The organism is Streptomyces sp. NPDC048659, assembly GCF_040650575.1.
GTDB lineage: Bacteria > Actinomycetota > Actinomycetes > Streptomycetales > Streptomycetaceae > Streptomyces.
This window is the reverse complement of the sequence record NZ_JBEZHM010000055.1, coordinates 1-55,343: the sequence shown is the minus strand read 5'-3', so window position 1 is coordinate 55,343 and position 55,343 is coordinate 1. Positions and strand designations below refer to the sequence as shown.

Below are 55,343 nucleotides of genomic sequence, written 5' to 3'. Positions count from 1 at the left end.
CGGCCCGGGGGCGGCGGGCCGGAACGGTTGCGCTCGCGGGCGCAGGGCGGTCAGTAGCCGCGGTGGTCGCACGCCCCGGCCCTCCGCCGATTCCCGTGCCTCACATGCCGGCCCGGGGCCCCGGTGGCAGCGCGTACGCCGACCAGCCCGCGTGCCGGTGCCCGTGGCTCTGCCCGTACGCCTGCCCGTACCCGCCCGCACCGAAGGAGCGGAAGGCCAGCTCCTCCTCGCCGCTGCGGTCGCCCGGCAGCGTGCGGAACGTACGGCGGTACTCGGAGTACAGGGCGTCGTAGATCGGCGTCGCCGACTGGCCCGCCGACACGTCCTGCGCCGGGCGCATGGACGGGATCGGACTCGGATACTGCTGGCGGAAAGGGTCGTATGGGTGCACGTAGGTGCCAACGACCCCGCCGTCCGTGAGATGCGGGCGCCCCTCGGAAAGAGGGGCCCGCCTCGGCCGCGGCACGGTCGGCACGCGCGCCGGCCCTATGCCCGGCCGGTCCTCCCTCACGTGCCCGCCAGCGGCATGGCGGCGGCCACCAGACGCCCGTTCGCCGCGGCCTTCTCCAGGGCGTCCCGGAGCAGGTCCTCCCGCGGCTGCTGCCCGATCGAGCCCACCGGGGCGGCGAACACCAGCACCGTGTGCGACTTGTTGGCGGCGGCCCGCCAGCCCTCGGTGACCTGGAGCGGCTGGTGCGCCTGCCACCAGGCGGCCTGGCCGGTGCCGCCGGTGCCCGGCTGGAGCACCGAGTGCAGCTGCCCCATGGCCACCAGCACCGACCAGCCCGGCAGCGGGGCCGGCTTCACGTTCATGTCGGACACCGGCTGGAAGCCCTGCTCCGCGAGGAGCGGCAGGAACTCGTCCACCAGCCCCTCCGAGCCGGGCCGGGCCACCGGGGCGGTCGGCTCCACCACCAGCGCCGGGTGCAGCTCGCCCTCGATCAGCACCAGGCCGCTGGTGACACCGAGCACCGCCTGCTCCGGGTGGGCCACGGCCAGCGAGTCGGCGGCGTCGGCCGCCGCGATGGACGCCACCGCGCCCTGGAGCTGCGCCTCCTCGACCCGGACGACCTGGGACGGGATGCAGCTGGCGTGGGCGAAGGCGAGGACGGCGGTCTCGTCGCCGACGAACAGCACGGTGCTGGTGCGCTCCTGCTCGGAATCGCCCGGCGTACGGCAGGAGGTGCAGTCGTAGCTGCCCGGGGCGTTGTCGCCGGCGAGCAGCCGGTCGGCTTCTTCGTCGCCGATCTCGGCGCGTACGTCCTCGCTGACGTCGAGCAGTCGCGGCACGGGGGGCTCCCTGGAACTCGGTGCGGGCGACGGCCGGGCGGTTCCCGGGCGTCTCATGCCGAGTTCAACGGGCAAGGCTCGGCCGGGGTCACGCGCGGGCGACCGCCAACTTGTGTGACGCCGACCGGGTGGCATGTGAACGGTGTTCCGCGCGGCACCGGCCGGGCCCCGGCGGCACCTGCCTAGCCTGCGCCGATGCCGAAGATCCGATATGCGACGGCCGGCGCCGTCCTGGCCGCCGCGCTCCTCGCCCCGGGGACGGCCGCCGACACCGCCGCGGCGGCGGCGCCCTCGCCGGTCGAGGCGTGCGTGCAGGACCAGTGGCCGTGGGGGTGCGTCGCCGAGTGCGAGAGCGGCGGACGCTGGGCGGCGAACACCGGCAACGGCTTCTACGGCGGGCTCCAGTTCTGGCCGCCGACCTGGCGCGAGTTCGGCGGCACCCGCTACGCCCGGCGCGCCGACCTCGCGAGCCGCGCGCAGCAGATCTCCGTCGCCGAGGACGTCCTGCGCGTCCAGGGCTGGGGCGCCTGGCCGGCCTGCTCGAAGCGGTACGGGCTGAGCGGGCGGGCGCACGTCGTGCAGCCCGGCGACACCCTCAGCTCGGTCGCCCGCCGGTTCGCCGTGAAGGGCGGCTGGGAGGCGCTGTACGCGGCGAACCGGGCGGTGGTCGGGGACGACCCGGACCGGCTGATGACGGGCACGCTGCTGCGGCTGCCGTAGCGCCGGATCCCGGGCCGGGGCCGCTGCCCGGCCTGTCGGCTTTCTTGCGCTGTGTGCCGGATCGGCACACTCTGGAGGTACGGGTCCCGGTTCCCGCCACGGCTTCCGAAACGCGGCTCACCGCCCACCCCTCCGGCGGTGGGCCGCCCCGCGCGGGGCGCAGTACAGTCGCCCCGACCACGCACTTGACCGGGGGGAACCGGCAGCTTCATGCGCATCTCTTTCCTGCTCCACAACGGCTACCACATCGGCGGCACGATCCGGGCGACGTTCACGCTCGCCGCCGAGCTGGCGGCCCGTCACGAGGTGGAGATCGTCTCGGTGTTCCGGCACCGCGACGAGCCGATCCTGGGCCTCCCCGCGGGAGTGACGCTGCGTCACCTCGTCGACCTGCGGAAGAAGAGCCCGGGATACGACGGGGAGCACCCCGACTTCCGGCGCCCCGCCCGGGTGTTCCCGCGCGGAGACGGGCGCTGGAAGCAGTACAGCGCGCTCACCGACGCGAGGATCGGCGCGCACCTGGCCTCGGTCGAGGCCGACGTGCTGGTCGCCACCCGGCCGGGCCTCAACGTGCAGCTCGTCCGGCAGGCCCCGCGCGGGCCGGTGCTCGTGGGACAGGAGCACCTGATCCTCGACGGGCACAACTACCGGCTGCGCCGCGACATCGCGCACGAGTACGCGCTGCTGGACGCCGTCACCACCGTCACCGAGGCCGACGCCCGCGCCTACCGGGCGCTCGCCCTGCCCGGCGTCCGCGTCGACGCCGTCCCGAACAGCGTGCCCGTACCGGCCGTGCCGCCCGCCGACCCCGCCGCCAAGGTCGTCGTCGCGGCCGGCCGGCTCACCCCGGTCAAGCGGTACGACCTGCTGATCGACGCCTTCGCCGACGTGGCCGCCGCCCGCCCCGACTGGAAGCTGCGCATCTACGGCACCGGCGACGCCTCCGACAACCTGCGCAGGACCCTGGCCCGGCAGATCGAGCGCCGCTCCCTCGGCGGCCACGTCTTCCTCATGGGCACCGCGCACCCGATGGAGCCGGAGTGGGCCAAGGGCTCGCTCGCCGCGGTCACCTCGCGGCGCGAGTCCTTCGGCATGACCATCGTCGAGGCCATGCGCTGCGGCCTGCCGGTCGTCTCCACCGACTGCCCGCACGGACCCGGCGAGATCATCGAGGACGGCGTCGACGGGCGGCTGGTCCCCGTCGACGACACCGCGGCGGTCGCCGCCGCCCTGCTGGCGCTCATCAACGACGACGAGGGCCGGGCCCGCGCGGCGAAGGCGGCGCTGGCCGCCGCCGACCGCTACGACCCGGCCCGGATCGCCGCCCGCCACGAGTCGATCTGGACCGCGCTCGCCGCCGCGCCCGCCGCCCGCCCCCGTGCCCACGGGCGGGCCAGGGCGGTCGCGCACCGCGCGGTCGGCGCGGTCCTGGACGCGGCCTACGGGGCGAAGGCCCGCGCGGGCCGGCTGGTCCGCCGCCTGCGCTGACGCGGCCGGCCCGCCCGGCCCCGTACGCGCACCGGCCCGCCTCGGATCGCGGACCGTGGCTGTCCGCGAGGGCTGGCAGACTCGGCCGCATGTTGGAGACCTCCGCGCGGCTGCTGCGTCTGCTCTCGTTGCTCCAGGCCCACCGGGAATGGTCCGGGGCCGACCTCGCCGAGCGGCTCGGCGTGACCTCCCGGACCGTGCGCCGGGACGTCGACCGGCTGCGCGAGCTCGGCTACCCGGTGCACGCCACGCCCGGCACCGGCGGCGGCTACCAGCTCGGGCCGGGCGCCGAGCTGCCGCCGCTGCTCCTCGACGACGAGGAGGCGGTCGCGGTCGCCGTCGGGCTGCGGGCCGCCGCGGGCCAGGGGGTCGAGGGCATCGGCGAGAGCTCGGTGCGGGCGCTCGCCAAGCTGGAGCAGGTCCTGCCGGGCCGGCTGCGGCGCCGGGTGAGCGCCCTGACCGCGTACACCGTCCCGATGATGCGCACCCCGCGCGAGCGGATCGACCCGGCCGTGCTCACCGAGCTCGCGCACGCCTGCCGGGACGCCGAGCTGCTGCGCTTCGCCTACCGCGACCACGGCGGCGCCACCACCCGCAGGACCGTCGAGCCGCACCGGCTGGTGTGCAGCGAGCGCCGCTGGTACCTGGTGGCCTGGGACGTCGACCGGGGCGACTGGCGCACCTTCCGGGCCGACCGGATCGAGCCGAAGCCGCCGCACGGCCCCCGCTTCCCGCCCCGCGAGCCGCCCGCCGAGGACCTGGCCGCCTATGTCTCGAAGGGCGTGTCCACGGCGGTGTACCCGACGGAGGCGACGGTCCGGCTGCATGCCCCGCTCGCCGAGGCGGCGGCGGTGGTCGGCCCGGCCGACGGGGTGCTGACCCCCGACGGGGACGACGCCTGCCTGCTGCGCACCGGCGCCCACAGCCTGGACGTGATGGTCGTGCACGTCTCGATGATCGGCCTGGAGTTCGAGGTGCTGGACCCGCCGGAGCTGGCCGAGCGGGTCCGGGTGCTCAGGGACCGGCTGTCCCGGGCCCTCGACCGGCCGGGAGCGGCTCCGGCGGACGAGGTGTGAGTGTGTGCGCGATGCGCGGGAATGGTGAAAGCCGCCCATGTGGGCGGATGCCCGGGAATTCCCGGCGGAGGGGGTCGCGGGGGAATTCCGGAGAAGGGCCGATAAAGAGCGGATGAGCGGCCGGAAACCGTCCGTGCGAACGATCGGGTCCCTGTCAAACATATGTCGAGAACCTGTGACACAAGCGTGACCGGCAAGGGACTAACGTGAGCTGTATGACACCCGAACACGCACCCGAAACGTATGTGGGGCTCGCCGCCGACACGGCCGAGCGGATCGCCCGGAACAGAGGCTGGCGCGTCGTCCGGCAACTGCCGCCGGGCTCGATCGTGACCATGGAGTACCTGGCCGGGCGCATCAACTTCGAGGTCGAGCACGAGGTCGTCACCCGCGTCTGGCTCGGCTGACGCGCGTGCGGCGCCGCCATGACGGAGGGCCCCCGCCGGGGATCGGCGGGGGCCCTCCGTCATCGGTGCGGGGGCGGCTCAGCCGCCGGTCACCGGCCGTGAGTGCGCCGGGCGGCGACCGCCGCCCGGACCGGCCGGGGCGCGCTCCGAGCGCACCGCGTGATGCGGTCGGGCGGGGGCGAGCGGCGGGTTCGGCAGTCCGGCCGCGCGGCCCGTGGCCGCCCGCCCGGAACCGGCGCCGATCTTCTCCCGGACCGGCTCCCCGTCGCCCGTGGGGCGCTGCGGGAAGAGCCCGGACACCGGTCCGCCGGCCGCGACGGGCAGCGAGGGGACCAGCCGCCGGCGGGCCCGCAGCTGCTCGCGCAGCCGGTCCCGCAGGCTCAGGATCCACGCCTCGACCACCGCGATCACCGGCTCGCACCAGGGCAGCGCCAGCAGGATCAGCAGGCCCGCGGCCCAGCCGAGCAGCACGTCGCTGAGCCAGTGGGTGCCGAGGTAGACGGTGGTGAGGCCGACCCCGAGGGCGACCACGGCCGACAGGGCCGACAGATAGCGCCGGGCCCTCGGCGTGGTCGCGAGATAGGCCAGGATGCCCCAGGTCACGACCGCGTTCGCGGTGTGCCCGGACGGGAATATGTCTCCGCCGGCGAAGAGCTCGGCGGAGCCGACCTGCGTCGCGTAGTGGGGGCCGAGGCGGCCGAGTCCGAGCTTGACCGCGCCGACGGTCACGTTGAGGAGGAGCAGCGCGGCGCCGAGGGAGAGCAGCGGGCGCAGCGTGTGCTGGCGCCAGGAGCGCCAGCCCAGCCAGGCCGCCACCATCACCGCGGTGGGACCGCGCTGGCCGAGGACGACGTAGTAGTCGAGGAAGGCGTGCAGCTCCGGCCACTGCTGATAGGGCCGGAAGAGCATGATCTTCCAGTCGAGGGTCACCAGCCAGGTCGAGAGCAGCACGGCGACGACGATGGCCAGATAGAACGCCAGCGTCCCGCCGAAGAGGGCGAGACGCGTGCGGGTCATCCGCGGGACCTCTATCTTCGGCGGTTCCGGCTCCCGGTCCAGCCGGGCAAAGATGTCGGTACGCACCCAATCGACGTTACAGGGAGTGAGTAGCGACCTTGGTCGTTCCGGTCCCTTCGTGATGACGATGTGATGTGGAGTTGCTCTCAGGCGCGCGTTTGTTCCCGTCGCCCGTCGGAAAATCCGATGACCTTCTGCTCTATTGCCGTGCGCCTGTTTGCGGAAGTCTGTTTGAAGGCCCGGGGAATGCCGGGGCAATTGGCAGGGCGTCCTTCCGCGCGGAATTCCGGACGGCGCGCGGCGGGGGCCGAGTGGCGTACGCCACACCGCGCGGCCCGCCGTGGTGAGAGCTGCGCCACGCGCTCGGGCCTTGAACTCGCGTACGCTGACGGCTCACTCGCCCGTCGATGCCGGGCCGCCGCGGGGTCCGGCCCCGGCAGGTGCCCGCCGAGCGCGAGGGCTTCACTGGGAGGTACGTACATGACGCGGACGAACACGGCCGGAGCGCGGCTCCGAACCGCTGCCGGCGGCGCCAACCGCTGGGTCGTCCTCGTCGTCCTCTGTGTGAGCCTGCTGCTCGTCGCGCTCGACTCGACCGTGCTGCACGTCGCCGTCCCCTCGCTCACCGAGGACCTGAACCCGAGCTCCACCGCGCTGCTGTGGATCGTCGACGCCTACCCGCTGATCTGCGCCTCGATGCTGATCCTCTTCGGCACCCTCGGCGACCGGGTCGGCCGCAGACGGGTGCTGCTCCTCGGCTACGGGCTGTTCGGCATCGCCTCGGCGGTCGCCGCGCTCGCCACCACCCCCGAGGTGCTGATCGCCGCCCGCGCGCTGCTCGGGGTCGGCGGCGCGATGATCATGCCCGCCACGCTCTCGATCCTCCGCGCGGTCTTCCCCGACCGGCGCGAGCGGGCCACCGCGATCGGCGTCTGGACGGCGGTCGCCGCCATCGGCGCCGCCACCGGGCCGGTGCTCGGCGGCTTCCTGGTCGAGCACTACTGGTGGGGCTCGGTCTTCCTGATCAACATCCCGCTGATGGCGCTGATCCTCCCGCTCGGGCGCTGGCTGCTGCCCGAGTCCAAGGGCGGCGGCGACGGCCCCTGGGACGTGCTCGGCGCGCTCATGGCCACCGCCGGCGTGCTCGGCTCCGTCCTCGGCGTCAAGCGGCTCGGCGCGGGCGACCCGCCGCTCGCCCCCGCCACCCTCGGCCCGCTGCTGATCGGCGCCGCGCTGCTGATCCTCTTCGTGCGGCGGCAGAAGCGGCGCGCCCACCCGCTGATCGACATGCGGCTCTTCTCCCGCCCGGCCTTCACCACCTCGGTCGGCTGCATCGTGCTCGGGATGCTGGCCCTGGTCGGCCTGGAGCTGATCGCCGTCCAGTACCTCCAGCTGATCCTCGGGCTCAGCCCGCTGGAGACCGGGCTGCGGCTGCTGCCGCTGACCTTCGCCGCCATGGCCGCCGGCGCCACCGGCTCGTACACGCTGCGCAGGATCGGGCCGCGCCGGATGGTCGGCTGGGGCTTCGTGCTGACCGCCGGGGCGGTGCTGCTGCTGGTCCTCATGGGGCAGCACGACCGGCCGCTGCTGCTCACCGTCGGCTTCGTGCTGCTCGGCTTCGGACTCCAGACCACGCTCTTCTCGGCGTACGAGTCGATGCTCAGCGAGGCGCCCGCGGACAGCGCGGGCGGGGCGGCGGCGATCGGCGAGACCTCGTACCAGCTCGGCGCGGGCATGGGCATCGCGCTGCTCGGCAGTGTCATGAACGCGGCCTACGGGCCCGGTCTGAAGGGGCTGCCCGAGGTGCCGGCGGAGGCCACGGACGCCGCCGCGAACTCGCTTGGCGAGGCGTATCAGGTGGCGGCGCGGCTGGGCGGTCCGGCGGGGGAGACCCTGCACCACGCGGCCCGGCACGCCTTCGTGAACGGCCTGCACGTGACCCTGTTCGTGAGCGCCGGGCTGCTGCTGCTCGGGGCGCTGATGGCGCTGCGGCTGCCCCGGGTGATGGAGTGCGCCGCGGACGCGGAGCGGGCCGGCGGCCGCAAGGGCGCCGAGGCCGTGGAGCCGGTGGCCGGCGCGGACCGGACGGCGCCGGTGGCGGGGACCGCGAAGGTGCCCGGCAGCCGGGAGCCCGCGGAACCGGCCGGCTCGGCCCGGCCCCGGTCCTGACGCGGACCGGGCCGGAGGGGGAACCGAGCCGCGGCCGGGTTCAGCTCTGGTTGAAGAAGCCGCCCTGCGAGCGGCCGGCGGACTCGCCGCTGACGATCTGGGTGTCGGCCGGGGTCAGCAGGAAGACCCGGGTGGCCACCCGCTCGATCGAGCCGCGCAGGCCGAAGGCGAGACCGGCGGCGAAGTCGACCACGCGCTTGGCGTCGTTCGGCTCCATCGCGGTCAGGTTCACGATCACCGGGACGCCGTCCCGGAAGAGCTCGCCGATGCCCCGGGCGTCCCGGAACCCGTCGGGCGAGACGGTGGCGATCCGACGGCCCTGGTCCTGCGCCGTGTCGGTCGCCACCCGCACCCGCGGGTCCGTCACCCAGGCGTCGCCGGTGCTCTCGGCACCGTCGGCGTACTCGTCGTCGTAGTAACGCTCATCGTTGTCCTCGACGAGTCCCAGCCAGGCACTCGCCTTGCGCACCGATCCCATGGACGCCTCCTTTCAGCGCGGTCACTTGTGGTTCCGCAATCCCTATCGTCGTCCATGATGCGGATCGCGCGCCAAGTGGATAGTCGGCGCGCAGGGGATTCGTGACGGTACTGGTGCAGAACGTCAGGTCCGAAAACTGGCGAATCGTCAGGAATCTTGCGGTATCGCCGGGCTGACAGGGGCTCGGCCCGGGGCGCGCAACTTAAAATACGAATGTCGGTCCGGAAGGGTGACGACAGGGGCGTACGGGTGAACCGGGACGCCCGGCAACCACGGGGGAGAACGTCTTGTTCGGCATCGTCAGACCATGCTCGCACCGCCTCACCGAGGGGCTCAAGACCGAGTGGATGGCCCATCTCTGCGGCCTCTGCCTGGCACTTCGCGCCGACCACGGGCAGCTCGCCCGGGTGGTCACCAACTACGACGGCCTGATCGTCTCGGTCCTGACGGAGGCTCAGACCGGCGCCACCCCGGCCGGCCGCCGCACCGCGGGGCCCTGCGCGTTGCGGGCCATGCGCACCGCGCCCGTCGCCCGGGGTGAGGGCGCGCGGCTCGCCGCCGCCGTCTCGCTCGTGCTCGCCTCCGCCAAGGTCCGCGACCACGTCGCCGACCGGGACGGCCTGTTGGCCCGCCGCCCGGTCGCCGCAGCGGCCCGCCGGGTCGCCCGCTCCTGGGACCGGGCGGGCGCCCGCACCGGGCGGGAGCTCGGCTTCGACACCGCGGTCCTGGTCGACGCCGTCGACCGGCAGGCCGGCATCGAGGCGCTCGCCGGGCCCGGCACCCCGCTGCTCGCCGTCACCGAGCCGACCGAGACCGCGACCGCCGCCGCCTTCGCGCACACCGCCGTCCTCGCCGGGCGCCCGGACAACGCGGCGCCGCTCGCCGAGGCCGGACGCCTCTTCGGGCGCCTCGCCCACCTGCTGGACGCGGTCGAGGACCAGAGCGCCGACACAGCCGCCGGGGCCTGGAACCCGCTGACCGCCACCGGCACCTCCCGCGCCGAGGCCCGGCGGCTCGCCGACGACGCGCTGCACGGCATCCGGCTCGCGCTCAAGGACGCCGAGTTCGCCGACGGGCGGCTCGCCCACGTGCTGCTCGCGCACGAGCTGCGCACCTCCGTCGACCGGGCCTTCGGCACCACCAGCTGCTCCCACGGGGCGCCGGGGCCGGGGCAGCCGCACCAGCCGGTGCCCGGGAACCCGTACGCCCAGCCCGGCCCGTACGGGATGGGCGACCCGCTCGCCAAGCCGGGCGGCCCGGCGGGCCCCGGCGGTCCGGGCGGGGTGCCGCCGCTGGGCGGTGGCGGCGGCGGTGGCGGCGGGGCGCACAAGCCCGAGCCGCGCGGCTTCCTCGCCGGGTGCGCCGCCTTCACCTGGCTGTTCTGCACCTGCCAGATGTGCTGCGCCGAGAAGTACGAGGGCCCCTGGTCCCGCAAGCGGCGCGAGGGCTGCTGCCACAAGTGCGACTGCAACTGCGACTGCGGAGGCTGCGACAGCTGCGACTGCTGCTGCTGTCCCTGCGACGGCTGACGGCTGACGGTCCCTCACCGGCCGTCGGGCCCCGGTGCGGCGGGGTCCGACGGCCGGCGGGTCACGCGGCCGACGCAGGGGTCACCCGGTCGGTGCCGGGCTCACTTGGTCGGCGCCGGGATCTCCGGCGGCGAGATCCGCGACTCGGCGATGCCCGAGGCGGACACGCCCCACTTCTTCAGGATCCGGTCGTAGGTCCCGTCCGCCTTCAGCCCGTTCACCGCGGCCTGGAAGGCGGGCGGGAGCTCCGAGCCCTTCTTGAAGGCGAAGCCGACGTCGAGGCGCCGGTACTCGTTGAGGAACTTCGTGCCCGGCTGCTGGGTCACCGCGTACCGGATGCCGTTGATCGTGCTCATCAGCACCTCGCTGCGGCCCTGCTGGAGCGCCAGCCAGGCGGCGGTGGTGTCGGCGAACACGTTCACCTCGTACGGCTTCTTGCCGGCCGCCGCGCAGCGGTCCTTGTTCTTCTCCAGGGTCCGCTCGAAGGTGGTGCCCGCGCCGGTGGCCACCTTGAGGCCGCAGAGCTGGGTGAGGTCGGTGATGTCGGACAGCTTCGAGTCGGCGCGGGCCGCGAAGCCCTGCCCGTCGTTGATGTACGTGACGAAGTCGATCGTCTTGCGCCGCTCCTCCGTCACGCCGAAGTTGCCCATGCCGATGTCGTACTTGCCGCTGCCCAGGGCCGGCAGGATCACCTCGAAGCCCGCCAGCTCGGTCTTCACCTCCAGGCCGAGCGCCTTGCCCACCGCCTGCGCGAAGTCGGCGTCCAGGCCGACGACGGTCTTGCCGTCCGGCAGGTAGGCCGAGCTCGGCGGGGTGCCCACCGAGGTGGCCAGGGTCAGCTTGCCCCGCTGTCTCACGTCGGCCGGCAGTAGCTTCGCCGCCGCCTCGTTCTTCCTGATCCCCGCCGTCACGTCCTCCGTCGGGAGCGCGGCCTGGGCGCCGCCCTTCCCGGTCGCGCCGGCCGGGGCGGCCACCGGTTCCCCGGAGCCGCAGGCCGTGAGGGCCAGCCCGGCCGCGGCGGTCAGGGCGAGCAGGACGGTGGTGCGCCGGGTGCGCGCGGTGCGCTGGATCTTCATGGCTTCGGGCTCTCCAGGTACTTCTCGAACGGCAGCGGACCGATGGACTCGGGGTCGGCGGCGACGTCGAAGAGGGGGCGGTATCCGGTGGCCAGGTAGAGGCCCTTGGCCTCGGGCTGGCGCGGACCGGTGGTCAGGTAGATCCGGGTGTAGCCGCGCTCGGCGGCCTCGTCTTCCAGGGCGGTGAGGACCCGGCGGGCGAGCCCGCGCCTGCGGTGCGCCGAGTGGGTCCAGATCCGCTTCAGCTCGGCGGTGTGCTCGTCGTAGCGGCGGTAGGCGCCGCCCGCGACGGGCAGGCCCCGCTCCAGGAGCAGCAGGAACGCGCCCCGCGGCGGGGCGAACTCCTCCGCCGGATAGCGGCTCAGGTCCTCCGAGGAGCCGTACCGGGTCTCGTACTCGTACGCCAGCTCGTCGAGGAGCGGGCGCGCCAGCGGGTCGGTGGTCGTGGTCCGGTGCACGGACAACGCGAAGGTCATGGATTTCCTACGGAACAAGTAGGGAAAAGGCGAAGGGCGGGGCAGGACGAGGGGAGTCGAGCTCAGGCACTCACGGTCGTGCGGAGGTGAAGGCGCCGCGGGACAACAGCACGCGGGCGGGGCGGAGCAGGGGGTCGGCTCAACAGGAAGAGGACCACACGCGACCGAAGTCGATGTGGGAGCGCGTGACCAGCCACTGCTGCGGATTCATGGCCCAAGTGGAACAGGCATCCGTTTCCCCGTCAACCGGGATGAGACGAACAGCTCACACTGCGGACGGACTTGACAGCGGTCCGTGCCCGCCGACTACGTTGAAGGAGCGGACCGTGCTGAGGGGCTCGGATCCGCGGCTCACCGCGCGTGAAGGCGCACTCCCGTGTTCGATCCGTCCTTGGAATCCACGGAGCCTTCGCCATGTCCGCGATCCTCACCAAGACCCCCGTCACCGCCCCGCCCGACGAAGAACCCGCGCCGCGCATCGTCCCCGCCCGCCGCACCGGCCAGTGGACCGCCGCCGCCGCAGTCCTCGTCCTCGTCGCGCTCGGCCTGATCTCCGTCGCCACCAACCGCGCCTTCCAGTGGGACGTGGTCGCCGCCTACTTCACCTCCGCGTCCGTGCTGCGCGGGCTCGGCCTCACGCTGTGGCTCACCGCCGTCGTGATGGCCCTCGGCTTCGTCCTCGGCACCCTGCTCGCCGTGCTGCGGCTCTCCACCAACCCCGTGCTCCGCACGGTCAGTTGGGGATACGTGTGGTTCTTCCGGTCCACGCCGATCCTGGTCCAGCTGCTGTTCTGGTTCAACTTCGGGATGCTCTACCCGACGATCCTCGGCGTCAGCACCGTCAACCTCCTCGGCCCCGTCTCCGTCGCCGTCATCGGCCTCACCCTGCACGAGGCCGCCTACGCCGCCGAGGTCGTCCGCGGCGGCATCCTCTCCGTCGACCGGGGCCAGATCGAGGCCGCCCAGTCGCTCGGCCTCGGGCGGGTCCGCCGGCTCACCCGGATCGTGCTCCCGCAGGCCATGCGCGCCATCGTGCCGCCCGCCGGGAACATGCTGATCGGCACCCTCAAGGGCACCTCGATCGTCTCCGTCATCGCCGTCCAGGACCTGCTCTACTCCGTCCAGCTCGTCTACCACGCCACCTACCAGGTCGTCCCGATGCTCCTCGTCGCGACCCTCTGGTACGTGCTCGTCACCTCCGTCCTCAGCGTCGGCCAGCACTACGTCGAGCGGCACTACGCCCGCGGGACGGCGGGTGCCCGATGAACCGCCCCGCCACCGAACGCCCCGCGATCGTCGTCGTCGGCGCCGGGCCCCGCGGCACCGGCTTCCTCGAACGGCTCGCCGCCAACCTCCCCGAGCTGTACGGCGACCGCCCCCTCGACCTGCACCTCGTCGACCCGCACCCGCCCGGCGGCGGCCGGATCTGGCGCACCTCCCAGTCCCCGCTGCTCTGGATGAACTCCCAGGCCGAGGACGTCACCATGTTCACCGACGAGACCGTCACCCTCGACGGCCCCGTCCGCCCCGGACCCACCCTCGCCGAATGGGCCGGCCTCGACGGCCGCACCTTCCCCAGCCGCCCCCAGCAGGGCGCCTACCTGCGCTGGGTCTACGAGCGGGCCCGCGCCGAACTGCCCGCCACCGTCACCGTCCACGAACACCCCACCACCGCCCTGCGCGTCACCGGCCCCCGCGACGGCCGCCAGCGGGTCTGGCTCGACGGCCACGCCGTGCCGCTCACCGCCGACCTCGTCGTCCTCGCCCTCGGCCACCTCGAAGCCCGCCCCGACCCCCGGCAGCGGGAGCTCGGCGACTTCGCCGCCCGGCACGGCCTCGTCCACCTGCCGCCCGACTTCACCGCCGACTCCGACCTGTCCGCGCTGCCCGCTGCCGAACCCGTCCTGGTCCGCGGCTTCGGCCTCGCCTTCATCGACCTCATGGTGCTGCTCACCGAGGGCCGCGGCGGCGGCTACGAGGAGACCGCCGGGGACGGCACCGGCCCCGGACGGCTCGTCTACCGGCCCTCCGGGCGCGAGCCGGTGCTGCACGTCGGCTCGCGGCGGGGCGTCCCGTACCACTCCAAGATCGGCTACGAGCTCGACGGCGAACGCCCGCCGCTGCCCCGCTTCTTCGGCCCCGCCGAGGTGGACGCCCTGCTCGCCCGGCCCGGCGCCGTCGACTTCCGCCGGGACGTCTGGCCGCTCGTCGACAAGGAGCTCGGCTGGGCCCACTACCACCGCCTCTTCAGCGCCCACCCCGAGCGGACCGCCCTCGCCTGGGCCGACTTCGAGGAGCGGTACGCCGCCGCCCCGCCCCGCTCGCCCGAGCTCGACGCGCTCGTCGCCGCCGCCGTGCCCGACCCGGCCGACCGGCTCGACCTCGACGGCCTCGACCACCCGCTCGCCGGCGTCCGGCACAGCTCCGACCAGAGCCTCCAGGACGGGCTGCGGGCCTACATAACCGCCGACCTCGACCGCCGCCACGACCCCGCGCACAGCTCCGACCTCGCCGTCTTCGGCGCCGTGCTCTCCGTCTACGGGCAGCTGCTGCGGCTCGGCGACATCGGCGACCCCGGCAACTGGTGGCACGGCTTCTTCAGCTACCTCGCCTCCGGCCCGCCCGGCCCCCGGCTGCGCCAGCTCCTCGCGCTCTCCGAGGCCGGACTCGTCCGCTTCCTCGGCGCGGACGTCACCGTCGAGACCGACGAGGAGCGCGGCGTCTTCCGCGCCTCCTCCGCGAGCCTGCCGGGGGAGTGGACCGAGGCCCGCGCCCTGGTCGAGGCCCGGCTGCCCGACCCGACCCTCGAACTCACCGGCAGCCCGCTGCTGCGCGCGCTGTACGAGGCCGGGGCCCAGGCCACCGAGGCCGGACTGCTCGCCGTCGACCCCGGCGACGGCCGGGTGCTGGACCGCGAGGGGCGCCCGCACCCGCGGCACTTCGCGCTCGGCCCGCACACCACCGCCCGGGCCGGCGGCGCCTTCACCCGGCCGCGCACCGGGGGTTTCGCCTTCGCGCAGAACGACCGGACCGCCCGGACCGCGCTCGCCCTGCTGCGCGACCTGTCCTGTCCGAGCTCCGCGGCCGAGCCCGCGCCGGCGCACGAGTCCGAACCACGGCCCGCGTCCGAGCCGGTGCCCGCGGGCTGAGCGCCCGCCGGGTGCCGCGCCGCCCCTCCCGTACCGCCTCCGCCCTCCTCACGTACCGAGGTACCGCCATGTCTCTCACCAGCGATCCTCCCGTCGACGCGCCCCCCAGAAAGACCGGCGCCGAAGCCGCCGCCGAAGCCGGTCCCGACGCGCTCAAGGTCGTGCCCGTACGCCACCCCTGGCGCTGGGTCGCGGTCGTCGTCACCGCCGTCGTCCTCGCCCAGTTCCTCAACGGCTTGATCACCAACCCCGGCTGGGAGTGGGAGGTCTTCGCCCGCTTCTTCACCGCCGACGCCATCCTCAAGGCCGTCTGGGTCACCCTCCAGCTGACCTTCTACGGCACCGCCCTCGGCTTCGCCCTCGGCATCGTGCTCGCCTTCATGCGCCTGTCCGCGAGCCCCTTCCTCAAGGCCGTCGCCTTCGGCTACATCTGGGCCTTCCGCTCGATCCCGCTCATCGTCCAGCTGCTCTTCTGGTTCAACCTGGCCTACCTCTACAAGGAGCTGAGCTTCGGCATCCCCTTCGGGCCGAGCTTCTTCTCCTTCGACACCATGGGCCTGGTCGGCGCCATGAGCGCCGCCGTCCTCGGCCTGGCGCTGCACCAGGCGGCGTACGCGGCGGAGATCGTCCGCGGCGGGGTGCTCTCCGTCGACGGCGGCCAGCTGGAGGCCGCGGCCTCGCTCGGCATCCCCCGGCTGCGGCAACTGCGCCGGATCGTGCTCCCGCAGGCCATGCGCTCGATCCTGCCCAACGCCGCCAACGAGATCATCTCGCTCTTCAAGGGCACCTCGATCGTCTCCGTCATGGCGATCGGCGAGCTCTTCTACCAGGTCCAGGTCGTCTACGGGCGCAACGGCCGGGTCGTCCCGCTCCTGATGGTCGCCACCGCCTGGTACATCCTGCTCACCACGGCGCTCTCCATCGTCCAGCACTACGTCGAACGTCACTACGCGAAGGGGAGCACCCGATGAGCGCCGCCACCGCCACCGCCGCCGTCACCGACGAGCGGTCCGGCACCAAGGTCCGGATCCGGTCCGTACGCAAGAGCTTCGGCTCCCTGGAGGTACTGCGCGGCATCGACCTCGACGTGCGCCCCGGCGAGGTCACCGTCATCCTCGGGCCCTCCGGCTCCGGCAAGTCCACCCTGCTGCGGACCATCAACCACCTGGAGAAGGTGGACAGCGGCTCCATCAGCGTCGACGGCACCCTGGTCGGCTACCGCCGCTCCGGCGACAAGCTCTACGAGCTGCGCGAGCGCGAGATCCTCAAGCAGCGCACCCGGATCGGCTTCGTCTTCCAGAACTTCCACCTCTTCCCGCACCTCACCGTCCTGGAGAACATCGTCGAGGCGCCCGTCTCCGCCCTCAAGCGCCCCCGCAAGGACGCCGAGGCCGCGGCCCTCGCCCTGCTCGAACGGGTCGGGCTCGCCGACAAGGCCAGGGCCTACCCCAAGCAGCTCTCCGGCGGACAGCAGCAGCGGGTCGCCATCGCCCGCGCGCTCGCCCTCGAACCGAGTCTGCTGCTCTTCGACGAGCCGACCTCCGCGCTCGACCCGGAGCTGGTCGGCGAGGTGCTCGACGTCATCAAGGACCTGGCCTCCTCCGGCACCACCATGATCGTCGTCACCCATGAGATCGGCTTCGCCCGCGAGGTCGCCGACACGGTCGTCTTCATGGACGAGGGCCGGATCGTCGAGCAGGGCCCGCCGGCCGAGGTGCTGGAGAACCCCCGGCACGAGCGCACCCGCTCCTTCCTCTCCAAGGTCCTCTGACCCACTGTTCCTTCCCCCCCTCTGTTCCACCGTTCGTCACACCGACACCGGGAGTCCCGTCATGTCCGTACGCCGCCGTCCGCTCGCCGTCGCCCTCGCCTCACTCACCGCCCTGGCCTCGCTCACCGCCTGCGGCGCCACCGACGCCGCCACCGACCAGGTCGCGCCCAAGGGCCAGAAGGGCACGGGCAGTTCGATCAACCTGGGCCCGGACCAGAAGCGCATCCACACGCCCAAGGTGGACGCCATCGCGGCCAAGCTGCCCGAGGCCGTGCGCAAGCGCGGCACGCTCTCGCTGGGCGTCTCCACCGGCAGCGCCCCGCCGCTCGGCTTCTACGCCACCGACGACAGAACCCTCATCGGCGCCGAGCTCGACATCGCCACCCTGGTCGCCGACACCCTCGGCGTGAAGCCCGAGTTCTCCGCCGTCTCCTGGGAGAACCTCTTCGTCGGCCTGGACAGCGGCAAGTTCGACGGCGTCTTCTCCAACGTCACCGTGACCGAGGAGCGCAAGGACAAGTACGACTTCGCCACCTACCGCCTCGACGACCTGGCCTTCGAGGCGAAGAAGGGCGCCGGCTGGAAGGTGAAGGGCCCGGCCGACGTGGCGGGCAAGACCGTCGCGGTCGGCTCCGGCACCAACCAGGAGAAGATCCTGGTCGACTGGAGCAAGGAGAACGAGCGGGCGGGCCGCAAGCCGGTCGACATCAAGTACTTCCAGAACGTCTCCGACTACTACCTGGCCCTCCAGTCCGGTCGCATCGACGCCTACCTCGGCCCCAACCCGAGCGCCGCCTACCACGTGGCCGCCGCCGGGCAGACCGAGATCGTCGGCAAGTTCTCCGGCGCGGGCGCCGGCCTCCAAGGCAAGATCGCCGCCACCACCAAGAAGGACAGCGGGCTCGTCGGCGCCTACGCCGAGGCGCTGAACCACATCATCGAGAACGGCACCTACGGCCAGGTCCTCAAGCGCTGGGGGCTGAGCAGCGAGGCCGTGACCGGCTCCGAGATCAACCCGCCCGGCCTGCCCCGGACCAAGAACTGACCCGGTATGGAAAGGTTTCCCACCATGAGCACGGACACATCGCAGGACCGGCAGGACTGGGAGCACTGGCACGAGCAGCGGGAGGCGGCGGTCGCCTCCTCCTACGGGCCGCTCTCGCTGACAGGCACGCACTGGCTCTCGGACTACCCGGAGGGTCGAATTCCGGCCGTTCCCGGTGAGTGGCGCGCGGAGGGCGACGACGTCGTCCTCACCGCCGCCGCCGAGGACGGGCTGACGGTCGACGGCAAGCCGCTCGCCGGCCCCGTCCGGCTGGGCGCCGACCACGGCCCGATCCACGAGTCGCGGGTCGCGTCCGGGGGCCGCAGGCTCGTCGTGCTGCGCCGCGAAGGGGAGTGGGCGGTACGGGACTTCGACCCGGACTCGGAGGCCCGGCAGGCGTTCCGGGGCATCGAGGCCACCCCGTACGACGAGGCGTGGGTGCGGCCGGGCGTGTTCCGCCCGTACGCCGAGGAGCGGCACGTCCGGGTGGAGAACGCGGACGGCAAGGAGCGCGGGCTGGGCCTCGCCGGCGAACTGGTCTTCGACCTGCACGGGGCCGAGCACAGCCTCCAGGTCGCGGTGGAGGCGGACGGCACGCTCTGGGCGGTCTTCGCGGACGCCACCAGCGGGCGGGACAGCTTCCGGTTCCGCTTCCTGCGGCCGCCGGCCCCGGCGGCGGACGGCTCGGTGACCGTGGACCTGAACCGGGCGCTGCTGCCGCCGTGCGCGTTCGCGGCGCACTTCATCTGCCCCTTCCCGCCGCCGGGGAACACGCTCGACACGGCGGTCGCGGCGGGGGAGCGGCGCCTGGTCGAGGGCTGAGCCGGAGCCCCTTCCCGTACGGTGCGGGCGGCCCCCGGAGCCACGGCTCCGGGGGCCGCCCTTTCGCCTGTCGCGTCTTTACTCCAACTCGCTTGCTCGGTACGGCAGTTGAAGGCTGTACGGCCGAAAGGTGCCCTTGCGCGGCCGGGAGCACGCCCCGAGACTCCCCCACAGCGCCGGCCCCCGGGCCGCGCCTCACGGGCCCGACACCCCACTGCGGGCCCCCGATTCCCCTCGGGAGGAACGAGAAGTGAGGACCATGCGCACCACCCCCACGAGAACCGTCCGGATGCTCGCCGTCGCGACCGGCCTGGCCGCCGCCGCGGCGTTCGCCGTCCCCGCCGCGACCGCCGCCCCCACCGGCGTGCCCGGCCCCTTCAGCGCCACCCAGCTCACCGCCGCGGGCGACGCCGTCCTCGCGGCCGACGTCGCGGGCACCGCCTGGCGTGTCGACCCGGCCACGAAGACGGTGGTGGTCACCGCCGACTCCACCGTCTCGGCGGCCGACATAGCCCGGATCAAGCGCCAGGCCGGGAGCAACGCGGGCGCGCTGCGCGTCGAGCGCACCGCCGGGAAGTTCAGCAAGCTGATCTCCGGCGGCGACGCGATCTACGCGAGCAGCTGGCGCTGCTCGCTCGGCTTCAACGTCAAGGACAGCGCCGGCAACTACTACTTCCTGACCGCCGGGCACTGCACCGACGGGGCCGGCACCTGGTGGGCCGACTCCGCGAAGACCACCGTCCTCGGCACCACGAGCGGGTCCAGCTTCCCCGTCAACGACTACGGCATCGTGCGCTACACCAACGCCTCGGTGACCAAGTCCGGCTCGGTCGGCAGCGTGGACATCACCAGCGCCGCCAACGCCACGACCGGCATGTCGGTCACCCGCCGCGGCTCCACCACCGGCACCCACAGCGGCACCGTGACCGGGCTCAACGCCACCGTGAACTACGGCGGCGGCGACATCGTCTACGGCATGATCCAGACCAACGTCTGCGCCGAGCCCGGCGACTCCGGCGGCCCGCTCTACTCGGGCAGCCGCGCCATCGGCCTCACCTCGGGCGGCAGCGGCAACTGCACCTCCGGCGGGACGACCTTCTTCCAGCCGGTGACCGAGGCGCTGAGCGCGTACGGCGTCAGCGTCTTCTAGGTCTTCCGGCTCTTCCGGCTTTTCCGGCTCTTCTGGCTCTTCTGGCTCTGCAGGGCCTCGCGGGCCTTCTCGGATGCCCCGGCGGACGCGCCGGGGTGCCCCTTTCCAAGATCTTGTGAATCCTTTCACAAAAGGACTTCCGGCCCCGTCGCTCAGGTCTTTCATCGAATCTTTTCGCAGGTCATCGGGTGTCGAATGGGAGGTGAAGAAAAACCACGGGACACAGAAGGAGTGCCTGCCATGGAGGCCAAGGAGATGGTGGACGGACTCGTCCAGGCGGCTCTCGCCGCCCTCGACACGTTCGAGACCCTCGACCAGGAGCAGGTCGACCACATCGTGAAGAAGGCGTCGCTCGCCGCCCTGAGCGCCCACGGTGAGCTCGCCCGGCTCGCCGTCGAGGAGACCGGCCGCGGTCTGTTCGAGGACAAGGCCGTCAAGAACCTCTTCGCCTGTGAGCACGTCACCCACTCGATGGCCGGGCTGAAGACCGCCGGCGTCATCCGCCGCGACGAGCTGAACGGCATCACCGAGATCGCCGAGCCCGTCGGCGTCGTCTGCGCGATGACCCCGGTCACCAACCCCACCTCGACCACGATCTTCAAGGCGCTGATCGCGCTGAAGACCCGTAACCCCATCGTCTTCGCCTTCCACCCCTCCGCGCAGAAGTGCTCGGCCGAGGCCGCCCGGATCGTGCGCGACGCCGCCGTCGCCGCCGGCGCGCCCGCCGACTGCGTGCAGTGGATCGAGGAGCCGTCGATGGCGGCCACCGGCGAGCTGATGAACCACGAGGGCGTCTCCACCATCCTCGCCACCGGCGGAAACGCGATGGTCCGGGCCGCGTACTCGTGCGGCAAGCCCGCCCTCGGCGTCGGCGCGGGCAACGTGCCCGCCTACGTCGCCAAGGACGCCAAGCTGCAGCGCGCGATCCACGACATCGTGCTCTCCAAGGCGTTCGACAACGGCATGATCTGCGCCTCCGAGCAGGCGGTCGTCCTCGACACGGAGATCTACGAGCAGGGCATCGCCGAGTTCGAGCGGCTCGGCGCCTACGTGGTCACCGCCGCCGAGAAGACCAAGCTGGAGGAGTACGTCTTCGGCGCCACCGCCTTCGCCACCAACTGCGGCGGGGCCAAGCTCAACGCCGCGGTCGTCGGCAAGTCGCCGCAGTGGATCGCCGAGCAGGCCGGCTTCGAGGTCCCCGAGGGCACCTCGATCCTGCTGGCCGAGTGCGCCGAGGTCGGCGAGAACGAGCCGCTCACCCGCGAGAAGCTCTCCCCGATCCTGGCCGCCCTCAAGGCCGACTCCACCGAGCACGGCCTGGACCTGGCCGCCCGCATGGTCGAGTTCCACGGCCTCGGCCACAGCGCCGCCATCCACACCGAGGACGAGGCGCTGGCCGAGGAGTTCGGCAAGCGGGTCAAGGCGATCCGCGTGATCGTCAACGCCCCCTCCACCTTCGGCGGCATCGGCGACGTCTACAACGCCTTCCTGCCCTCCCTCACCCTCGGCTGCGGCTCGTACGGACACAACTCCGTCTCGAACAACGTCACCGCGGTCAACCTGATCAACGTCAAGCGGATCGGACGGCGCAACACCAACATGCAGTGGTACAAGATCCCGCCGAAGATCTACTTCGAGCGCAACGCCATCCGCTACCTCGGCGAGATGGACGACGTGCGCCGGGTCACCATCGTCACCGACAAGACCATGGGCGCCATCGGCTTCGTCCAGAAGGTCACCGACATCCTCAACGGGCGCACCGAGCCGGTGACCATCCAGGTCATCGACAACGTCGAGCCCAACCCGGAGCTCGCCACCGTCCGCGCCGGCGCCGCCGCCATGCGCGACTTCGGCCCGGACACCATCGTGGCCCTCGGCGGCGGTTCGCCGATGGACGCCGCGAAGATCATGTGGCTGATGTACGAGCGCCCCGAGGTCGAGTTCGCGGACACGAAGGAGAAGTTCTTCGACATCCGCAAGCGCGCCTACCGCTTCCCGAAGCTGGGCGAGAAGGCCAAGCTGGTCGCCATCCCGACCACCTCGGGCACCGGCAGCGAGGTCACCCCGTTCGCGGTCATCTCCGACCCCGAGGCGGCGCAGAAGTACCCGCTCGCGGACTACGCGCTCACCCCGGACGTGGCCATCGTCGACCCGATGCTGCCGCTGAACCTCCCGGCCACGGTGACCGCCGACTCCGGCTTCGACGCCCTGACCCACGCCACCGAGGCGTACGTCTCGGCCTACGCCAACGACTTCACCGACGGCCAGTGCCTCCAGGCCATCAAGCTGATCTTCGAGAACCTGGAGACCTGCGTGAAGGAGGGCGGCAAGGCGCCCGAGGCCCGCGAGAAGATGCACAACGCGTCGACCATCGCCGGCATGGCCTTCGCCAACGCCTTCCTCGGTCTGGTGCACGCCATGGCCCACACCCTGGGCAACACCTTCCACGTGGCACACGGGCGCACCAACGCCCTGCTGCTGCCCCACGTGATCCGGCACAACGGCACCGTGACCCACAAGGCCGTGCCGTGGCCGAAGGCCGAGGTCTACCGGGCCCCGGAGCGCTTCCAGGAGATCGCCAAGATGCTCGGTCTCCCGGCCGCGACCCCGGAGGAGGGCGTGGAGTCCTACGCCCGCGCGGTCGAGGAGCTGCGCGCCAAGTGCGGCATCCCGGCCTCCTTCCAGGAGGAGGGCGTCGACGAGGCGGCCTTCCTGGAGGCCCTGCCCCAGCAGGCGATGAACGCCTACGCCGACCAGTGCGCGCCCGCCAACCCGCGGATGCCGATGATCGACGACATGAAGGCGCTGATGACCCGGGCGTACTACGGGAAGTAAGCGTCAGGGGCATACGGCGGGGCCCCCGGTCTTCACGACCGGGGGCCCCGCCTTCTGTGCGTCCGGCCGCCTCAGGGCGCGGGCTCGCCGAGCTCGGCGGCGATCGGCTCCGCGTGCGGCTTGCGCTTCAGCGAGGACATCACCAGCGTCACGGCCGTGCCGACCACCGCCCAGGCGGAGAGGACCAGCAGGGAGCCGGTGACGTCGTTGCCCTTGAAGTAGGCGATCGAGCGGGCCACCCAGGTGCCGGCGCCCGGGGGCAGCGCCGGGCCGATCGCGTTCCAGAACGGTGGCAGCATCGGCAGCGGGAAGGCGCCGCCCGCGCTGGGATTGCCCGCGACCACGATGAGCAGGATCGCCAGGCCGATGCCGACGATCCCGAAGACCGACTGCAGGGCCAGGGTGGCGGCGCCGACCGCGAAGACCACCAGGGTGCCCAGGCCCCACAGGGCGGCGACGCTGCCGGGCAGGGCGTCCAGGATCGGGCCGACGATGATCGCGCCGCCGAGTCCGCCGAGGACCGAGTAGAGCGCCAGGGTGCCGAGCCGGATGATCGCGCGGTGGGGGTTGGCGGGCCGGGAGCCCGCGCTGATCGCCAGGATCGCGGCGCAGATGTAGCCGCCGACGCACCAGCCGACGACCAGGTAGAAGGCGGAGAGGCCGTCGAAGTCCTTGGCGGAGGCGGGCGCCACGTCCACGGTCTTCACGGCGCGGCCCTGGGCCGCCTCCAGGGCCGTGAACATCTTCTGCAGGGTCGAGGAGAGCACGGTGCCGCCGCCGGAGGCGACGAGCAGGGTGTCGGTGCGGCCGGTCGGGTCGATGACCAGCGCCCCGTCGATGTCCCGGTTCAGGATCTGGTCCCGGGCCGCGTCCGCGCTCTCGACCGTGCGCGGGTCCAGCGGCTCGTTCGGCAGCTTCTCCAGGCGCTCCACCATCGGGCCGGCGACCACCTGCGGGGCGACCACGCCGAAGGGGACGTCCCGGGGCTTGGGATCGTGCAGGGCCCCGACGTACGAGGCGATGAACAGCATCTGGAGGGCGAAGACGCCGACGACCAGCAGGGCTGCTCGGGGGGTGACGGCGCTCTTCAGTTCGTCGACGAGGGTCATGCCCCCCAGGCTCGACGGGACCGGGCGTCACCGCAGGTGGGAGGGGACCGAACGGGTTATCGCACGGACGTTCGAACATGAGCTAGGCTGGAACCGAGGGGGTGGGAACGTACGTACGAATTCGATGCGGAGGTGTGACGCATGGCGGAGTTCACACATCTGCACACCGCCTCGGGCTTCTCGTCGCGCTACGGCGCCTCCCACCCCGCCCGGCTGGCCGAGCGCGCCGCCGAGCGGGGCATGGACGCCCTCGCCCTGACCGACCGCGACACCGTCGCCGGCGCCGTCCGCTTCGCCAAAGCCTGCGCGACGGCGGGGGTCCGCCCCCTGTTCGGCGCCGACCTGGCGTACGAACCGGCCCCCGGCCCGGCTGCCGGCCCGTCCGGCGGCCCGGCCGGTGGCGCCGCCCGCGGCTCCGTGCGCCGGGTGCCCGTACGGGGCGGGGCCTTCGTGGACGAGTCCGCGCCCCGCGCCGTCTTCCTCGCCCGCTCCCGGGCCGGCTGGGCCGCGCTCTGCGCCCTGATCACCGCCGCCCACGCCCACGCGGGCGAAGGGCGGCCGGTGCTGCCCTGGGCCGCCGGGGCCACCGGTGCCGCCGGGGCCGCCGCCGTCTCCGGCGACGGGCTCTTCGTGCTGCTCGGGCCCGCCTCCGGCGTGGGCCGCGCCCTCGTCGCCGGGCGCCCCGACCGGGCCGCCCGGCTGCTGGCGCCCTGGCGGGAGCGGTACGGGGACGCCCTGTGCCTGGAGGTCGTCCCGCACGGGCTGCCCGGCACCGGACCCGGCTCGCTGCGGCTCGCCGCCCGGACCGTCGGCCTCGCCGCCGAGCAGGGCGTCCGGCCCGTGCTCGGCAACGAGGTCCGCTACGCCGACCCCGGCCAGGGCCCCGTCGCCGACGTCCTCGACGCCGCCCGCCGGCTGGTCCCGGTGGACCCGCGCGGCGGCGGCCTCGACGCGGGGGAGGGCTGGCTCAAGGACGCCGGCGCCATGCTGGCCGCCGCCGAGCGGACCGTCGAGGCCGCGGGCTTCCGCCGCGAGGCCGCCCACCGGCTCCTCGGGCACACCGCCGCCGTCGCCGCCGCCTGCCTGGTCGACCCCGAGGACGACCTCGGCATGGGCTCCGCGCACTTCCCCGAGCCCCGCCTCGTCGGCGCCGCCCACCGCACCGCCCAGCGCGTGCTCGCCTCCCGGGCCGCCGCCGGCATGGTCCTGAAGGGGTACGAGAGGCGGCCCGGCCACTGGGACCGGATGCACCGGGAGCTCGACATCATCGCCCACCACGGCTTCGCCGGATATTTCCTGACGGTCGCTCAAGTCGTCGAAGACGTACGGGGGATGGGCATCCGGGTGGCCGCGCGCGGCTCCGGCGCCGGGTCCCTCGTCAACCACCTCCTCGGCATCGCCCACGCCGACCCGGTCGAGCACGGCCTGCTGATGGAACGCTTCCTCTCCAAACGCCGCACCGCGCTCCCCGACATCGACATCGACGTCGAGTCCGCCCGCCGCCTGGAGGTCTACCGGGCGATCCTCGACCGCTTCGGCGCCGAACGGGTCGCCGCCGTCGCCATGCCCGAGACCTACCGGGTCCGGCACGCCGTACGGGACGTGGGCGCCGCCCTCTCCATGGACCCCGCCGACATCGACCGGATCGCCAAGGCGTTCCCGCACATCCGCGCCCGGGACGCCCGCGCCGCCCTCGACGAACTGCCCGAACTGCGCGGGCTCAAGGAGGAGCTCGGGGACCGCAAGCGCTTCTGGAGCCTGGTCGAGGCCCTCGACGCGCTGCCCCGCGGCACCGCCATGCACCCCTGCGGCGTGCTCCTCTCCGACGCCTCGCTGCTCACCCGCACCCCCGTCGTCCCCACCGCGGGCGAGATCCCCCCGGGCCCCGGCGGCCCGGCGCCCGCCCCCATGCCCATGTCCCAGTTCGACAAGGAGGACGTCGAGGACCTCGGCCTGCTCAAGCTCGACGTCCTCGGCGTGCGGATGCAGTCCGCGATGGCGCACGCCGTCGCCGAGATCGGACGCGCCACCGGCACCCGCCCCGACATCGACGCCATTCCGCCCGGCGACCCCGCCACCTACCGGCTGATCCGCTCCACCGAGACCCTGGGCTGCTTCCAGATCGAGTCGCCCGGCCAGCGCGACCTGGTGGGGCGGCTCCAGCCGGAGACCTTCCACGACCTGGTCGTCGACATCTCGCTCTTCCGGCCGGGCCCGGTCGCCGCCGACATGGTCCGCCCCTTCATCGAGGCCCGGCACGGCCGCGCCCCCGTCCGCTACCCGCACCCCGACCTGGCCGGGGCCCTCAAGGAGACCCACGGCGTCGTCGTCTTCCACGAGCAGATCATCGAGATCGTGAGCATCATGACCGGCTGCGGCCGCGACGAGGCCGACCAGGTGCGCCGGGGGCTGTCCCACCCGGAGTCGCAGGGGCGGATCAGGACCTGGTTCGCCGAGCGGGCCGGGCGCCGGGGGTACGCCCCCGAGGTCGTCGCCCGCACCTGGGAGATCGTCGAGGCGTTCGGCTCGTACGGCTTCTGCAAGGCGCACGCGGTCGCCTTCGCCGTGCCCACCTACCAGTCGGCCTGGCTCAAGGCCCACCACCCGGCCGCCTTCTACGCCGGGCTGCTCACCCACGACCCCGGCATGTACCCGAAGCGGCTGCTGCTCGCGGACGCCCGGCGGCGCGGGGTGCCCGTGCTGCCGCTGGACGTGAACCGGTCGGCGGTCGCCCACCGTATCGAACTGGTGTCCGAGGGGCCCCCGGTGTGGGGCCTCCGGCTCGGCCTCGCCGACGTCCACGGCATGAGCGAGACCGAGGGCGCCCGCATCGAGAACGGCCGCCCCTACGCCTCCCTGCTCGACTTCTGGCAGCGCGCCCGCCCCCGCAGGCCCGTCGCCGAACGCCTCGCCCAGGTCGGCGCCCTCGACGCGTTCGGCGCCAACCGCCGCGACCTGCTCCTGCACCTGACCGAACTGCACCGCCTCCAGCGCGGCGCCGCCTCCCACGGCGGACAACTCCCGCTCGCCCGAGGCGACCGCACCGCCCCCGTCGGCCTGCCCGACCTCGACGCCTCCGAACGCCTCAGCGCCGAGCTCGGCATCCTCGGCATGGACGCCTCCCGCCACCTCATGGACGACCGGCGGGCCTTCCTGCGCGAACTCGGCGTCGTCTCCGCCGAGCGGCTGCGCTCCGCCCGGCACGGCCAGACCGTCCTGGTCGCCGGCGCCAAGGCGGCCACCCAGACCCCGCCGATCCGCTCCGGCAAGCGGGTCATCTTCACCACCCTCGACGACGGCACCGGCCTGGTCGACCTCGCCTTCTTCGACGACTCCCACGAACGCTGCGCCCACACCGTCTTCCACTCCTGGCTGCTGCTGGTCCGGGGCGTGGTGCAGCGGCGCGGCCCGCGCAGCCTCAGCGTGGTCGGCTCCGCCGCCTGGAACCTCGCCGAACTCGCCGAACTGCGCGCGAGCGGCGGCCTGCGGGCGGTCGGCGAGCGCCTGTCCGAGGGGCAGGGGGAGCCGGGGCAGGCAGGGCAGCCGGGGCGGCCAGGACGGGCGGGGCAGGCGGGGCAGGCGGGGCAGGCGGGGGAGTCGGCCCCCGAGGGCGCGGCCTCCGGGGACGCGGGCGCCGGGGACACCGGCCGCCGCATCACCCTGTCCACCGGCTACGAGCTGAACCCCTGGGCCGACCTCCGGCCCGCCGGCGAGGGCGCCGCGACCCCGGCGCGCAAGCTGTGGCACAGCAGCCCCGGGAGCGCCGGATGATCCTCTGCGTACGCTTCCGGCTCGCCCCGATGCACGAGGTGCTGCTCCCGCACCTCGTCGACCTGCTCACGGAGTTCACCCCGCTCGTCCAGGCCGACCCGGCCGGCGAGGCGCTCGCCGACGTGCGCGGCGCGCTCCGCTACTTCGGCTGGAGCCCGGCCGAGCTCGGCTCGGTGATCCGGGTCAGGGCGCTCGCCCTGTACGGGGTGGACTGCGCCGTCGGCGCCGGGCCCAACCCGATGCTGGCCCGGATGGCGGCCCGCGAGGCGGGCCCCGGCACCACCCGGGTCGTCGAGGACCCGGCGGAGTTCCTGCGGGACCGCCCGGTCCGCGACCTCGACGGCGTCGGCCGCGCCACCGCCCACACCCTCTGCGGCTACGGTCTCGACTCGGCCGGCCGGGTCGCCGACGCGCCGCTCGCCGTGCTCCAGCGGCTCGTCGGCGCGAAGACCGGCCGCGAGCTGTGGGAACGCGCCCGGGGCATCGACCGCACCCCCGTCGTCCCCGGCGCGCTCTCCCGGTCGCTCGCCGCCGAGCGCTCCTTCCCGCACGACGAGCTCGACCCGGCCGCGCAGCGCCGGGCCCTGCTCTCGCTCACGGAGGAGCTGGGCGCCCGGATGCGGACGGAGGGCCAGGTCTGCCGCTCCCTCACGGTCACCGTGCGGTACGCCGACCGCGGCACCTCCGCCCGCACCCGCGTGCTGCGCGAGCCGACCGCGCACTCCGCCGAGCTCACCGCCCTCGCGTACGCCGTCCACGGCTCCTTCGGCCTCCAGCGCGCCCGGGTGCGGGGTGTCGCGCTGCGCGCCGAGGGCCTGGGCCCGGCCGAGGAGGCCGCGCACCAGCTCTCCTTCGACCCGGCGGACGACAAGGCCCGCCGGATCGAGGCGGTCGCGGACCGGGCCCGCGCGAGGTTCGGCCCGCGCGCGGTCATGCCGGGCTCGCTGGCGGCGTGAAGTCGGCTCCTGCACAACGCTCTTGACGGTGCGCCAGTTTTTACCGACGCGTAACTTCCCAGTCGAGGCTACCCGTGCGTAGCTTGACGGAAGCGCATCCCCACTTGTGGTCCGGACCGCAGGGCGTATGGCAACGCACCCATCGAGTTTCCCCCTGAGCCGCGAGGAGACCGCCCGATGCTGCCCCGGACCCCCCTGAAGCACGCCGTCAGAGCCCTGGCCGTGCTGCTGCTGACCGCCGCCGCCACGCTCGCCCCCACCGCCGCCGCGCAGGCCGCCCCGGCCCCCAGCCGGGGCTGGAACGACTTCTCCTGCAAGCCCTCCGCCGCCCACCCCCGCCCGGTCGTCCTCGTCCACGGCACCTTCGGCAACTCCGTCGACAACTGGCTGGGCCTGGCGCCGTACCTGGTGAACCGCGGGTACTGCGTCTTCTCGCTCGACTACGGGCAGTTGCCCGGCGTGCCGCTCTTCAACGGCCTCGGCCCCGTCGACAAGTCCGCCGGACAGCTCGCCGGGTACGTCGACCGGGTGCTCGCCGCCACCGGAGCCCCGAAGGCGGACCTCGTCGGGCACTCGCAGGGCGGCATGATGCCCCGCTACTACCTGAAGTTCCTCGGCGGCGCGCAGAAGGTGAACGCGCTCGTCGGCATCGCCCCGGACAACCACGGCACCACCCTCAACGGCCTCACCAAGCTGCTGCCGTACTTCCCGGGCGCCGAGGACCTGCTGTCCGCGTCGACCCCGGCGCTCGCCGACCAGATCGCCGGCTCGCCCTTCATGACCAAGCTCAACGCGGGCGGCGACACCGTGCCCGGCGTGCGGTACACGGTCATCGCCACCCGGTACGACGAGGTCGTCACCCCGTACCGCTCCGGCTTCCTCAGCGGACCGGACGTGAACAACGTCGTGCTCCAGGACCTGTGCGCGCTCGACCTCTCGGAGCACGTGGCGATCGGCACGGTGGACCGGATCGTCATGCACGAGGTGGACAACGCCCTCGACCCGGCCCACGCGACCCCGACCACCTGCCTGTCCGCGGTCGGCTAGGACGTGTCCTGGGACCGGTCCCAGGACACGTCCCAGGACCTAGCGGCGGGCCGCCCGGCGGCGGGCCGAGGCGAACACGACCGCCGCGCCCGTCGCGAGCACGGCGGCGCCGCCCAGCGCCAGGTACGGCGTGGTGGCGTCGCCGCCGGTCTCGGCCAGCTCGGTCCCCGGCGCGCCGGCCGCGACGGGGGCCGAGCCGCCGGCCGTCGAGCCGCCGGCCGTCGCGGTGCCGCCCGTGCCGCCGGTCGTGCCGGTGCCCGTCTGCGGCTGCGCCTGCGTCTTCGTGGGCGCCGGCGTCGCCGTGTGGCCCCCGTGCCCGGAGTGCCCGCCCGTCGAGGGCGCGTCGGTCGGCGCGGAGGCGGTCGGCGCCGGGGTGCCCGGCGTGCCGCCGGTGTCCTTCCCGAACACCACGTCCGAGCAGGTGTAGAACGCCTCGGGGGAGTCCGAGCGCTGCCACACCGAGTAGATCAGGTGCCGCCCGGACTTCTTCGGCACGGTGCCCTTGAACACGTAGTCGCCGTTGCTCATCGCCGGGTCGGTGACCGTGGCGAAGGGCTTGTCCTCCAGGTCCGACCACTTCAGCGGCTTCGCCGGGTCGTAGCCGTCCTTCGTCACGTACAGCGCGAAGGAGCCCTTGTGCGGGGCGGTGCCCTTGTACCGGAAGGTGTGCTCACCGGCCGTCATCGGGCTCGACGGCCAGTCCGCGCGGGCCAGGTCGAGGCCCCGGTACTTGTCGTTCCCGGCGCTGCACAGCTTCCCGTCCGGGATGATCTGCCGGCTCCGGCCGCCCGCGTCCGCGATGTTCACCCCGTTCCAGTCGTAGAACGCCTGCGTCCCGCTCGCCGCCACGGCCGCCTTGCACGCCGCCGACTTCGGGCTCTCCGGCCCCTCCGCGTAACAGGCCGCGACCCGGCTCACCGGGTCGGTCATCGACCCGTGCGCGAACGCGGGCGCGGCACCGAGCCCGGCCAGCGCGAGGACGGCGGAGGCGGTGACGGCGGTGGCGAGGGCGGTACGGGGTGAGGACATGGGGGGACAGCTCCTTCACGAGGGCGGGGTGTGGGGGGACGCCCAGCAAACTAGCCCCCGGAACAGGCCGATCAGGCGCTTCTGAGGGCCTCGTGAGGATCTTTATGGTCGTGTTAAGGGGCCTCTAAGCGGGGCCACAGACAGGGCCACAGACAGGGCTGCGGACAGGGCCGGGGGCAGGGCCGTCAGCCAAGCCGCCGGTAGCGGCGCTCCGGGCGGCCCGTGCCGCCGTAGCGGAGGGTGATCTCGGCGCGGCCGGTCTCCGCGAAGTACTCCAGATAGCGGCGGGCGCTGACCCGGGACAGCGAGCCCGCCTCGGCGCACTCCGTCGCCGACAGGCCCTGCGGATGGGCCCGCAGGATCGTGTCCACCAGCTCCGCCGTGTGGGCCGCCAGGCCCTTGGGGAGCTCGCGGGAGCCGCGCGGGCGGGCGCCGAAGATCTGGTCCACGTCCTCCTGCCGCGCCTCCGCCGCCGACAGCTCGTCCAGCCGGCTGCGGAGCGAGGCCACATGGCGCAACTGCTCTTGCAGCGCCGCCTGGTTGAAGGGCTTGATCAGATAGTGCAGGGCCCCCGCGCGCAGCGCCGCGCGGATCGTGTCCACGTCCCGCGCGGCCGTGATGAACAGCGCGTCCATGGCCAGCCCCGAGGCCCGCAGCTCGCGCAGCACCGCGATCCCGTCCATGTCCGGCAGGAAGATGTCGAGCAGCAGCAGATCGGGCCGCAGCGCGTGCGCCGCGCGCAGCGCCTCCGCGCCGTTGTGGGCGGCGCCCACGACGGAGAAGCCCGGCACCGCCGACACATAGCGGCAGTGCAGCTTGGCCACCATGAAGTCGTCGTCGACCACCAGCACCTTCGTCACGCGGCCAACGTAAGGCGCGACCACAAGGACCACAACGTCCGTTGGTTGCGGAAGCGAGACAGCTTCTTAACGCGCAGGCAACATGTGGGCCACCTCACACCCATCGATCCCTTCGATCCCTACCCTTCGAGAGGCGGCTCACGTGCGGCTCAGCACTCCCCTCGCCCTGTTCGGGGCGGCGCTGCTCGTGCTCGTGGGACCTCCGCTGCTCACCACCGGCAGCGGCTCCGACACCGGCACCCAGATACCCGGCCTGCGGTTCATGGTCCCCAACACCCCCGGCGGCGGCTACGACATCACCGCCCGCACCGCGGCGAAGAACGCCGAGGAGGCCGGACTCACCACCGACATCGAGGTCTTCAACCTGCCCGGCGCGGGCGGCACCGTCGGCCTCACCCGGCTCGTCGGCGAGCACGGCAACGGCCGCCTCGCCATGTCCATGGGCCTCGGCGTCGTCGGAGCCGTCCACACCAACAAGACCCCCAAGACCCTCGCCGACACCACCCCGATCGCCCGGCTCACCATGGAGCAGGACATCGTCGTGGTCGGCAAGGACTCCCCGTACAAGACCATCCAGGACCTGCTCGCCGCCTGGAAGAAGGACCCCGGCAAGCTGCCCGTCGGCGGCGGCTCCTCGCCCGGCGGCCCCGACCACCTCGCCCCGATGCTGATGGCCCAGGCCGCCGGCATCCCGCCGAAGGACGTCAACTACATCCCCTTCGACGGCGGCGGCGAGCTCCTCGCCTCCATCCTCGGCAACAAGGTCGCCTTCGGCGTCTCCGGCGTCGGCGAGTACCTCGACCAGATCAAGGCGGGCGAGCTGCGCCTGCTCGCCGTCACCGGCGGCGAGCGGGTCCCCGGCCTCGACGCGCCCACCCTGCGCGAGGCGGGCCTCGACACCGAGTTCATCAACTGGCGCGGCATCGTCGCCCCGCCCGGCCTCTCCGACGCCGAGCGCGACAAGCTGATCGTCCTCGTCACCAAGCTGCACGAGTCCCCGCAGTGGCGCGAGTCCCTGAAGACCCACGGCTGGAACGACGCCTTCCTGCCGGGCGACGAGTTCGGCACCTTCCTCACCGAACAGGACCGCCGCGTCGCCTCCGTACTGAAGGAGCTGGGACTGTGACCACCCCCGCCACCCCCGCCACCCCGGCCACCGACGAGACCCCCGCCAAGCGCCCCTCCTGGCTGCGCGAGCACTCCGAGCTCGGCGTCAGCGTGATCCTGCTGGTCCTCGGCGTCCTCGTCCTCACCGACGCCCTCACCATGGCCGTCGACGTCGCCCAGCGCGGCCCCGTCGGCCCCCGCACCGTCCCGTTCGTCGTCGGCGGCGGCCTGCTCGTCATCGCCGTCCTGCTCGCCGTCGACGTGCTGCGCGGCGGCCGGGGCGAGGCCGAGGGCGGCGAGGACGTCGACCTGTCCGAGCCCGGCGACTGGCGCACCGTCCTGCTCCTCGCCGGCGTCTTCCTCGGCTTCGCCGTCCTCATCGGCCCGGCCGGCTTCCCCGTCGCCGGCGCCCTGCTCTTCTGGGGCGCGGCCTACGCCCTCGGCAGCCGCCACCTGCACCGCGACCCGCTGATCGCCGCCGGCCTCTCCCTGCTCACCTACGTCGTCTTCGACAAACTGCTCGGCGTCCCGCTGCCCGGCGGCCCGCTGATGGGAGTGCTCTGACCCATGGACTCGCTCACCTCCCTGCTCGACGGCTTCGGCACCGCGCTGACCCCCGTCAACCTGCTCTGGGCCGCCCTCGGCGTCCTCCTCGGCACCGCCATCGGCGTCCTGCCCGGCATCGGCCCCGCCATGGCCGTGGCCCTGCTGCTCCCCGTCACGTACGGCCTGGAGCCCACCGGCGCGTTCATCATGTTCGCCGGGATCTACTACGGCGCCATGTTCGGCGGCTCCACCACCTCCATCCTGCTCAACACCCCCGGTGAGAGCGCCGCCGTCGTCGCCGCCATCGAGGGCAATCCGATGGCCAAGTCCGGGCGCGGCGCCCAGGCCCTCGCCGCCGCGGCCATCGGGCACTTCGCCGGCGGCATGACCGGCACGATCCTGCTCGTCCTGCTCGCCCCGGTCGTCGCCGCGCTCGCCGTCGACATCGGCGCCCCCGACTACTTCGCCATCATGGTCCTCGCCTTCATCGCGGTGACCTCCGTCCTCGGCTCCTCCCGCGTCCGCGGCCTCGCCTCCCTGCTCATCGGCCTCACCCTCGGCCTGGTCGGCCTCGACCAGATGACCGGCCAGCAGCGCCTCACCTTCGGCTCGCTCCAGCTCGCCGACGGCATCGACGTCGTCATCGTCGCGGTCGGCCTCTTCGCCATCGGCGAGGCCCTGTGGGTCGCCGCCCACCTGCGCCGCAACGCGGGCGAGCCGATCCCCGTCGGGCGCCCCTGGCTCGGCCGCGACGACGTCCGGCGCACCTGGAAGGCGTGGCTGCGCGGCCCGTTCATCGGCTTCCCGTTCGGCGCGATCCCGGCCGGCGGCGCCGAGATCCCGACCTTCCTGTCGTACGTGACGGAGAAGCGCCTCTCCAAGCACAAGCACGAGTTCGGCAAGGGCGCCATCGAGGGCGTCGCGGGCCCCGAGTCCGCCGCCTCCGCCTCCGCCGCCGGCACCCTCGTCTCCATGCTCACCCTGGGCCTGCCGACGACCGCCGTCGCCGCCGTGATGCTCGCCGCCTTCCAGCAGTACGGCATCCAGCCCGGCCCGCTCCTCTTCGAGCGCGAGCCCGAGCTGGTCTGGGGCCTGATCGCCTCGCTGTTCGTCGGCATGGTGCTGCTGCTCGCCCTCAACCTGCCGCTCGCGCCGGTCTGGGCCAAGCTGCTGCGCATCCCCCGCCCGTACCTCTACGCCGGCATCCTGTTCTTCGCCGCCGTCGGCGCGTACGCGGTCGGCGGCGAGGCCCTCGACCTGGTGATCCTGCTGGTCATCGGCCTCATCGGCTTCGGGATGCGGCGCTACGGACTGCCCGTGCTGCCCGCGGTCATCGGCGTCATCCTCGGCCCGGCCGCCGAGCAGCAGCTGCGCCGCGCGCTCCAGATCAGCGACGGCTCCCTGACCGGCCTGGTCAACACCCCGTTCTCGGTGACGGTCTACGCGGTGGTGCTGCTCCTGCTGGCCTGGCCGCTGGTGGGCAAGCTGGTCAAGCGCCGCCGTACCGTGGAGGCATGACGCCCGACCGTACAGCGCACGACGCGCCCCGCCCCGCCCTCGCCGCCGACGTGCCCGCCGTGAAGGCCGTGATCGACGCGGCCTTCCACCACTACATCGAGCGGATCGGTCTCGTACCGGCCCCGATGGAGGAGGACCACGCGGCGAACGTGGCGGCGGGGCGCGTCTTCGTCGCGGGCGAGCCGGTGGCCGGGCTCGTCGTCGTGGTCCCGGAGGCGGACCACCTCTACCTGGACACCGTCGCCGTCCACCCCGACGCCCAGGGCGCCGGCCTCGGCCGCGTCCTGATGGAGTGGACCGAGGACCGGGCGCGCGCCCTCGGCCTGCCCGAGGTGCGGCTCTTCACCAACGCGATGATGTGGGAGAACCAGAAGCTGTACGAGCGGTACGGCTACGAGGTCGTCGAACGGCGTCTTGACGGACCGTACGACCGTATTCACTACCGAAAGACGGTCGGCGAGTCGCCGCTCAACTCGCCCCCGATGGGGTGAGTTTCGGACATCTGGCGGCTTGATCCGGTATCCCTGGCGGGCAGCTCCACCCACCGTGACCATCGTCCACGCCCCCGAAGGGACCCCCCACCCATGCGCGCTCGCCTCGCCGTCGCCGGTGCCCTGCTCGCCGCCACCGCGACCGTCCCCACCGCCCACGCCGGCCCGGCCGCCCCCGCCGCCGACACCGTCACCGTCGATCCGCGCGGCACCCTCGCCGCCGACGGCACGGTCACCCTCTCCGGCACCTACCGCTGCGCCGACGACAGCGCCGGCCCCGTCTTCGTCAGCTCCACCCTGGTCCAGGGCACGCACTCCGCCGGGATCGGCGGCACCCAGGCGGTCTGCGACGGCCAGGTCCGCCCCTGGACCAACAGCGCCGTCGTCAAGGACCCCGCCTACCGCCCGGGCCCGGCCCAGGTGCAGGCGGCCCTGATGCAGCTCGTCGCCACCGGCCCGCTGGGCACCCCGACCCCCGACTTCACGGTCGAGCAGGACCGGGACATCACCCTCGGCTAGCCGCCGGGGCCGGACCCGACCGGAACCGCGGGGCGGGCCCTACCGGTCCGCCCGCCCCGCCAGCAGCTCCACCAGTCCGTCACGGCCCAGCGCGTCCAGCTCGTCCAGGGCGCGCACGGCCCGCTCCGCCGCCTCCGGGTCGGCGGCGGCCAGGCCGCTCGCCGCGAACTCGTCCTCGTCGAGCCGCAGCACGCCCACCCCGTCGGCCGGCACCCACAGGTCCAGGTCCAGGTCCTCGACCAGCACCTCGGCCCCGTCGGCGCCGACCACGGCGGGCCGGGTCACGTCGCAGTACCAGCCCTTGAGCGCCCCGTCGCCGGAGCGGACCTCCTTCACCGCGTACCAGCGGTCCCGCCAGTAGTGCTCGGTGAAGACGTCGCCCGGCTCGAAGCGCACGAAGCCGAAGTCCCGGACACCTTCGGCGGCCCAGGGCGCCCGGACCGTCAGCCGGACCCCGTCGTCGGCGAGCAGCTCCGCCGGGTAGCGGATCTTGGTCCGGCCCGCCTTCACCAGGGCGATCTCAACCGAGCGACCGGACATGCCGGACCTCCTTCGCGGCGATCTCGTAGCCGAACCACTCGTTGACCGCCAGCATCGGCCCGTTGCCGGTGTCGTTGCCGGTGAACGCCTCCGTGCAGCCCGCGGCCCGCGCCAGGTGCAGCGCGTGGTTCTTCACCAGCTTGGCGAGCCCCCGGCCCCGGAACTCCGGCGCGGTGCCGGTCATCCCGGAGCCGAAGCGGCCGAGCCCGTCCGTCTGGGCCGCGGTGAACGCCGCCGGGCGCCCGTCGACCAGCGCCACGGTGGTGAGTTCGTGGTCCAGCAGCGGGTGCCGCCAGGTGGTCTCCAGCCAGTGCGCGTAGTCGGTCAGTTCGGCGGCCACGTCGCCCGGCTCGTCGGCCGTGGTCAGCGCGTCCAGCTCGAACAGCGGGCGCGGGTCGGCCGCGAAGTCCGTCGCGGGACGCAGCTCCACCCCGGCCGGCGGCTCCTGGAGCGGCGGCAGCGCGGCGCCCGCCAGGTCCAGGCGCAGGAAGTACGCGGAGCGGCTGGGCGCGTAGCCGTGCCGCCCGGCGAACGCGAGGCCGGCCGGCTCGTCCGGGACCCAGCTGAGGAGCGTGACCGCCCCCACCGCGGCCAGGTGCTCCTCGCCCGCGCGCAGCAGCAGCGCCCCGGCGCCGCGCCCCCGGTGCGCGGGGTGGACGTAGACGTTGACGCTGCCCATGCCCGGCTCGGGGGACTCGTGGGCGAGCGACACCTGCGCGGTGCCGATGATCTCCCCGTCCGCCTCGGCGATCAGCGGCCGCTGGTGCGCGTCGGGGTGGGCGTGCGCCCAGTCGTGGGCCACCTGGGCGCCGGTGGCGAGCATGAAGGGGAGGGCGGCGCGCCGGACCCGGGCGAAGCCCTCGGCGTCCCCGGAGTCCTCGGGCCGTACATCGCGGACGATCACAGTCATGGGGCCGCACGCTATGCGGCGGTCCCGTCCGGCCGCCTCCCATTTTCCCGTCGGCCGGGTGCACAATCGGGCGGGTGACGCTTCGAATCAGCGTGGACCAGCACTCCACCACCGCCCCGTACGAACAGCTTCGCGCCCAGATCTCGCAGAGCGCCCGCTCGGGGGAACTGCCCGTCGGCTACAAGCTCCCGACGGTGCGGGGCCTCGCGGAGGACCTCGGGCTCGCGGCGAACACGGTCGCCAAGGCGTACAAGGCGCTGGAGGCGGACGGGGTGATCGAGACCCGGGGCCGCAACGGCACCTTCGTCGCCGCCGCCTCCGACGCCGCCTCCCGCCTCGCCGCGACGGCCGCGGCGGCCTACGCGACGGAGGCGCGGCGCCTGGGCCTGAGCAGAGAGGGGGCCGAGGCGGCGGTCGCCGAGGCGCTCCGCGCGACGTACGACGCCTGAGCACGCCCCGGCCGGGTAAGGGCTCACCCGGTACGCCCCCGCCGCGCGCGGGCCCGCCGGGTAGGCCCCCGCCCGGTACGCCCCCGCCGCGCGCGGGCCCGCCGGGTAGGCCCCCGCCCGGTACGCCCCCGCCGGGCGCGGGCCCGGCCCCGGCGCGCCCCGCGCTACAGGTAGAGCCCCGCCTCGGTGGCCCGCTGCTCCGGCATCCCCATCGTCGTGGTCCCCCGGCGCAGCGCGAACAGCTCGGCGAGCGTGGCGCCGTCGGGGCCGATGCCCTCCTCGTGCCCCAGCCAGGCCGTCGACTCGGCGCGGGTCAGCCGCCCCACCTCGATCCGGGCCAGGCAGCGGCCGGGGCGGACGACGGCGGGGTGCAGGCGCTCCAGGTCCTCGTTGGTGGTGACGCCGACGAGGACGTTGCGGCCCTGGCCGAGCAGGCCGTCCGTCAGGTTGAGCAGCCGGGAGAGCGCCTGGCCCGCCGTGTGCTTGGCCTCGCCGCGGATCAGCTCGTCGCAGTCCTCCAGGAGCAGCAGCCGCCAGCGCCCCTTCGGCGTGCCCTCGTCCTCGCCGATCGCGATGTCCATCAGATAGCCGACGTCGCTGAACAGGCGCTCCGGGTCGAGCACGCAGTCGACCTGGCACCAGTCGCGCCAGGAGCGGGCGAGGGTGCGCAGGGCGGAGGTCTTGCCGGTGCCCGGCGGGCCGTGGAGCAGCAGCAGCCGCCCGGTGATGTCCTCTGGTGTGACGGCCATCAGCCGGTCCATCGCCCCGGCCACCGGCGCCGTGTAGTTGGGGCGGATCTCCTCCCAGGTCCCGGCGCCGATCTGCCGGGTGGTGCGGTGCGGGCCGCGCCGGGGCGACACGTACCAGAAGCCCATGGTGACGTTCTCGGGCTGCGGTTCGGGCTCGTCCCTGGCCCCGTCCGTCGCCTCCTTGAGCACCCGCTCGGCGAGCTCCGCGTCGGTGGCCGTGACCGTGACGTCCGCGCCGCGGCTCCAGCGGGACACCAGCAGCGTCCAGCCCGCGCCCTCGGCGAGCAGGGCGCTGCGGTCGTCGTCCTTGGCGGCCCGCAGCAGGCGCGCGCCGCCGGGCAGCAGGGTCGCGGCGGGCTTCACCCGGTCCAGGGTGGTGCTCAGCGCGTGCGGCTGCTCCCCGGTGGCGAACCGCCCGAGGAACAGCGCGTCGACGACGTCCGAGGGGGAGTCGCTGTCGTCGACGTTGAGCCGGATCGGCAGCGAGGTCTCGGGCGGCGCCCCGGCCGGTTCCCCGGCCGTGCGCGCGCCTTGGTTGGCAGACATGGCGCTCATGATCCGGCAACCGGGCATTCCGTGCACGGGGTTTTGGTCGGGACCGACACCCGGTCAGTTGGCCGGATCTCTACCGTTTCTGACGGTAAGTCGTGGGTAATCGGCCACGAGTTTTGGCATGGACACTTCCAGCGCGCCGGATCCGCTGCTACTACCTGGTAACGCAGAGATCCTGCTACAGGAGGTCCCATGAAACTGTCCCGTATTTCGGCTTTCTCCTCTTCGCTCCTGCTCGGTGCCGTCCTCGCCCTCACCGGGGCGGGAGCCGCGCAGGCCGCCGGGAGCGCCGCCGTCGACTACGTGGCCCTGGGCGACTCGTACTCCTCGGGCGTCGGCTCCGGGAGCTACGACAGCGCCAGCGGCGACTGCAAGCGCTCCACCAAGGCGTACCCGGTCCTCTGGAAGAACGCGAACGCCCCCTCGTCCTTCGCGTTCACCGCTTGCTCGGGCGCCCGAACGGGTGATGTCACGGCGAAGCAGCTCGGACCTCTCAACACCGGCACCGACCTGGTCTCTCTCACGATCGGAGGCAACGACGCCGGTTTCGCCGACGTCATGACCACCTGCGTCACGCAGTCCGAGGCGACCTGTATCAACCGCGTGAATCAGGCCAAGGGCTACGTGGACTCCACGCTCCCCGGCAACCTCGACTCGGTGTACACCGCGATCCGCGACAAGGCCCCGAACGCCCAGGTCGTGGTGCTCGGCTACCCGCGCTTCTACCAGCTCGGCGGGAGCTGCGTGGCGGGCCTCAGCGAGAACGAGCGGCGCGCCATCAACGACGCCTCCGACTACCTCAACGCGGCCACCGCCAAGAGAGCCGCCAACCACGGCTTCACCTTCGCCAGCGTCGTCCCCGCCTTCACCGGGCACGAGATCTGCTCCTCCGGCACGGCCTGGCTGCACAGCGTCAACTGGCTGAACATCGGTGAGTCGTACCACCCGACCGCCGCCGGCCAGTCCGGCGGCTATCTGCCCAGCTTCAGGAACGCGGCGTAGCACCCGGCGCGGGGGTCGCCGCCGAGGTCGACGGCGACGGCCCCGTGGGAGTGGTGGCCCCGCCCGTCGGGGTCGCCCTCTCGCACGTCACCGAGAAGTCGGCCAGCTCGGACCGGGTCTCCACGGGGGTGCGCACCTCCACCCCCACCGCGTCCGTCAGCGTCCCGTCCGGCCGGTACACCGCCTGGACCCGGCTCACCTGCCGCTCGGCCGGGCCGCCCGCCGGGAAGTCCAGCGTCCGCCACGCGGAGTCCTGCCCCTCGCCGCTCCGGGTGATCCAGCGGTACGAGACCGAGGCCGGCGTCCCGCCCACGGTGAACGTCGCCGTGAACGCGGGCGCCCGGTCCTGCGGCGGCGGACAGCTCCCCGTGTAGTCCGCCCGGTCCGCGCGCACGGACACCACCACCGAGACGGCGGGTGTCCCCGAGGCCGATGTCGTCGGCGGGGTGGTGGCCGGCGTCTCGGGCGGCGCTGCCGTGGTGGTGGCGGGCGTCGTGGCGGGGGCGCCCGTCGTGACCGGCGGCGCGGGCGGCGCCGAGGGGTTCTCGTTCCGCAGCAGCGCGTACGTCAGCCCGCCGCCCACCAGCAGCAGCGCCGCGATCCCGGCGACGAGCGCCCCGCGCCCGCGCCGCCGCTCCCCGGCCCCGCCCCCGGCCGCCGGGCCGCCGGGCGCGGGCAGGGGGGCGGTCGGCCCGCCCGAGGGCCCGGACGGCCCGCCGGGCCCGCCGGAATCCCCGTACCCGCCGCCTCCGCCGCCTCCGCCGTCCGCGCCGGACGGCCGCCGGGGCGGTGCCGCGGGGAAGACGCCGTACGTCGCCGCCCGGGTCGGCCCCTCGCCCGCCGCGATCGCGCGCAGCCGCTCCTCGGCCTCGGCCGCGGACATCCGCGCCTCCGGGTCCTTGCGCAGCAGCCCCTCGATCACCGGCGCCAGCGCCCCGGCCCGCTCCGGCGGCGCGGGCTCCTCGTCCACCACCGCCCGCAGGGTGTCGAGCGCGGTGTCCCGCCGGAACGGCGAGGCGCCCTCCACCGCCGCGTACAGCAGCACGCCCAGCGACCAGAGGTCCGCCTCCAGGCCCGGCGCGCGCCCCATCGCGCGCTCCGGCGCCAGGTATTCGGGGGAGCCGATCAGCTCGCCGGTCATGGTGAGCGGCGAGGTGCCCGCGACGGCCGCGATGCCGAAGTCGGTGAGCACCACCCGCCCGTCGTTGGCGAGCAGCACGTTGGCCGGCTTGACGTCCCGGTGCAGCACCCCCGCCTCGTGCGCCGCGCGGAGCGCCGCGAGCACGTCGGCGCCGATCCCCGCCGCCCGCGCGGGCGGCAGCGGGCCCTCCGCCTCCAGGGTCTCGGCGAGGGTGAGGCCGCGGACCAGCTCCATCACGATCCACGGGCGCCCGTCCTCGGTCACCACGTCGTAGAGGGTGACGGCGCTCCGGTGCGCGACCCGCGCGGCGGCCCACGCCTCGCGCTCCAGGCGCGCGTAGAGCCGCTCCCGGTCCTCGGCGGGCAGCCCGGCCGGGGCCCGCACCTCCTTGACCGCCACCTCGCGCCCCAGGACCTCGTCCCGGGCCCGCCAGACGGTCCCCATCCCGCCTTCGCCGAGCACGTCCAGAAGCCGGTACCGACCCGCGATCACCGTCATCCCCCCACGGTAGCCGAGGCCGGGCGGCTTGTGGTGGCGGAGATCACACCCTGGGGAAGGCGTCGAGGCGGGGGCCCCGCGTGCAGGATGGTTCGTGACGGTTCGGCAGGCGTTCGACCGCTGTCCAACTCACCCTGGAATCAGACGGATTCGGACAGTGATCGTCAACCCCCGTACAGAAGCGGTGAATCCTGCGGCCGGAATACACGGGTGTCGTAGCGGGGCGATAGGGTTAACCTGCCCGGGCCGGGTGCCCTCGTACGGGTGGGGAGTGACATGGAACAGATAGCGATGCGCAGCAGGCCGCGAGTGCCTGCCATCACCTGCGGGAGCAGTGCGACCAGTTCGCGGCTCGACCGCCATCTCGCGGTGCTCGGCGGTCCCGCCGTGCCCCAGCGTGAGGCGGCCGAGGCGACGCTGCTGATGCGCGAGCTGACGGCGCGTGAGACACCGGTGCACGGCCACCGCAGCCGGAGCTCCCGGGTCTCGCTCTTCGCCCCGCTCCGCAGGCTCCGCCGCTCCCTCTTCGGCAGCCACCGCTGACCGACCGTCCGTCCGGACCGGGCTCCCGCGTACCCCGACGCATCGCTCCCGCCCGTTCCGCTCGGCCGGTCGTCCGCCGCACACCGCCCGCTCCCGCACACCCGCCGGACGTGTCCCCGCCCGTCCGGCGCCTCACCCGGTCCGGATCCGGCCGCGACCGGGCCCTCAGCCGCGCGCGTAGCGCCTGACCGCCGCCGGCGCGGCGAGCGCGAGCAGCGCCAGCGACCACAGCAGCGCCCCGGCCACCGGGTGCGCCACGGGCCAGGCCGCGTCCGCCGGCACGGACGCGTCGCCGCACAGCTCCCGTACCGCCGTCGTCACCGCCGAGATCGGGTTCCACTCGGCGACCGTGCGCAGCCAGCCCGGCATCCCGTCCGTCGGGATGTACGCGTTGGACAGCAGCGGCAGCATGAACGTGGCGCTCCCCAGCTGCCCGGCCGCCTCCTCGCTGCCCGAGGCCAGGCCGAGCAGGATGCCCAGCCAGGTCGTGGCGAAGCGGAAGAGCAGCAGCAGCCCCAGCGCGCCCAGCGCCTCCAGGGCGGTGCCCTCGAACCGCCAGCCCATCGCGAGGCCGGCCAGGAGCAGCGGGACCAGGCCCACCGCGGTCGTCACCAGATCCGCCAGCGCCTGCGCGAGCGGGGCCGCGGCCCGGCTGACGGGCAGGGTCCGCAGCCGGTCCGTCACGCCCCGGTGGGTGTCCTGGGCGGCCTGGAACATGCCGGTCATCAGGCCGTTCGCGGCCGTCGCCACCAGCAGCCCCGGCACCAGGTAGGCCCGGTAGTCGGCGCCCGGCATGGCGAGCGCGCCGCCGAGCACGTAACCGAAGAACAGCAGGAAGACGATCGGCATCGTCTGCGTCATGATCGTGATCGCCGGGGCGTGCCGGATCCGCTGGAGGTGCCGGCCGAGGAGCGCGGTGCCGTCGTGGGCGAGGGAGCTCATGCGGGGGTCTCCTGGGGCTCGGGGCGGGAGGTGCGGCCGGTGAGGCGGAGGAACACCTCGTCGAGGGTGGGCGGGCGCAGCGAGGCGTCGATCAGGTGGATCCCGGCGGCGTCGGCCTCGCGCACGATCCTGGGCAGGGTGAGCGCGCTGTCCGTGGTGACCGCGCCGACGGCCTGCCGCTCGGCGTCCAGGACCGGCGCGGAGCCGGTGAGCCGGTCGAGCACCGCGGCGGCGCCGGCCAGGGACGCCGGGTCGGCGACCACGATCTCGGCGTAGCCGCCGATCAGCGCCTTGAGTTCGGCCGGGGTGCCGCGGTGGGCGGCCCGCCCCTCGTCGACCACGACGATCTCGTCGGCGAGCCGGTCGGCCTCCTCCAGGTACTGCGTGGTCAGCAGCACGGTCGTGCCCTGGGACGCCAACCCCCGTACGGCGTCCCAGATCTCGCCCCGGCTGCGCGGATCGAGGCCGGTGGTCGGCTCGTCCAGGAAGAGCACCCGCGGCCGGACGATCAGGCTCGCGGCCAGGTCGAGCCGCCGCCGCATGCCGCCGGAGTAGGTGCGGGCCGGGCGCCCGGCGGCCTCGGCGAGGCCGAAGCGCTCCAGGAGTTCGTCGGCGCGGGAGCGCGGGGCGCGCAGCAGCCGGGCGAAGAGGCGCAGGTTCTCGGCGCCGGTGAGGTCGCCGTCGACGGAGGCGTACTGCCCGGTGACCGCGATCCGCTCGCGCACCCCGGCGGGGTCGCGGACCACGTCCCGCCCGGCGACCAGGGCGCTGCCGGTGTCGGGTGAGGTCAGCGTGGTGAGCACCCGCACCGCCGTGGTCTTGCCCGCGCCGTTGGGGCCGAGGATTCCGCAGACGGTGCCCTCGGGGACGGCCAGGTCGAGCCCGCGCAGCGCGTGGACCTCCCCGTACCGCTTCTGGAGACCCTCACTAAGTACAGCGTACGTAGTTGTCATGCGGCGACCCTAGCGCACTACGTACGATGTACGTAACAAGGTGGCCGGAGGGCGTCACTACGATGGGGCCGACGAGGTGGTGAGCGATGGCGGGCCGAGCGGCCGAACCCGAAGTGATCTGGGCGCGCCCCGAGCGCGCGGGCCGGGGCCCCAGACCGGCCCACAGCCGGAGCGACATCGCGGCGGCGGCCGTGCGCATCGCCGACACGGACGGCGTCGACGCGGTCTCCATGCGCCGGGTCGCGGCCGAACTGGGCTGCGGCACGATGTCGCTGTACAACTACGTGCCGCGCAAGGAGGACCTGTACGAGCTGATGGTCGACGCGGCCGCCGCGGAGTACGAGCTCCCCGACGCGCCCAGCGGCGACTGGCGGGCCGACATGACCGGCCTCGCCCGGCAGACCCGCGCGATCATGTACCGGCACCCCTGGCTCTCCCGCGTGATGACCAGCGCCTACGGCTTCACCCCCCACGCGCTGCGCTACCTGGAGTGGAGCCTCGGCTGCCTGGCGCCGCTCGACGTGGACCCGGGCCTGAAGATGCAGCTCATCGCCATGGTCAACGGCACCGTCATGGCCACCGTCCGCAACGAGCAGGACATGGCCGAGCGGGCCCGCGCGCTGCCCTGGTCCGAGGCGGAGGAGCAGGCGGTGCGCGGCGCCTACCTGCGCGACCGGGTCGCCACCGGCGCCTATCCGCACCTCGCCGCGCTGCTCGCCGTGTCCCCCGCTCCCGTCGACCCGGACGAGGTCTTCGAGCTGTCCCTCGCCCGGCTGCTCGACTCCTTCGCGCCACCGGGCGCCTGACCGGACCGGCGCGGCGCGGGCCCCGGCCCGGTCAGAGCAGCATGAACTGCCCCTCCGGGCCCTCCTCCTGATGGTCCAGCACGGACGCCGGGCGGCGCGCCCCCTCCGGTACGGGCAGCACCCCCGCCGCCCGCAGCGCCGCCCGGTCCACACCCGCCGCGAGCGCCCGCGCCGTGAGCGCCGCGCGCTCCGGCGCCCGTTCGGCGAGCAGGGCCAGGACCGTGATCAGTTCCAGCAGCTCCGAGGTCCACTCCTGCGGCCAGCCCGCCGGGCCGATCGCCTCCAGGCCGCCCGGCTCGGCGGGCGCGGTCCGGTGCGCGAACCACTGCTCCAGCATCCGGGCACCCCCCACCTCGAACTCCCAGGCACCCGCCGGGACCGGCGAGATCCGCCCGCCGCCGACGCTCAGGACCTCCTCCGCCGCGTCGTACGCCAACCCCGCCGGACGCGCCGGCACCGCCACCCGTACGTAGGGCCGCCGGCCGCCCGGCAGCCGGGGCCGCGCCCCGCCCCGGGCCCCGCGCAGCTGCACCCCGACCAGCTCCCGGCCCAGCGCCACCCCCGCCGCCCACAGCTCCGGGTCGGCGGGCAGCGGCACCCGGCAGCCCGCCGGGGAGGGGACACCCGCCGCGACCGCCCACGCCAGCACGTCGGCGGCGGCGACCTCGGCCCCGTACCGGCCGCGCAGCAGCGGCAGCAGGCCCGGCGCCAGATTCGGCTCCGCGCCCCCGGGGCGGCGGAACAGCGGCCGGATCCTGCCCGGCCGCCCGGCGGGGGAGCGGCCGTCCGGGAGCACCCCCGTCACCAGCAGCGCGGGACCGGCCGCGCCCGGCACGTACCCCTGCTCGACGGCGAACAGCTGCCGCTCGTCGGCGACCCGCCACAGCTCGGGGCGGGCGGAGTCGATCAGCCGGTGGTCGGGCAGCAGCCACTGCTCGTCGAAGGGCCCGTGCGCCAGCCGCACCGGCTCGGGGCAGCCGCCCGCCTCCCGGGCGAGGCGGACCGTGCCGGTCCGCTGCCCCGGCAGCGCCGCCACCGAACTCGACGGCGTCCGCGCCCGGCTGGACCGGAACAGCGCCTCCCGCTCGGCGCCCCGCGCCGCCACGAGCCGGTCCCAGCGGGCCCTGAGCGTGCGCGGATCGGGGGCGACGATCCAGGAGCGGCCGAGCCGCAGCGGGGCCGTGGACCACGGCATGAGGTCGTCGAGCAGGGGGGCGTCGAGCAGGGGCGCGTCGAGCAGCGGCTGGTCCTCCGTCACGCCCCGCATCGTAACGACGCCGCTCAGTGCGCCTCCACCGTCACGGTGAAGGAGAAGCGGTCGCCCCGGTACCGGATCCGGGCCACGTCGACCACCCGGCCCTCCTCGTCGTAGGTGACGCCGGTGTAGTGCAGGATCGGCGAGAGCAGCGGCACCCGCAGCAGGGCGGCCGTCTCGGGGTCCGCCAGCCGCGCCTCCACGGTGTCGGTGATCCGGCTGATCCGGACCCCGACCAGGTCCCGCAGCACCTTCGTCATCGGCCAGCGCTCCAGGTCGGCCGGGTCGATGCCGGCCGCGATCTCCGGAAGCACCGCGTTCTCCGCCCAGTTGGTCGGCTCGCCGCTCTCCCCGTCGGCGCGCAGCCGCCGGTAGACCGCGACCTCCCCGGCGCCGGGGAAGTAGTCGGCGAGCTCGCCCGGCACCGGCCCGGTGCCGTGGCCGAGGACGGTGGTCAGCTCGCCGGACTGCTGGGCCACGATCGCGTCGATCGAGCCGAGCAGCCGGCGCGGGGTGGAGCGCCGGGCGCCCGGCTCGATGAAGGTGCCGCGCCGCCGGTGCCGGCTGATCAGGCCCTCCTCCTCCAGCTCCTTCAGCGCCTGCCGCATGGTCAGCACGCTGACGCCGTAGTGCTGGGCGAGCTGCTCCTCGGTGGGCAGCCGCAGCGAGGCGTCCGGGGTGCGGCCCAGTATGGAGGCGCGCAGCGACTGCGAGACCTGGTACCAGAGCGGCAGCTTCCGGTTCAGCACCAGCGAGTCGGGGGCGAAGGCGGTCACGGCGTTCTCCGTACGACGGCTACGAGACTTCCGGCCAGGACCTTACGGCCGGAAGTGGCGCTGAAGACCCTGCCATACGTCGTCGTAGCGCTGCTGCAGGTGGTCGGCCTCCGCCGCCTGCGGGGTGGCGGTGATCGGCCAGCGGGTCTCGAACATGAAGGCCAGACCGTCGTCGATCTTGTGCGGCTTGAGCTCGGCGGCGCTGGCCCGGTCGAAGGTCTCCCGGTCGGGGCCGTGCGCGGACATCATGTTGTGGAGCGAGCCGCCGCCCGGCACGAAGCCCTCCGCCTTGGCGTCGTAGGCGCCCTCGATCAGGCCCATGTACTCGCTCATCACGTTGCGGTGGAAGTACGGCGGGCGGAAGGTGTCCTCGCCGACCAGCCAGCGCGGCGCGAAGACCACGAAGTCGACGCCGGCGAGCCCGGGGGTGTCGGACGGCGAGGTGAGCACCGTGAAGATCGACGGGTCCGGGTGGTCGTACGAGATCGTCCCGATCACATTGAATCGGCGCAGGTCGTAGACGTACGGGGTGTGGTTGCCGTGCCAGGCGACGACGTCCAGCGGGGAGTGGCCGTAGGTCGCCGACCAGAGGTTGCCGCAGTACTTGTTGACGACCTCGACCGGGCCCTCCACGTCCTCGTAGGCGGCGACGGGCGCGCGGAAGTCCCGCGCGTTGGCCAGGCCGTTGGCGCCGATCGGGCCGAGGTCGGGGAGCTGGAAGGGCGCCCCGTAGTTCTCGCAGACATAGCCCCGGGCGCTCGCGTCGAGCAGCTCGACGCGGAACCGGACCCCGCGCGGGACCAGCGCGATCTCGCCGGGGGAGACCGCGAGCAGGCCGAGCTCGGTGCGCAGCAGCAGCCCGCCGTGCTCGGGGACGATCAGCAGCTCGCCGTCGGCGTCGCTGAACACCCGCTCCATCGGCGCGTTCGCGTGGTACAGGTGCACGGCCATGCCGCTGCGCTGGGCCGCGTCGCCGTTGCCGCCGAGCGTCCACAGGCCCGCCAGCCAGTCCGTGCCCGCCGGGGGCTCCGGCAGCGGGTTCCAGCGCAGCCGGTTGGGGTCGGGGACGGTCTCGGTGAACGGGGCGGTGCGCACGGCCCCGTTGCCGACCCGGGTGAACGGCGGGTGCGCGGCCGAGGGGCGGATCCGGTAGAGCCAGGAGCGCCGGTTGTGCGCCCGAGGCTCCGTGAACGCCGAGCCGCTGAGCTGCTCCGCGTACAGGCCGAGCGGCGCCCGCTGCGGCGAGTTCCGGCCCTCCGGCAGGGCGCCGGGGACGGCCTCGGAGCCGTGCTCGTTGCCGAATCCCGTGCTGTAGCTCAGCGCTGCGGCCGTCTTGCCGGCCTGTTCCGCGTTCATCGCGTGCTCCTGTCCTGACGCTCACAACAATCCTATGCATGACCGTAGGATTCCGCTCCCGCTCCCGTCAACGGTCCCTTTCCGGGGCGTCTTGGGCGCGTCTTGGACGCGGTGCGTGCACGGGGGGTTCCAAAAGATGAACATTGCTCTACTCTCTCGCGCATGTCGTGGACCCGAAGGTTCGTTCTCGCGCTCACCGCCGTCCTCGCGGCCCTCGCCGCCACCCTCGTCGCCGCCCCCGCCGCCCTGGCCCACGAGGAACGGCCCGTCACCCTGCCCGACGGCTCGGGCAGCGTGCCCGTGCTGCGCACCGGCGAACCGGACCTCCTGGTCTGCAAGGCCGACCGGGCCGACTTCGAACGCCGGATCGCCGCCTTCCCGGCCGCGCTGAAGGCCCGCAACCTCGCCCTCTTCGAGCGCTGCACCGCCCCCGGCACCCGCCAGGGCTTCCGCCACATCCAGCAGGCCGTCGACGCCGTCGACCGCCCCGGCATGACCATCGCGATCCTGCCGGGGCTCTACGAGGAGGAGCCCTCCCAGCCCGCCCCCACCGGCGCCTGCGCCGCCCTCAAGGCGCCGCTCTCCGGGCTCGGCTACCAGATCCTCAGCTACGAACAGCAGAAGCGCTGCCCCCACAACCAGAACCTGGTCGCCATCCTCGGCAAGAAGAACCTCCAGATCGAAGGCGTCGGAGCCTCCCGCCTCGACGTCGTCGTCGACGCGAAGTACACCAAGCTCAACGCCATCCGCGCCGACGGCTCCGACGGCGTCTACTTCCGCAACTTCACCGCCCAGCGCACCACCTTCAACTCGCTCTACGTCCTCGCCGCCGACGGCTTCGTCATCGACGACGTCCTCACCCGCTGGAACGACGAGTACGGCTTCCTCACCTTCGCCTCCGACCACGGCCTCTACAAGAACTGCGAGTCCTACGGCAACGGCGACTCCGGCATCTACCCCGGCTCGGCCTCGAACATCAACGACGGCCGCGGCTACGACGTCCCCCGCTACGCCATCGAGATCACCGGCTGCCGCAGCCACCACAACATGGTCGGCTACAGCGGGACCGCCGGAGACTCCGTCTACGTCCACGACAACGAGTTCGACCACAACATGGGCGGCGCCTCCATGGACTCCGCCTTCCCCGGCCACCCCGGACTCCCGCAGAACCACGCCCGCTTCGAACGCAACCTGATCCACGACAACAACGCCAACTACTACCCGTACGTCGCCGACGGCACCTGCGCCAAGCCGCCCGCCGAACGCGGCTACGAGCAGGGTGTCGTCTGCCCCCAGATCTCCATGCCGCCCGGCACCGGCATCATCACCGCCGGAGGCAACTGGAACCTCTACGAGAACAACTGGGTCTACGGGCACCAGCGCGCCGCCTTCTTCCTCAGCGCCGTCCCCGCCTTCATCCGCGGCGAGTCCGCCTGGGGCAAGCAGACCGACACCTCCCACCACAACCGCTACGCGGGCAACCACCTTGGTGTCGACCGCGCCGGCACCTCCCGCCCCAACCGCACCGACGTCTGGTGGGACGGCCAGGGCGGCGGCAACTGCTGGCAGTCCGACGCGGGCCCGAGCACCCCCACCTCCCTCCCCGCCTGCGGCGCCGCCCGCGGCGAGGTCACCGGCGACACCGGCCGCCTCGTCGGCGAACCCGCCAAGCTCGCCCAGCTCCTCGTCTGCGCCGACTACAACGTCCAGGCCCGCCGCCTGCCCGCCGGCTGCGACTGGTACGGCGCCCGCGGCATCCAGCGCGTCGAGACCCAACTGGCCCTCGGCACCGCGGCCGTCCTCGCCCTCGTCGGCACCCTCCTCTGGTGGCGCCGCCTGCGCGGCAGCCGCCTCGCCGCCGTCGCCACCGGCCTGGGCCTGACCGGCCTCGCCCTCGACGTCGCCGGCTCGACCCTCGCCCTCACCCCGACCCCCGTCCCCGCCCTGGCCCTGCTCCTCACCGGCCTCTGGTGGACCGGCGCGGGCCTCGCCCTGCGCGCGAGCGGCACCCGCCCCGCCTTCGCCTGGACCACCGTGGCCCTGGGCGCCCTCACCCTCCTCGACGCCTTCGACAAGGCGGTCCTGATGATCCCGTGGATCCCCCTCGGCCCCGCCTGGATCCGCGGCCTGCTCGCCGTGGTCTGGGTCCTCTGGGCCGTGATCGCCGCGGGCACCCGCGCCACGCCCTCCACCACCACCTCCTCCACCATCACGACGACCCCGGCGGGCAGCCCGGCATGACACCTCCGACCTTCGCCTCCGCCTCCGCCTCTCCGTCCGCGCCCGGCGTCGGCCGTGCGGCCCGTGCGGCCCGCACCGCGCGGGTCGCGCTCGGCCTCGTGCTGGGTGCCGTGCTGCTGCTCGCCGGGTGCGGCGGGCGGCCCACGACCCACCACAAGCCCGGCACCAGCCACCAGGAGGCCACCGGCGCCAACGGCACCGTCCTCGCCGCCGAGGACGCCACCGGGCACCGCCTCCGCGAGGTGCCCGCCGCCGGGGCGCCCGGCGTGCGCGTCGAGCTCCGCCCCGACAGCGAGGGCGGCTGGAACGTCCACCTGCTGGTGGAGAGGTTCCGCTTCACCCCCGAGAGCACCGGCGGCGCCGCCCTCCTCGGCCGCGGCCACGCCCGGCTCCTCCTCGACGGCCGCGAGACCGCCCGCGCCTACGGCCCCTGGGCCCACGTCCCGGCCGGCGCCCGCACCCTCACCGTCCGGCTCTACGCCGACGACCACACCGTCTGGGCCGTCGCGGGCCGCCCGATCGAGGCCGTCGTCCCCCTGACCGCCGCCACCCCGCCCGACGGCACCCCGTCCACCGCCCCGCCCGCGGCCACGGCCTCCGCCACCCCGGCCGGCCGTACCCTCACCGTCACCATCACCGGCGACTCCGTCCAACCACCCCCTTCCCGGGTCGCGTTCAAGAAGGGCGAACGCCTCACCCTCCAGGTGACCAGCGACCGCGCCGACACCCTCCACGTCCACGGCTACGACCGCGAACTCCCCCTTCCCGCCGGAACCCCGGCCACCCTCACCCTCACCCTGGACCGCACCGGCCTCTTCGAGGTGGAGACCCACGAGTCCGGACTCGTGCTGACCCAACTCGTCGTCCGATGACGGGGCTGCCGCTCGCCCACGGCGTGGGCTCCCAGCACGACCTGCCCCTCTCGCCCTTCTACGCCTACGCGGGCGCCTTCGCCGCGCTCTTCGTCTCCTTCCTCTCGCTCGGCCTGCTCTGGTCCTCCTCCCGCTTCCGCGGCGACCGGGCCGGCCGCCCCCTGCCCGCCGCCGTCCAGCGCCTCGCCGACGCCCCCGCCACCCGCACCGCGCTACGGGCACTCGGCGCCGCCGCCGCGCTGCTCCTCGTCCTCCACCTCCTCCTCGGCCCCGACGACCCGGACCGCAACCCCGCGCCCGGCGCTGTCTACGTCCTGCTCTGGGTCGGACTCGTCCCCGCCTCCCTCCTCCTCGGCCCCGTCTGGCGCCTGCTCAACCCCCTGCGCGCCCTCCACTCGGCCCTGCGCCGCCTCCGGCCCCTCCCTCCCGCCGGGCGCCCGCCACGCCCGCTCCCCGACCGGCTCGGCATCCGGCCCGCCGCCCTCGGCCTGCTCCTCTTCACCTGGCTCGAACTCGTCGCCCCCGACAACACCTCCGCCCCCGTCCTCCTCGCCGCCCTCGGCGCGCACGCCGCCGTCCAGTTCCTCGGCGCCGCCCGCTACGGCCCCGACTGGTTCGCCCGCGCCGACCCCTTCGAGGTCTACTCCTCCCTCCTCGCCCGGCTCTCCCCGCTCGGCCGCCGCGCCGACGGCCGGCTCGTCCTGCGCTCCCCCTTCGACGGGCTCGACGCCACCCCGCCGCTCCCCGGCCTCGTCGCCTCCGTCTGCGTCCTGCTCGGCTCCACCGCGTACGACGGCCTCTCCGACAACCCCCGCTGGATCACCGTCCTCCAGACCTCGGCCCTCGGACGCACCCCCACCGCCACCCTCGGACTGCTCGCCGCCGTCGCCCTCGTCGCCGCCCTCTACGGACTCTGCGCCGGAGCCCTGCGCCTCCTGAACCGCGAACTCACCACCCCGCTCACCTCCTTCGCCCACTCGCTCCTGCCCATCGCCCTCGGCTATCTCGTCGCCCACTACTTCTCGCTCTTCGTCACCGAAGCGCCACGTACGGTCATCATGGCAGCGGGCACTGACAACGCCCCCTCGCCCGCTCCACCACTGGGTCCCGGCGGCCTCGCGACCCTCCAGGTCGCCTCGATCGTCGTCGGCCACGTCCTCGGCGTCGTCGCCGCGCACGACCGGTCCGTCCGCCTCTTCCCGCCCGACCGCGCCGTGGCCGGCCAGCTCCCGCTGTTCGCGCTGATGATCGCGTACACCCTCGGCGGCATCGGCCTGCTGATCGCCTGACCCGGGCCGGAACGGCATGATGGTCCCCGTGCCCCAGCCCGACCCGCAGTCCCCGGCCGTGCGGCGGACCGTTCCGGCCCTCCGTCGCGCCCCCGTGCAGCAGCGCAGCGCCGAACGCCTCGCCCGGATCCTCGACGCCTGCGCCGAACTCCTCGACGAGACCGGCTACGAGCAGCTGAGCACCCGGGCCGTCGCCGCTCGGGCCGGTGTCCCGATCGGCTCCGTCTACCGCTTCTTCGGCAACAAGCGGGCCCTCGCCACCGCCCTCGCCCTCCGCAACCTGGACCGCTACGCGGCCCGCATCGCGGCGCGCCTCGACGTGCTGGGCCCCGGCGCGGGCGGCCCCGACGCCGACATAGATGCCGCCGCCGACGCCGTCGCCCTCGTCGACGTCGTCCTCGACGAGTACATCGCGATGAAGCGGACCGTCCCCGGTTTCGCCCGCGTCGACTTCGGCATCCCGGCCCCCGGCGAGGAGGGCGACGAGCCCCCCAACCACCTCGTCGTCGACCGCATCTGCGGACTGCTCGCCGGCCCGCTCGGCCGCTCCGCCGACGAGACGCTGCGCCGCAAGGTGCTCGTCGGCGTCGAGGCCACCGACGCCCTGCTGCAACTGGCCTTCCGCGCCGACCCGTCCGGCGACCCCGCGCTGATCGCGGAGACCCGCACCCTCCTCCGCGCCTACCTCGCCCCCTCACTCGGCTGAGTCGCACAGCCGTGACCTGGGGTTTTGCTCGTATTGCTCACACGTCAACATCTTGTTAACGCCGGAACCGGCCACCTACCGTCATCCGCACCGCCGCTCTGGCGGGAGTTCAAGGGTGAACGTGAGGTGTCCTCCCATGCTGACCATCCTCGGCTTCGCCATGATCGCGACCTTCCTGGTCCTGATCATGACGAAGAAGATGTCGCCGATCGCGGCGCTCGTGCTGATTCCCGCGCTGTTCTGCGTCGCCGTCGGACAAGGGGCCCAGCTGGGCGACTACGTCATCGAAGGCGTCGGCAAGCTGGCCCCGACGGCGGCGATGCTGATGTTCGCGATCGTCTACTTCGGCGTCATGATCGACGTCGGCCTGTTCGACCCGATCGTCCGGGGCATCCTCCGCTTCTGCAAGGCCGACCCGATGCGCGTGGTGGTCGGTACGGCGGTGCTCGCCGCGATCGTCTCGCTGGACGGTGACGGCTCGACCACCTTCATGATCACCGTTTCGGCGATGTACCCGCTGTACAAGCGCCTCGGCATGAGCCTGGTCGTCATGACCGGTGTCGCCGCCACCGCCAACGGCGTCATGAACACCCTTCCCTGGGGCGGCCCGACCGCCCGCGCGGCCACCGCGCTCAAGCTGGACGCGGCCGACATCTTCGTCCCGATGATCCCGGCGCTCGCCATGGGCCTGCTCTTCGTCTTCATCCTCTCGTACGTGCTCGGCCTCCGTGAGCGCAAGCGCGTCGGCTACCTGAGCCTGGACGAGGCCCTGGTCCCGGAGTCCGAGACCGTCCTGGTCGGGGCGGGCGGCGGCAAGGGCGCGAAGGCATCCAAGGGGTCCAAGGCCGCCGAGTCCGGCGCCGCGGGTACGGGTGCGGGTACGGGCACGGGCGGCGGCGAGGGAGCCGGCGCCGATGCCGAGGACGAGGGATTCCAGGGGCTCGACCCGAACCGTGCGACCCTGCGCCCCAAGCTGTACTGGTTCAACGCCGGCCTCACCGTCGCCCTGCTCGCCGCGATGATCATGGAGCTGCTGCCGATCCCGGTGCTGTTCCTCCTCGGTGCCGCGCTCGCGCTCACGGTCAACTACCCCAAGATGGCCGAGCAGAAGGAGCGCATCGCCGCCCACGCGGACAACGTCCTCAACGTCTCCGGCATGGTCTTCGCCGCCGCCGTCTTCACCGGCGTGCTCACCGGCACCGGCATGGTCAAGCACATGGCGGACTGGCTGGTCGGCGCGATCCCCGAGGGCATGGGCCCGCACATGGCCCTCGTGACCGGCCTGCTGAGCCTCCCGCTCACGTACTTCATGTCGAACGACGGCTTCTACTTCGGCGTCCTGCCGGTGCTCGCCGAGGCGGGCGCGGCCCACGGCGTGTCGCCGCTGGAGATCGCCCGCGCCTCCCTCGTCGGCCAGGCCCTGCACATGTCGAGCCCGCTGGTCCCGGCGGTGTACGTGCTGGTCGGCATGGCCAAGGTCGAGTTCGGCGACCACACCAGGTTCACCGTGAAGTGGGCCGCGCTGACCTCGCTGGTGGTGCTCGCGGCGGGGATCCTCTTCGGGATCATCTAGGCCCGGACGGGTGGAAGTCGGAGGGCGGCACGGCACGGTGCCGCTCTCTGTGTCGTATCAGTCACTAATAGTCAGATTATCGGTTCACGAAATCCGAGATCTGTACGAATGCATGACTGGAGGACACTCGCATGACCGCTCCGGCTCTCCGCCCCCTGCTCTCCTCGGCCGTCGCCGCCCTGGTCATGGGCTCGGTCGCCCTGGCGGGGGCACCCTCGGCGTTCGCCGCCCCCGGCGACAACGGCGACGTCAAGATCCACAGCTCGGGCACCGCCCCCGACAGCAACAAGGACGAGCCCAAGGTCTGCAAGTTCTACCTCGCCGCCTTCAACTTCGACGGGCTCCAGGAAGTGAGCTGGGACATCTCCCCACAGCCGCCCAAGGCGGGCTCGCCGAACCTCAGCGGCAAGATCACCCTCGGCGCGAGCGGTGACGGGCACACCAGCGACCTCGTCCTCCCCGACGGTCAGTACAAGCTGGACTGGACCTTCGTCGGCGAGAACGGCGCCGGCAAGCACAAGGTCTTCAAGGTGGACTGCGGCACCACCCCGACCCCGCCCCCCACCACCGGAGGCAGCAGCAACGGCGGCAGCACGGGCGGCGGTACGGGTGGGAACACGGGCGGCAGCACGGGCGGCGGCGGCAAGCCGCCGCAGACAGCCAGCCGACCAGCCGTCGAAGTCCGCGTTCGGTCTCGCGGTCGGCCGCTGCCGTCGCGGTGGAGAGCAGGTTGCGGGTC

Annotated in this window: 50 protein-coding genes; 32 read left to right on the top strand and 18 right to left on the bottom strand. The window is 73.7% G+C overall.

The features are described 5' to 3' along the window. Positions 1-100: 100 nt before the first annotated feature. Positions 101-340, bottom strand: a complete 240-nt coding sequence (locus AB0C99_RS31715; protein ID WP_362482521.1) for a hypothetical protein — start codon at positions 338-340, stop codon at positions 101-103. Between the two features lie 167 nt (positions 341-507). Beyond that, complete coding sequence (locus AB0C99_RS31710) at positions 508-1,290, bottom strand: hypothetical protein (protein ID WP_362482519.1); 783 nt, start codon at positions 1,288-1,290, stop codon at positions 508-510. A gap of 195 nt (positions 1,291-1,485) precedes the next feature. Here AB0C99_RS31710 and AB0C99_RS31705 point away from each other — a divergent pair, with 195 nt between their 5' ends. The 4 genes from AB0C99_RS31705 (at position 1,486) to AB0C99_RS31690 (ending at position 4,981) form a co-directional block, all read left to right on the top strand. Continuing rightward, positions 1,486-2,010: a transglycosylase family protein gene (locus AB0C99_RS31705; RefSeq protein ID WP_362482516.1), complete on the top strand. Its 525-nt coding sequence runs from the start codon at positions 1,486-1,488 to the stop codon at positions 2,008-2,010. A 210-nt stretch (positions 2,011-2,220) separates the two neighbouring features. After that, the gene (locus AB0C99_RS31700; RefSeq protein ID WP_362482514.1) at positions 2,221-3,498 is read left to right on the top strand and encodes a glycosyltransferase; all 1,278 of its coding nucleotides are present in this window, start codon (positions 2,221-2,223) and stop codon (positions 3,496-3,498) included. Positions 3,499-3,587: 89 nt separating this feature from the next. Next, complete coding sequence (locus AB0C99_RS31695; protein ID WP_362482510.1) at positions 3,588-4,574, top strand: YafY family protein; 987 nt, start codon at positions 3,588-3,590, stop codon at positions 4,572-4,574. Between the two features lie 215 nt (positions 4,575-4,789). After that, positions 4,790-4,981 (top strand): I78 family peptidase inhibitor, encoded by a 192-nt coding sequence (locus AB0C99_RS31690; RefSeq protein ID WP_362482507.1) that lies wholly within the window; start codon positions 4,790-4,792, stop codon positions 4,979-4,981. A gap of 78 nt (positions 4,982-5,059) precedes the next feature. Here the strand turns inward: AB0C99_RS31690 and AB0C99_RS31685 are convergent, their stop codons facing one another. Continuing rightward, on the bottom strand, positions 5,060-6,064 hold the full coding sequence (locus AB0C99_RS31685) for a phosphatase PAP2 family protein (protein WP_362482505.1): 1,005 nt from the start codon (positions 6,062-6,064) through the stop codon (positions 5,060-5,062). 414 nt (positions 6,065-6,478) lie between these two features. On the opposite strand from AB0C99_RS31685, the gene AB0C99_RS31680 reads away from it, so the two are divergent. Then, complete coding sequence (locus AB0C99_RS31680) at positions 6,479-8,167, top strand: MFS transporter (protein ID WP_362482503.1); 1,689 nt, start codon at positions 6,479-6,481, stop codon at positions 8,165-8,167. A 40-nt stretch (positions 8,168-8,207) separates the two neighbouring features. Here AB0C99_RS31680 and sepF read toward each other — a convergent pair whose 3' ends face one another. Beyond that, complete coding sequence (gene sepF / locus AB0C99_RS31675) at positions 8,208-8,645, bottom strand: cell division protein SepF (protein ID WP_362482500.1); 438 nt, start codon at positions 8,643-8,645, stop codon at positions 8,208-8,210. A 287-nt stretch (positions 8,646-8,932) separates the two neighbouring features. On the opposite strand from sepF, the gene AB0C99_RS31670 reads away from it, so the two are divergent. After that, on the top strand, positions 8,933-10,174 hold the full coding sequence (locus AB0C99_RS31670; RefSeq protein ID WP_362482497.1) for a DUF5685 family protein: 1,242 nt from the start codon (positions 8,933-8,935) through the stop codon (positions 10,172-10,174). A gap of 101 nt (positions 10,175-10,275) precedes the next feature. Here the strand turns inward: AB0C99_RS31670 and AB0C99_RS31665 are convergent, their stop codons facing one another. Further along, on the bottom strand, positions 10,276-11,250 hold the full coding sequence (locus AB0C99_RS31665) for an ABC transporter substrate-binding protein (protein ID WP_362482495.1): 975 nt from the start codon (positions 11,248-11,250) through the stop codon (positions 10,276-10,278). After that, the gene (locus tag AB0C99_RS31660) at positions 11,247-11,726 is read right to left on the bottom strand and encodes a GNAT family N-acetyltransferase (RefSeq protein ID WP_362482493.1); all 480 of its coding nucleotides are present in this window, start codon (positions 11,724-11,726) and stop codon (positions 11,247-11,249) included. The genes AB0C99_RS31665 and AB0C99_RS31660 overlap by 4 nt, the downstream gene beginning before the upstream one ends. A 414-nt stretch (positions 11,727-12,140) precedes the next feature. On the opposite strand from AB0C99_RS31660, the gene AB0C99_RS31655 reads away from it, so the two are divergent. The 8 genes from AB0C99_RS31655 to adhE all read left to right on the top strand — a co-directional run bounded on the left by AB0C99_RS31655 (position 12,141) and on the right by adhE (position 22,498). After that, positions 12,141-12,992 (top strand): amino acid ABC transporter permease, encoded by an 852-nt coding sequence (locus tag AB0C99_RS31655; RefSeq protein WP_362482490.1) that lies wholly within the window; start codon positions 12,141-12,143, stop codon positions 12,990-12,992. Next, positions 12,989-14,875, top strand: a complete 1,887-nt coding sequence (locus AB0C99_RS31650) for an FAD/NAD(P)-binding protein (protein WP_362482488.1) — start codon at positions 12,989-12,991, stop codon at positions 14,873-14,875. The genes AB0C99_RS31655 and AB0C99_RS31650 overlap by 4 nt, the downstream gene beginning before the upstream one ends. Positions 14,876-14,943: 68 nt before the next feature. After that, positions 14,944-15,846, top strand: coding sequence for an amino acid ABC transporter permease (locus AB0C99_RS31645; RefSeq protein ID WP_362482486.1), 903 nt, complete (start codon positions 14,944-14,946; stop codon positions 15,844-15,846). Beyond that, positions 15,843-16,646, top strand: coding sequence for an amino acid ABC transporter ATP-binding protein (locus AB0C99_RS31640; RefSeq protein ID WP_362482483.1), 804 nt, complete (start codon positions 15,843-15,845; stop codon positions 16,644-16,646). The genes AB0C99_RS31645 and AB0C99_RS31640 overlap by 4 nt, the downstream gene beginning before the upstream one ends. Positions 16,647-16,707: 61 nt before the next feature. Next, positions 16,708-17,691 carry an ABC transporter substrate-binding protein gene (locus tag AB0C99_RS31635; protein ID WP_362482480.1) on the top strand — a complete coding sequence of 328 codons (984 nt, stop codon included), beginning with the start codon at positions 16,708-16,710 and terminating at the stop codon, positions 17,689-17,691. 24 nt (positions 17,692-17,715) lie between these two features. Beyond that, positions 17,716-18,513 carry a DUF1684 domain-containing protein gene (locus AB0C99_RS31630; protein ID WP_362482477.1) on the top strand — a complete coding sequence of 266 codons (798 nt, stop codon included), beginning with the start codon at positions 17,716-17,718 and terminating at the stop codon, positions 18,511-18,513. Between the two features lie 259 nt (positions 18,514-18,772). Continuing rightward, positions 18,773-19,663 (top strand): S1 family peptidase, encoded by an 891-nt coding sequence (locus tag AB0C99_RS31625; protein ID WP_362482474.1) that lies wholly within the window; start codon positions 18,773-18,775, stop codon positions 19,661-19,663. A gap of 240 nt (positions 19,664-19,903) precedes the next feature. Beyond that, positions 19,904-22,498, top strand: a complete 2,595-nt coding sequence (gene adhE / locus AB0C99_RS31620) for a bifunctional acetaldehyde-CoA/alcohol dehydrogenase (protein ID WP_362482471.1) — start codon at positions 19,904-19,906, stop codon at positions 22,496-22,498. 71 nt (positions 22,499-22,569) lie between these two features. Here adhE and AB0C99_RS31615 read toward each other — a convergent pair whose 3' ends face one another. Next, positions 22,570-23,607, bottom strand: coding sequence for a DUF3533 domain-containing protein (locus AB0C99_RS31615; protein WP_362482469.1), 1,038 nt, complete (start codon positions 23,605-23,607; stop codon positions 22,570-22,572). Between the two features lie 141 nt (positions 23,608-23,748). Here AB0C99_RS31615 and dnaE point away from each other — a divergent pair, with 141 nt between their 5' ends. From dnaE to AB0C99_RS31600, 3 genes are all read left to right on the top strand, one after another. Then, complete coding sequence (gene dnaE, locus AB0C99_RS31610; RefSeq protein ID WP_362482467.1) at positions 23,749-27,378, top strand: DNA polymerase III subunit alpha; 3,630 nt, start codon at positions 23,749-23,751, stop codon at positions 27,376-27,378. Beyond that, on the top strand, positions 27,375-28,334 hold the full coding sequence (locus AB0C99_RS31605) for a hypothetical protein (RefSeq protein ID WP_362482465.1): 960 nt from the start codon (positions 27,375-27,377) through the stop codon (positions 28,332-28,334). Before dnaE ends, AB0C99_RS31605 begins: the two co-directional genes overlap by 4 nt. Before the next feature lie 177 nt (positions 28,335-28,511). After that, positions 28,512-29,381, top strand: coding sequence for an alpha/beta fold hydrolase (locus tag AB0C99_RS31600; protein WP_362482462.1), 870 nt, complete (start codon positions 28,512-28,514; stop codon positions 29,379-29,381). Positions 29,382-29,420: 39 nt separating this feature from the next. On the opposite strand, the gene AB0C99_RS31595 is transcribed toward AB0C99_RS31600, so the two are convergent. Then, positions 29,421-30,410, bottom strand: coding sequence for a lytic polysaccharide monooxygenase (locus tag AB0C99_RS31595; RefSeq protein ID WP_362482459.1), 990 nt, complete (start codon positions 30,408-30,410; stop codon positions 29,421-29,423). Between the two features lie 185 nt (positions 30,411-30,595). Further along, on the bottom strand, positions 30,596-31,270 hold the full coding sequence (locus tag AB0C99_RS31590) for a response regulator (protein WP_362482457.1): 675 nt from the start codon (positions 31,268-31,270) through the stop codon (positions 30,596-30,598). 142 nt (positions 31,271-31,412) lie between these two features. Here AB0C99_RS31590 and AB0C99_RS31585 point away from each other — a divergent pair, with 142 nt between their 5' ends. The 5 genes from AB0C99_RS31585 to AB0C99_RS31565 all read left to right on the top strand — a co-directional run bounded on the left by AB0C99_RS31585 (position 31,413) and on the right by AB0C99_RS31565 (position 35,451). After that, a complete protein-coding gene (locus tag AB0C99_RS31585) occupies positions 31,413-32,396 on the top strand; it encodes a tripartite tricarboxylate transporter substrate binding protein (RefSeq protein ID WP_362482454.1) in 984 nt (327 codons plus the stop codon). Then, positions 32,393-32,941: a tripartite tricarboxylate transporter TctB family protein gene (locus AB0C99_RS31580; protein WP_362482452.1), complete on the top strand. Its 549-nt coding sequence runs from the start codon at positions 32,393-32,395 to the stop codon at positions 32,939-32,941. Before AB0C99_RS31585 ends, AB0C99_RS31580 begins: the two co-directional genes overlap by 4 nt. A gap of 3 nt (positions 32,942-32,944) precedes the next feature. Further along, positions 32,945-34,441: a tripartite tricarboxylate transporter permease gene (locus AB0C99_RS31575; protein WP_362482450.1), complete on the top strand. Its 1,497-nt coding sequence runs from the start codon at positions 32,945-32,947 to the stop codon at positions 34,439-34,441. Next, positions 34,438-34,932, top strand: a complete 495-nt coding sequence (locus AB0C99_RS31570) for a GNAT family N-acetyltransferase (protein WP_362482447.1) — start codon at positions 34,438-34,440, stop codon at positions 34,930-34,932. The genes AB0C99_RS31575 and AB0C99_RS31570 overlap by 4 nt, the downstream gene beginning before the upstream one ends. A gap of 93 nt (positions 34,933-35,025) precedes the next feature. After that, on the top strand, positions 35,026-35,451 hold the full coding sequence (locus AB0C99_RS31565) for a DUF6299 family protein (RefSeq protein ID WP_362482444.1): 426 nt from the start codon (positions 35,026-35,028) through the stop codon (positions 35,449-35,451). A gap of 39 nt (positions 35,452-35,490) precedes the next feature. Here the strand turns inward: AB0C99_RS31565 and AB0C99_RS31560 are convergent, their stop codons facing one another. Continuing rightward, on the bottom strand, positions 35,491-35,991 hold the full coding sequence (locus tag AB0C99_RS31560) for a DUF402 domain-containing protein (protein ID WP_362482441.1): 501 nt from the start codon (positions 35,989-35,991) through the stop codon (positions 35,491-35,493). After that, complete coding sequence (locus AB0C99_RS31555) at positions 35,972-36,901, bottom strand: GNAT family N-acetyltransferase (protein ID WP_362482439.1); 930 nt, start codon at positions 36,899-36,901, stop codon at positions 35,972-35,974. Before AB0C99_RS31555 ends, AB0C99_RS31560 begins: the two co-directional genes overlap by 20 nt. 74 nt (positions 36,902-36,975) lie before the next feature. Between AB0C99_RS31555 and AB0C99_RS31550 the strand changes: the two genes are divergently transcribed. Continuing rightward, on the top strand, positions 36,976-37,350 hold the full coding sequence (locus AB0C99_RS31550) for a GntR family transcriptional regulator (protein WP_362482436.1): 375 nt from the start codon (positions 36,976-36,978) through the stop codon (positions 37,348-37,350). Positions 37,351-37,514: 164 nt separating this feature from the next. Here the strand turns inward: AB0C99_RS31550 and AB0C99_RS31545 are convergent, their stop codons facing one another. Then, positions 37,515-38,645 (bottom strand): DUF5925 domain-containing protein, encoded by a 1,131-nt coding sequence (locus AB0C99_RS31545; RefSeq protein WP_362482433.1) that lies wholly within the window; start codon positions 38,643-38,645, stop codon positions 37,515-37,517. Between the two features lie 198 nt (positions 38,646-38,843). On the opposite strand from AB0C99_RS31545, the gene AB0C99_RS31540 reads away from it, so the two are divergent. Beyond that, a complete protein-coding gene (locus tag AB0C99_RS31540) occupies positions 38,844-39,653 on the top strand; it encodes an SGNH/GDSL hydrolase family protein (RefSeq protein ID WP_362482432.1) in 810 nt (269 codons plus the stop codon). Here AB0C99_RS31540 and AB0C99_RS31535 read toward each other — a convergent pair. After that, the gene (locus AB0C99_RS31535) at positions 39,637-41,292 is read right to left on the bottom strand and encodes a serine/threonine-protein kinase (RefSeq protein ID WP_362482430.1); all 1,656 of its coding nucleotides are present in this window, start codon (positions 41,290-41,292) and stop codon (positions 39,637-39,639) included. The genes AB0C99_RS31540 and AB0C99_RS31535 overlap by 17 nt on opposite strands. 276 nt (positions 41,293-41,568) lie before the next feature. Between AB0C99_RS31535 and AB0C99_RS31530 the strand changes: the two genes are divergently transcribed. After that, positions 41,569-41,835 (top strand): hypothetical protein, encoded by a 267-nt coding sequence (locus AB0C99_RS31530; protein ID WP_362482428.1) that lies wholly within the window; start codon positions 41,569-41,571, stop codon positions 41,833-41,835. 165 nt (positions 41,836-42,000) lie between these two features. On the opposite strand, the gene AB0C99_RS31525 is transcribed toward AB0C99_RS31530, so the two are convergent. Together AB0C99_RS31525 and AB0C99_RS31520 are read right to left on the bottom strand one after the other, a co-directional pair. Then, complete coding sequence (locus AB0C99_RS31525) at positions 42,001-42,777, bottom strand: ABC transporter permease (RefSeq protein ID WP_362482425.1); 777 nt, start codon at positions 42,775-42,777, stop codon at positions 42,001-42,003. Next, entirely contained in the window at positions 42,774-43,730 is a 957-nt protein-coding gene (locus tag AB0C99_RS31520) for an ATP-binding cassette domain-containing protein (protein ID WP_362482422.1), read from the bottom strand. The genes AB0C99_RS31525 and AB0C99_RS31520 overlap by 4 nt, the downstream gene beginning before the upstream one ends. A gap of 86 nt (positions 43,731-43,816) precedes the next feature. On the opposite strand from AB0C99_RS31520, the gene AB0C99_RS31515 reads away from it, so the two are divergent. Beyond that, positions 43,817-44,536, top strand: coding sequence for a TetR/AcrR family transcriptional regulator (locus AB0C99_RS31515; RefSeq protein ID WP_362482420.1), 720 nt, complete (start codon positions 43,817-43,819; stop codon positions 44,534-44,536). Between the two features lie 31 nt (positions 44,537-44,567). Here AB0C99_RS31515 and AB0C99_RS31510 read toward each other — a convergent pair whose 3' ends face one another. Genes AB0C99_RS31510 through hmgA form a run of 3 tightly spaced genes read right to left on the bottom strand, consistent with a single transcriptional unit; the run spans position 44,568 to position 47,923 of the window. Next, positions 44,568-45,803, bottom strand: coding sequence for a type ISP restriction/modification enzyme (locus AB0C99_RS31510; protein ID WP_362482417.1), 1,236 nt, complete (start codon positions 45,801-45,803; stop codon positions 44,568-44,570). A 14-nt stretch (positions 45,804-45,817) separates the two neighbouring features. Beyond that, positions 45,818-46,567, bottom strand: a complete 750-nt coding sequence (locus AB0C99_RS31505; protein WP_362482414.1) for a GntR family transcriptional regulator — start codon at positions 46,565-46,567, stop codon at positions 45,818-45,820. Between the two features lie 42 nt (positions 46,568-46,609). Next, the gene (gene hmgA, locus AB0C99_RS31500) at positions 46,610-47,923 is read right to left on the bottom strand and encodes a homogentisate 1,2-dioxygenase (RefSeq protein ID WP_362482412.1); all 1,314 of its coding nucleotides are present in this window, start codon (positions 47,921-47,923) and stop codon (positions 46,610-46,612) included. A gap of 162 nt (positions 47,924-48,085) precedes the next feature. On the opposite strand from hmgA, the gene AB0C99_RS31495 reads away from it, so the two are divergent. The 6 genes from AB0C99_RS31495 to AB0C99_RS31470 all read left to right on the top strand — a co-directional run. Beyond that, the gene (locus AB0C99_RS31495) at positions 48,086-50,164 is read left to right on the top strand and encodes a right-handed parallel beta-helix repeat-containing protein (RefSeq protein WP_362482409.1); all 2,079 of its coding nucleotides are present in this window, start codon (positions 48,086-48,088) and stop codon (positions 50,162-50,164) included. Beyond that, a complete protein-coding gene (locus AB0C99_RS31490) occupies positions 50,161-51,036 on the top strand; it encodes a hypothetical protein (RefSeq protein WP_362482406.1) in 876 nt (291 codons plus the stop codon). Before AB0C99_RS31495 ends, AB0C99_RS31490 begins: the two co-directional genes overlap by 4 nt. After that, a complete protein-coding gene (locus AB0C99_RS31485) occupies positions 51,033-52,325 on the top strand; it encodes a hypothetical protein (protein ID WP_362482404.1) in 1,293 nt (430 codons plus the stop codon). Before AB0C99_RS31490 ends, AB0C99_RS31485 begins: the two co-directional genes overlap by 4 nt. Before the next feature lie 19 nt (positions 52,326-52,344). Further along, positions 52,345-53,031, top strand: a complete 687-nt coding sequence (locus tag AB0C99_RS31480) for a TetR family transcriptional regulator (protein ID WP_362482524.1) — start codon at positions 52,345-52,347, stop codon at positions 53,029-53,031. Positions 53,032-53,167: 136 nt separating this feature from the next. Then, positions 53,168-54,604: a citrate:proton symporter gene (locus AB0C99_RS31475; RefSeq protein ID WP_362482401.1), complete on the top strand. Its 1,437-nt coding sequence runs from the start codon at positions 53,168-53,170 to the stop codon at positions 54,602-54,604. Between the two features lie 131 nt (positions 54,605-54,735). Beyond that, positions 54,736-55,343, top strand: a 608-nt coding sequence (locus AB0C99_RS31470; RefSeq protein WP_362482398.1) for a hypothetical protein, incomplete at its 3' end; no start/stop codon positions are given.

What these genes read in the sequence shown, in the direction of transcription:
- AB0C99_RS31515 (WP_362482420.1), top strand. Translation starts at nt 43,817, where the DNA reads ATGGCGGGCCGAGCGGCCGAACCCGAAGTGATCTGGGCGCGCCCCGAG.
- AB0C99_RS31645 (WP_362482486.1), top strand. Translation starts at nt 14,944, where the DNA reads ATGTCTCTCACCAGCGATCCTCCCGTCGACGCGCCCCCCAGAAAGACC.
- AB0C99_RS31615 (WP_362482469.1), bottom strand. Translation starts at nt 23,607, where the DNA reads ATGACCCTCGTCGACGAACTGAAGAGCGCCGTCACCCCCCGAGCAGCC.
- AB0C99_RS31600 (WP_362482462.1), top strand. Translation starts at nt 28,512, where the DNA reads ATGCTGCCCCGGACCCCCCTGAAGCACGCCGTCAGAGCCCTGGCCGTG.
- adhE (WP_362482471.1), top strand. Translation starts at nt 19,904, where the DNA reads ATGGAGGCCAAGGAGATGGTGGACGGACTCGTCCAGGCGGCTCTCGCC.
- AB0C99_RS31655 (WP_362482490.1), top strand. Translation starts at nt 12,141, where the DNA reads ATGTCCGCGATCCTCACCAAGACCCCCGTCACCGCCCCGCCCGACGAA.
- AB0C99_RS31700 (WP_362482514.1), top strand. Translation starts at nt 2,221, where the DNA reads ATGCGCATCTCTTTCCTGCTCCACAACGGCTACCACATCGGCGGCACG.
- AB0C99_RS31560 (WP_362482441.1), bottom strand. Translation starts at nt 35,991, where the DNA reads ATGTCCGGTCGCTCGGTTGAGATCGCCCTGGTGAAGGCGGGCCGGACC.
- AB0C99_RS31665 (WP_362482495.1), bottom strand. Translation starts at nt 11,250, where the DNA reads ATGAAGATCCAGCGCACCGCGCGCACCCGGCGCACCACCGTCCTGCTC.
- AB0C99_RS31575 (WP_362482450.1), top strand. Translation starts at nt 32,945, where the DNA reads ATGGACTCGCTCACCTCCCTGCTCGACGGCTTCGGCACCGCGCTGACC.
- AB0C99_RS31545 (WP_362482433.1), bottom strand. Translation starts at nt 38,645, where the DNA reads ATGTCTGCCAACCAAGGCGCGCGCACGGCCGGGGAACCGGCCGGGGCG.
- AB0C99_RS31705 (WP_362482516.1), top strand. Translation starts at nt 1,486, where the DNA reads ATGCCGAAGATCCGATATGCGACGGCCGGCGCCGTCCTGGCCGCCGCG.
- AB0C99_RS31555 (WP_362482439.1), bottom strand. Translation starts at nt 36,901, where the DNA reads ATGACTGTGATCGTCCGCGATGTACGGCCCGAGGACTCCGGGGACGCC.
- sepF (WP_362482500.1), bottom strand. Translation starts at nt 8,645, where the DNA reads ATGGGATCGGTGCGCAAGGCGAGTGCCTGGCTGGGACTCGTCGAGGAC.
- AB0C99_RS31490 (WP_362482406.1), top strand. Translation starts at nt 50,161, where the DNA reads ATGACACCTCCGACCTTCGCCTCCGCCTCCGCCTCTCCGTCCGCGCCC.
- dnaE (WP_362482467.1), top strand. Translation starts at nt 23,749, where the DNA reads ATGGCGGAGTTCACACATCTGCACACCGCCTCGGGCTTCTCGTCGCGC.
- AB0C99_RS31530 (WP_362482428.1), top strand. Translation starts at nt 41,569, where the DNA reads ATGGAACAGATAGCGATGCGCAGCAGGCCGCGAGTGCCTGCCATCACC.
- AB0C99_RS31540 (WP_362482432.1), top strand. Translation starts at nt 38,844, where the DNA reads ATGAAACTGTCCCGTATTTCGGCTTTCTCCTCTTCGCTCCTGCTCGGT.
- AB0C99_RS31715 (WP_362482521.1), bottom strand. Translation starts at nt 340, where the DNA reads ATGCGCCCGGCGCAGGACGTGTCGGCGGGCCAGTCGGCGACGCCGATC.
- AB0C99_RS31640 (WP_362482483.1), top strand. Translation starts at nt 15,843, where the DNA reads ATGAGCGCCGCCACCGCCACCGCCGCCGTCACCGACGAGCGGTCCGGC.
- AB0C99_RS31485 (WP_362482404.1), top strand. Translation starts at nt 51,033, where the DNA reads ATGACGGGGCTGCCGCTCGCCCACGGCGTGGGCTCCCAGCACGACCTG.
- AB0C99_RS31495 (WP_362482409.1), top strand. Translation starts at nt 48,086, where the DNA reads ATGTCGTGGACCCGAAGGTTCGTTCTCGCGCTCACCGCCGTCCTCGCG.
- AB0C99_RS31525 (WP_362482425.1), bottom strand. Translation starts at nt 42,777, where the DNA reads ATGAGCTCCCTCGCCCACGACGGCACCGCGCTCCTCGGCCGGCACCTC.
- AB0C99_RS31595 (WP_362482459.1), bottom strand. Translation starts at nt 30,410, where the DNA reads ATGTCCTCACCCCGTACCGCCCTCGCCACCGCCGTCACCGCCTCCGCC.
- AB0C99_RS31565 (WP_362482444.1), top strand. Translation starts at nt 35,026, where the DNA reads ATGCGCGCTCGCCTCGCCGTCGCCGGTGCCCTGCTCGCCGCCACCGCG.
- AB0C99_RS31680 (WP_362482503.1), top strand. Translation starts at nt 6,479, where the DNA reads ATGACGCGGACGAACACGGCCGGAGCGCGGCTCCGAACCGCTGCCGGC.
- AB0C99_RS31625 (WP_362482474.1), top strand. Translation starts at nt 18,773, where the DNA reads ATGCGCACCACCCCCACGAGAACCGTCCGGATGCTCGCCGTCGCGACC.
- AB0C99_RS31570 (WP_362482447.1), top strand. Translation starts at nt 34,438, where the DNA reads ATGACGCCCGACCGTACAGCGCACGACGCGCCCCGCCCCGCCCTCGCC.
- AB0C99_RS31605 (WP_362482465.1), top strand. Translation starts at nt 27,375, where the DNA reads ATGATCCTCTGCGTACGCTTCCGGCTCGCCCCGATGCACGAGGTGCTG.
- AB0C99_RS31695 (WP_362482510.1), top strand. Translation starts at nt 3,588, where the DNA reads ATGTTGGAGACCTCCGCGCGGCTGCTGCGTCTGCTCTCGTTGCTCCAG.
- AB0C99_RS31660 (WP_362482493.1), bottom strand. Translation starts at nt 11,726, where the DNA reads ATGACCTTCGCGTTGTCCGTGCACCGGACCACGACCACCGACCCGCTG.
- AB0C99_RS31535 (WP_362482430.1), bottom strand. Translation starts at nt 41,292, where the DNA reads ATGACGGTGATCGCGGGTCGGTACCGGCTTCTGGACGTGCTCGGCGAA.
- AB0C99_RS31480 (WP_362482524.1), top strand. Translation starts at nt 52,345, where the DNA reads ATGGTCCCCGTGCCCCAGCCCGACCCGCAGTCCCCGGCCGTGCGGCGG.
- AB0C99_RS31510 (WP_362482417.1), bottom strand. Translation starts at nt 45,803, where the DNA reads ATGCGGGGCGTGACGGAGGACCAGCCGCTGCTCGACGCGCCCCTGCTC.
- AB0C99_RS31650 (WP_362482488.1), top strand. Translation starts at nt 12,989, where the DNA reads ATGAACCGCCCCGCCACCGAACGCCCCGCGATCGTCGTCGTCGGCGCC.
- AB0C99_RS31520 (WP_362482422.1), bottom strand. Translation starts at nt 43,730, where the DNA reads ATGACAACTACGTACGCTGTACTTAGTGAGGGTCTCCAGAAGCGGTAC.
- AB0C99_RS31475 (WP_362482401.1), top strand. Translation starts at nt 53,168, where the DNA reads ATGCTGACCATCCTCGGCTTCGCCATGATCGCGACCTTCCTGGTCCTG.
- hmgA (WP_362482412.1), bottom strand. Translation starts at nt 47,923, where the DNA reads ATGAACGCGGAACAGGCCGGCAAGACGGCCGCAGCGCTGAGCTACAGC.
- AB0C99_RS31690 (WP_362482507.1), top strand. Translation starts at nt 4,790, where the DNA reads ATGACACCCGAACACGCACCCGAAACGTATGTGGGGCTCGCCGCCGAC.
- AB0C99_RS31635 (WP_362482480.1), top strand. Translation starts at nt 16,708, where the DNA reads ATGTCCGTACGCCGCCGTCCGCTCGCCGTCGCCCTCGCCTCACTCACC.
- AB0C99_RS31630 (WP_362482477.1), top strand. Translation starts at nt 17,716, where the DNA reads ATGAGCACGGACACATCGCAGGACCGGCAGGACTGGGAGCACTGGCAC.